The sequence below is a fragment of the Mesorhizobium sp. LSJC285A00 genome (assembly GCF_000503155.1).
Lineage (GTDB): Bacteria > Pseudomonadota > Alphaproteobacteria > Rhizobiales > Rhizobiaceae > Mesorhizobium.
This window is the reverse complement of the sequence record NZ_AYVK01000005.1, coordinates 1-54,587: the sequence shown is the minus strand read 5'-3', so window position 1 is coordinate 54,587 and position 54,587 is coordinate 1. Positions and strand designations below refer to the sequence as shown.

General features: G+C 63.4%; 61 protein-coding genes and 4 pseudogenes (1 of these 65 running past the window's edge). 44 read left to right on the top strand and 21 right to left on the bottom strand.

Going from position 1 to position 54,587, the window contains the following annotated elements; translation table 11 throughout:
* Positions 1-872: pseudogene (locus tag X726_RS01000000166690) on the top strand (acyl-CoA dehydrogenase family protein); it begins 971 nt to the left of the window's first position.
* 31 nt (positions 873-903) lie between these two features.
* Positions 904-1,656 carry a crotonase/enoyl-CoA hydratase family protein gene (locus tag X726_RS161790; RefSeq protein ID WP_023709883.1) on the top strand — a complete coding sequence of 251 codons (753 nt, stop codon included), beginning with the start codon at positions 904-906 and terminating at the stop codon, positions 1,654-1,656.
* Positions 1,657-1,664: 8 nt separating this feature from the next.
* Here X726_RS161790 and pdxH read toward each other — a convergent pair whose 3' ends face one another.
* Positions 1,665-2,294, bottom strand: a complete 630-nt coding sequence (gene pdxH / locus X726_RS161795; RefSeq protein WP_081725434.1) for a pyridoxamine 5'-phosphate oxidase — start codon at positions 2,292-2,294, stop codon at positions 1,665-1,667.
* Between the two features lie 28 nt (positions 2,295-2,322).
* On the opposite strand from pdxH, the gene X726_RS161800 reads away from it, so the two are divergent.
* On the top strand, positions 2,323-2,784 hold the full coding sequence (locus X726_RS161800) for an RT0821/Lpp0805 family surface protein (RefSeq protein ID WP_023668447.1): 462 nt from the start codon (positions 2,323-2,325) through the stop codon (positions 2,782-2,784).
* Positions 2,785-2,908: 124 nt separating this feature from the next.
* Entirely contained in the window at positions 2,909-3,838 is a 930-nt protein-coding gene (locus tag X726_RS161805; protein WP_023668446.1) for a J domain-containing protein, read from the top strand.
* Positions 3,839-3,857: 19 nt separating this feature from the next.
* Here X726_RS161805 and X726_RS161810 read toward each other — a convergent pair whose 3' ends face one another.
* Positions 3,858-4,493 (bottom strand): TetR/AcrR family transcriptional regulator, encoded by a 636-nt coding sequence (locus X726_RS161810; protein ID WP_023668445.1) that lies wholly within the window; start codon positions 4,491-4,493, stop codon positions 3,858-3,860.
* 187 nt (positions 4,494-4,680) lie between these two features.
* Between X726_RS161810 and mddA the strand changes: the two genes are divergently transcribed.
* The 3 genes from mddA (at position 4,681) to X726_RS161825 (ending at position 7,095) form a co-directional block, all read left to right on the top strand.
* Complete coding sequence (mddA, locus tag X726_RS161815; RefSeq protein WP_023668444.1) at positions 4,681-5,415, top strand: methanethiol S-methyltransferase; 735 nt, start codon at positions 4,681-4,683, stop codon at positions 5,413-5,415.
* Positions 5,416-5,639: 224 nt separating this feature from the next.
* Positions 5,640-6,461 carry an enoyl-ACP reductase FabI gene (gene fabI, locus X726_RS161820; protein ID WP_023727494.1) on the top strand — a complete coding sequence of 274 codons (822 nt, stop codon included), beginning with the start codon at positions 5,640-5,642 and terminating at the stop codon, positions 6,459-6,461.
* A 46-nt stretch (positions 6,462-6,507) separates the two neighbouring features.
* The gene (locus X726_RS161825; protein WP_023668442.1) at positions 6,508-7,095 is read left to right on the top strand and encodes a histidine phosphatase family protein; all 588 of its coding nucleotides are present in this window, start codon (positions 6,508-6,510) and stop codon (positions 7,093-7,095) included.
* Positions 7,096-7,179: 84 nt separating this feature from the next.
* Here the strand turns inward: X726_RS161825 and X726_RS161830 are convergent, their stop codons facing one another.
* On the bottom strand, positions 7,180-7,434 hold the full coding sequence (locus tag X726_RS161830; protein WP_023685405.1) for a DUF1344 domain-containing protein: 255 nt from the start codon (positions 7,432-7,434) through the stop codon (positions 7,180-7,182).
* 183 nt (positions 7,435-7,617) lie between these two features.
* Between X726_RS161830 and aroC the strand changes: the two are divergent.
* Positions 7,618-8,737, top strand: a pseudogene (gene aroC / locus X726_RS01000000166685) (chorismate synthase).
* A 74-nt stretch (positions 8,738-8,811) separates the two neighbouring features.
* On the top strand, positions 8,812-9,912 hold the full coding sequence (ribB, locus tag X726_RS161835; protein WP_023668438.1) for a 3,4-dihydroxy-2-butanone-4-phosphate synthase: 1,101 nt from the start codon (positions 8,812-8,814) through the stop codon (positions 9,910-9,912).
* A gap of 324 nt (positions 9,913-10,236) precedes the next feature.
* On the opposite strand, the gene X726_RS161840 is transcribed toward ribB, so the two are convergent.
* On the bottom strand, positions 10,237-11,460 hold the full coding sequence (locus tag X726_RS161840) for an MFS transporter (protein ID WP_031214674.1): 1,224 nt from the start codon (positions 11,458-11,460) through the stop codon (positions 10,237-10,239).
* A 118-nt stretch (positions 11,461-11,578) separates the two neighbouring features.
* Here X726_RS161840 and X726_RS161845 point away from each other — a divergent pair, with 118 nt between their 5' ends.
* From X726_RS161845 to X726_RS161880, 8 genes are all read left to right on the top strand, one after another.
* Positions 11,579-12,187: a TetR/AcrR family transcriptional regulator gene (locus X726_RS161845; protein ID WP_023668436.1), complete on the top strand. Its 609-nt coding sequence runs from the start codon at positions 11,579-11,581 to the stop codon at positions 12,185-12,187.
* A gap of 94 nt (positions 12,188-12,281) precedes the next feature.
* On the top strand, positions 12,282-13,265 hold the full coding sequence (locus tag X726_RS161850) for a hypothetical protein (protein ID WP_023668435.1): 984 nt from the start codon (positions 12,282-12,284) through the stop codon (positions 13,263-13,265).
* A gap of 71 nt (positions 13,266-13,336) precedes the next feature.
* Positions 13,337-14,263 carry a histone deacetylase family protein gene (locus X726_RS161855; RefSeq protein WP_023668434.1) on the top strand — a complete coding sequence of 309 codons (927 nt, stop codon included), beginning with the start codon at positions 13,337-13,339 and terminating at the stop codon, positions 14,261-14,263.
* A gap of 3 nt (positions 14,264-14,266) precedes the next feature.
* Positions 14,267-14,518, top strand: a complete 252-nt coding sequence (locus X726_RS161860; protein ID WP_023668433.1) for an exodeoxyribonuclease VII small subunit — start codon at positions 14,267-14,269, stop codon at positions 14,516-14,518.
* Between the two features lie 38 nt (positions 14,519-14,556).
* Entirely contained in the window at positions 14,557-14,823 is a 267-nt protein-coding gene (locus X726_RS161865; RefSeq protein WP_023668432.1) for a DUF2277 domain-containing protein, read from the top strand.
* 10 nt (positions 14,824-14,833) lie between these two features.
* Positions 14,834-15,754 carry a pirin family protein gene (locus X726_RS161870; RefSeq protein WP_023668431.1) on the top strand — a complete coding sequence of 307 codons (921 nt, stop codon included), beginning with the start codon at positions 14,834-14,836 and terminating at the stop codon, positions 15,752-15,754.
* 101 nt (positions 15,755-15,855) lie between these two features.
* Positions 15,856-17,769: a 1-deoxy-D-xylulose-5-phosphate synthase gene (gene dxs / locus X726_RS161875; protein ID WP_023668430.1), complete on the top strand. Its 1,914-nt coding sequence runs from the start codon at positions 15,856-15,858 to the stop codon at positions 17,767-17,769.
* Between the two features lie 145 nt (positions 17,770-17,914).
* Positions 17,915-18,199, top strand: coding sequence for a hypothetical protein (locus tag X726_RS161880; RefSeq protein ID WP_023668429.1), 285 nt, complete (start codon positions 17,915-17,917; stop codon positions 18,197-18,199).
* Here X726_RS161880 and X726_RS161885 read toward each other — a convergent pair.
* Complete coding sequence (locus X726_RS161885; RefSeq protein ID WP_023668428.1) at positions 18,196-18,597, bottom strand: GFA family protein; 402 nt, start codon at positions 18,595-18,597, stop codon at positions 18,196-18,198. The genes X726_RS161880 and X726_RS161885 overlap by 4 nt on opposite strands.
* A 146-nt stretch (positions 18,598-18,743) precedes the next feature.
* Here X726_RS161885 and X726_RS161890 point away from each other — a divergent pair, with 146 nt between their 5' ends.
* Entirely contained in the window at positions 18,744-19,538 is a 795-nt protein-coding gene (locus X726_RS161890; RefSeq protein WP_023668427.1) for a TlyA family RNA methyltransferase, read from the top strand.
* Positions 19,535-20,770 carry a class I SAM-dependent RNA methyltransferase gene (locus tag X726_RS161895; protein ID WP_023668426.1) on the top strand — a complete coding sequence of 412 codons (1,236 nt, stop codon included), beginning with the start codon at positions 19,535-19,537 and terminating at the stop codon, positions 20,768-20,770. Before X726_RS161890 ends, X726_RS161895 begins: the two co-directional genes overlap by 4 nt.
* A 66-nt stretch (positions 20,771-20,836) precedes the next feature.
* On the opposite strand, the gene X726_RS161900 is transcribed toward X726_RS161895, so the two are convergent.
* The 6 genes from X726_RS161900 to X726_RS161910 form a co-directional block, all read right to left on the bottom strand.
* Complete coding sequence (locus tag X726_RS161900) at positions 20,837-21,226, bottom strand: type II toxin-antitoxin system VapC family toxin (RefSeq protein WP_023692077.1); 390 nt, start codon at positions 21,224-21,226, stop codon at positions 20,837-20,839.
* Complete coding sequence (locus X726_RS1000000168540; RefSeq protein WP_081725433.1) at positions 21,213-21,488, bottom strand: AbrB/MazE/SpoVT family DNA-binding domain-containing protein; 276 nt, start codon at positions 21,486-21,488, stop codon at positions 21,213-21,215. The genes X726_RS161900 and X726_RS1000000168540 overlap by 14 nt, the downstream gene beginning before the upstream one ends.
* A gap of 79 nt (positions 21,489-21,567) precedes the next feature.
* Positions 21,568-22,980: a metalloprotease TldD gene (gene tldD, locus X726_RS161905; protein ID WP_023668424.1), complete on the bottom strand. Its 1,413-nt coding sequence runs from the start codon at positions 22,978-22,980 to the stop codon at positions 21,568-21,570.
* 11 nt (positions 22,981-22,991) lie between these two features.
* Positions 22,992-23,270: a YbjN domain-containing protein gene (locus X726_RS1000000167940; protein WP_198037284.1), complete on the bottom strand. Its 279-nt coding sequence runs from the start codon at positions 23,268-23,270 to the stop codon at positions 22,992-22,994.
* Positions 23,230-23,463, bottom strand: a complete 234-nt coding sequence (locus X726_RS1000000171030) for a hypothetical protein (RefSeq protein ID WP_198037283.1) — start codon at positions 23,461-23,463, stop codon at positions 23,230-23,232. Before X726_RS1000000171030 ends, X726_RS1000000167940 begins: the two co-directional genes overlap by 41 nt.
* 69 nt (positions 23,464-23,532) lie before the next feature.
* Positions 23,533-24,117 carry an invasion associated locus B family protein gene (locus X726_RS161910; protein WP_023668422.1) on the bottom strand — a complete coding sequence of 195 codons (585 nt, stop codon included), beginning with the start codon at positions 24,115-24,117 and terminating at the stop codon, positions 23,533-23,535.
* Positions 24,118-24,492: 375 nt separating this feature from the next.
* On the opposite strand from X726_RS161910, the gene coxB reads away from it, so the two are divergent.
* The 13 genes and pseudogenes from coxB (at position 24,493) to X726_RS161970 (ending at position 34,412) form a co-directional block, all read left to right on the top strand.
* Positions 24,493-25,377: a cytochrome c oxidase subunit II gene (gene coxB / locus X726_RS161915; protein WP_031214672.1), complete on the top strand. Its 885-nt coding sequence runs from the start codon at positions 24,493-24,495 to the stop codon at positions 25,375-25,377.
* A gap of 38 nt (positions 25,378-25,415) precedes the next feature.
* The gene (gene ctaD, locus X726_RS161920; protein WP_023668420.1) at positions 25,416-27,068 is read left to right on the top strand and encodes a cytochrome c oxidase subunit I; all 1,653 of its coding nucleotides are present in this window, start codon (positions 25,416-25,418) and stop codon (positions 27,066-27,068) included.
* A gap of 70 nt (positions 27,069-27,138) precedes the next feature.
* The gene (locus X726_RS161925) at positions 27,139-28,083 is read left to right on the top strand and encodes a heme o synthase (protein ID WP_023668419.1); all 945 of its coding nucleotides are present in this window, start codon (positions 27,139-27,141) and stop codon (positions 28,081-28,083) included.
* A 2-nt stretch (positions 28,084-28,085) separates the two neighbouring features.
* On the top strand, positions 28,086-28,235 hold the full coding sequence (locus tag X726_RS161930) for a hypothetical protein (protein WP_023698516.1): 150 nt from the start codon (positions 28,086-28,088) through the stop codon (positions 28,233-28,235).
* Between the two features lie 8 nt (positions 28,236-28,243).
* Entirely contained in the window at positions 28,244-28,870 is a 627-nt protein-coding gene (locus X726_RS161935) for a cytochrome c oxidase assembly protein (RefSeq protein WP_023692073.1), read from the top strand.
* 1 nt (position 28,871) lies between these two features.
* Positions 28,872-29,753 (top strand): cytochrome c oxidase subunit 3, encoded by an 882-nt coding sequence (locus X726_RS161940; RefSeq protein WP_023668416.1) that lies wholly within the window; start codon positions 28,872-28,874, stop codon positions 29,751-29,753.
* A gap of 82 nt (positions 29,754-29,835) precedes the next feature.
* Positions 29,836-29,970, top strand: a pseudogene (locus X726_RS1000000168535) (L,D-transpeptidase family protein); the annotation flags it as partial.
* Between the two features lie 13 nt (positions 29,971-29,983).
* The gene (locus tag X726_RS161945; RefSeq protein ID WP_023668414.1) at positions 29,984-30,370 is read left to right on the top strand and encodes a DUF983 domain-containing protein; all 387 of its coding nucleotides are present in this window, start codon (positions 29,984-29,986) and stop codon (positions 30,368-30,370) included.
* Entirely contained in the window at positions 30,367-31,122 is a 756-nt protein-coding gene (locus X726_RS161950) for an SURF1 family protein (protein ID WP_023668413.1), read from the top strand. Before X726_RS161945 ends, X726_RS161950 begins: the two co-directional genes overlap by 4 nt.
* A 162-nt stretch (positions 31,123-31,284) precedes the next feature.
* Entirely contained in the window at positions 31,285-32,295 is a 1,011-nt protein-coding gene (ispH, locus tag X726_RS161955; RefSeq protein ID WP_023668412.1) for a 4-hydroxy-3-methylbut-2-enyl diphosphate reductase, read from the top strand.
* A gap of 7 nt (positions 32,296-32,302) precedes the next feature.
* Entirely contained in the window at positions 32,303-33,265 is a 963-nt protein-coding gene (locus tag X726_RS161960) for a homoserine kinase (RefSeq protein ID WP_023668411.1), read from the top strand.
* A complete protein-coding gene (gene rnhA, locus X726_RS161965) occupies positions 33,262-33,798 on the top strand; it encodes a ribonuclease HI (protein ID WP_023668410.1) in 537 nt (178 codons plus the stop codon). Before X726_RS161960 ends, rnhA begins: the two co-directional genes overlap by 4 nt.
* Before the next feature lie 29 nt (positions 33,799-33,827).
* Entirely contained in the window at positions 33,828-34,412 is a 585-nt protein-coding gene (locus X726_RS161970) for a histidine phosphatase family protein (RefSeq protein ID WP_023668409.1), read from the top strand.
* A 72-nt stretch (positions 34,413-34,484) separates the two neighbouring features.
* Here the strand turns inward: X726_RS161970 and X726_RS161975 are convergent, their stop codons facing one another.
* From X726_RS161975 to X726_RS161985, 3 genes are all read right to left on the bottom strand, one after another.
* Positions 34,485-34,964 carry a DUF2938 domain-containing protein gene (locus X726_RS161975; protein WP_023668408.1) on the bottom strand — a complete coding sequence of 160 codons (480 nt, stop codon included), beginning with the start codon at positions 34,962-34,964 and terminating at the stop codon, positions 34,485-34,487.
* Positions 34,965-35,051: 87 nt separating this feature from the next.
* Complete coding sequence (locus X726_RS161980) at positions 35,052-35,534, bottom strand: peroxiredoxin (RefSeq protein WP_023668407.1); 483 nt, start codon at positions 35,532-35,534, stop codon at positions 35,052-35,054.
* A gap of 111 nt (positions 35,535-35,645) precedes the next feature.
* The gene (locus X726_RS161985) at positions 35,646-36,452 is read right to left on the bottom strand and encodes a protein-disulfide reductase DsbD domain-containing protein (RefSeq protein ID WP_023668406.1); all 807 of its coding nucleotides are present in this window, start codon (positions 36,450-36,452) and stop codon (positions 35,646-35,648) included.
* 215 nt (positions 36,453-36,667) lie between these two features.
* On the opposite strand from X726_RS161985, the gene X726_RS161990 reads away from it, so the two are divergent.
* Positions 36,668-37,276: a YqgE/AlgH family protein gene (locus tag X726_RS161990; protein ID WP_023668405.1), complete on the top strand. Its 609-nt coding sequence runs from the start codon at positions 36,668-36,670 to the stop codon at positions 37,274-37,276.
* Positions 37,277-37,472: 196 nt separating this feature from the next.
* On the opposite strand, the gene X726_RS161995 is transcribed toward X726_RS161990, so the two are convergent.
* From X726_RS161995 to thrC, 4 genes are read right to left on the bottom strand one after another with little or no spacing between them, the layout of a single operon-like run.
* Positions 37,473-40,361, bottom strand: coding sequence for an EAL domain-containing protein (locus X726_RS161995; RefSeq protein ID WP_023706671.1), 2,889 nt, complete (start codon positions 40,359-40,361; stop codon positions 37,473-37,475).
* A gap of 3 nt (positions 40,362-40,364) precedes the next feature.
* Positions 40,365-40,961: a GNAT family protein gene (locus X726_RS162000; protein WP_023668403.1), complete on the bottom strand. Its 597-nt coding sequence runs from the start codon at positions 40,959-40,961 to the stop codon at positions 40,365-40,367.
* Positions 40,962-40,975: 14 nt separating this feature from the next.
* Positions 40,976-42,268: a pitrilysin family protein gene (locus X726_RS162005; protein WP_023668402.1), complete on the bottom strand. Its 1,293-nt coding sequence runs from the start codon at positions 42,266-42,268 to the stop codon at positions 40,976-40,978.
* A 14-nt stretch (positions 42,269-42,282) separates the two neighbouring features.
* The gene (gene thrC / locus X726_RS162010; protein WP_031214670.1) at positions 42,283-43,680 is read right to left on the bottom strand and encodes a threonine synthase; all 1,398 of its coding nucleotides are present in this window, start codon (positions 43,678-43,680) and stop codon (positions 42,283-42,285) included.
* 126 nt (positions 43,681-43,806) lie between these two features.
* On the opposite strand from thrC, the gene X726_RS162015 reads away from it, so the two are divergent.
* The 7 genes from X726_RS162015 to X726_RS162045 all read left to right on the top strand — a co-directional run bounded on the left by X726_RS162015 (position 43,807) and on the right by X726_RS162045 (position 47,087).
* The gene (locus tag X726_RS162015; protein ID WP_023668400.1) at positions 43,807-44,538 is read left to right on the top strand and encodes a hypothetical protein; all 732 of its coding nucleotides are present in this window, start codon (positions 43,807-43,809) and stop codon (positions 44,536-44,538) included.
* Between the two features lie 199 nt (positions 44,539-44,737).
* Positions 44,738-45,061 (top strand): metalloregulator ArsR/SmtB family transcription factor, encoded by a 324-nt coding sequence (locus tag X726_RS162020; RefSeq protein ID WP_023668399.1) that lies wholly within the window; start codon positions 44,738-44,740, stop codon positions 45,059-45,061.
* A complete protein-coding gene (locus tag X726_RS162025; RefSeq protein ID WP_023668398.1) occupies positions 45,058-45,483 on the top strand; it encodes an SRPBCC domain-containing protein in 426 nt (141 codons plus the stop codon). The genes X726_RS162020 and X726_RS162025 overlap by 4 nt, the downstream gene beginning before the upstream one ends.
* Positions 45,484-45,540: 57 nt before the next feature.
* On the top strand, positions 45,541-45,933 hold the full coding sequence (locus X726_RS162030; RefSeq protein ID WP_023668397.1) for a VOC family protein: 393 nt from the start codon (positions 45,541-45,543) through the stop codon (positions 45,931-45,933).
* Between the two features lie 25 nt (positions 45,934-45,958).
* Positions 45,959-46,180, top strand: coding sequence for a hypothetical protein (locus tag X726_RS162035; RefSeq protein WP_023668396.1), 222 nt, complete (start codon positions 45,959-45,961; stop codon positions 46,178-46,180).
* A 3-nt stretch (positions 46,181-46,183) separates the two neighbouring features.
* Entirely contained in the window at positions 46,184-46,642 is a 459-nt protein-coding gene (locus X726_RS162040; RefSeq protein ID WP_023668395.1) for a DUF1801 domain-containing protein, read from the top strand.
* 13 nt (positions 46,643-46,655) lie between these two features.
* Positions 46,656-47,087: a DUF1801 domain-containing protein gene (locus X726_RS162045; protein WP_023668394.1), complete on the top strand. Its 432-nt coding sequence runs from the start codon at positions 46,656-46,658 to the stop codon at positions 47,085-47,087.
* 5 nt (positions 47,088-47,092) lie between these two features.
* Here the strand turns inward: X726_RS162045 and X726_RS162050 are convergent, their stop codons facing one another.
* Complete coding sequence (locus X726_RS162050; RefSeq protein ID WP_023668393.1) at positions 47,093-47,779, bottom strand: HAD family hydrolase; 687 nt, start codon at positions 47,777-47,779, stop codon at positions 47,093-47,095.
* A gap of 261 nt (positions 47,780-48,040) precedes the next feature.
* On the opposite strand from X726_RS162050, the gene X726_RS162055 reads away from it, so the two are divergent.
* Positions 48,041-49,174, top strand: a complete 1,134-nt coding sequence (locus X726_RS162055) for a site-specific DNA-methyltransferase (RefSeq protein ID WP_023668392.1) — start codon at positions 48,041-48,043, stop codon at positions 49,172-49,174.
* Positions 49,175-49,393: 219 nt separating this feature from the next.
* Here X726_RS162055 and X726_RS162060 read toward each other — a convergent pair whose 3' ends face one another.
* Both X726_RS162060 and mutY read right to left on the bottom strand, forming a co-directional pair.
* Positions 49,394-50,005 (bottom strand): HAD family phosphatase, encoded by a 612-nt coding sequence (locus X726_RS162060; RefSeq protein ID WP_023668391.1) that lies wholly within the window; start codon positions 50,003-50,005, stop codon positions 49,394-49,396.
* 22 nt (positions 50,006-50,027) lie between these two features.
* Positions 50,028-51,149: an A/G-specific adenine glycosylase gene (gene mutY, locus X726_RS162065; RefSeq protein WP_023668390.1), complete on the bottom strand. Its 1,122-nt coding sequence runs from the start codon at positions 51,147-51,149 to the stop codon at positions 50,028-50,030.
* Positions 51,150-51,199: 50 nt separating this feature from the next.
* On the opposite strand from mutY, the gene X726_RS162070 reads away from it, so the two are divergent.
* The 3 genes and pseudogenes from X726_RS162070 to X726_RS01000000166675 all read left to right on the top strand — a co-directional run.
* Positions 51,200-51,706 (top strand): DUF721 domain-containing protein, encoded by a 507-nt coding sequence (locus X726_RS162070; protein ID WP_023687168.1) that lies wholly within the window; start codon positions 51,200-51,202, stop codon positions 51,704-51,706.
* A gap of 167 nt (positions 51,707-51,873) precedes the next feature.
* Entirely contained in the window at positions 51,874-52,605 is a 732-nt protein-coding gene (locus X726_RS162075; protein WP_023687169.1) for a DsbA family protein, read from the top strand.
* Positions 52,606-52,674: 69 nt separating this feature from the next.
* Positions 52,675-54,587, top strand: a pseudogene (locus X726_RS01000000166675) (chromosome segregation SMC family protein); the annotation flags it as partial.

Below are 54,587 nucleotides of genomic sequence, written 5' to 3'. Positions count from 1 at the left end.
CGAGGCTTTGCGTCGGCATGCAGGGCGTGGCAGTGGCCGAAGCCGCGACGCAGAAGGCGATCGCCTATGCCAATGAGCGCCGCCAGGGCAAGGCATCGGACTTTTCAGGCGCCGGGATGGCGCCGATCGTCCATCACCCCGACGTGCAGCGCAATCTCTTGACCATGAAGGCTTTGACCCAGATCGCCCGCGCCATCTCGTATTCCTGCGCCTATGCCATCGACTTCGCGCGTGTGTCGACAGGCGAGGAGGCCGCGCATTGGCGCGATCGCGCCAATCTGCTGACGCCGCTGGCCAAGGCCTTTTCCACCGATATCGGCGTCGATGTCGCATCGCTCGGCGTCCAGGTCCACGGCGGCATGGGCTTCATCGAGGAGACGGGCGCGGCCGCGCTCTATCGCGACGCCCGCATTGCGCCGATCTATGAAGGCACCAACGGCATCCAGGCGATCGACCTTGTAGCCCGCAAATTGCCGCTTGGCGGCGGCGAGCATGTGCATGGCTATATCGCCGAACTGAAGGCCATCGCCGACGAGGTGCGGACCTCGAACCTGCAGGGCTTCGGCCGCACCGCCGAAGCGCTTGACCAGGCGTTCGACGATCTCACCGAGGCGACGCGCTTCCTGCAGAAGCTGCTGGCCGACGGCCGTCTGGACGAAGCGCAAGCCGGTGCAACCCCCTATCTCAGGCTGATCTCGCTTGCTGCCGGCGGCGCTTATCTGGCGCGTGGCGGACTTGCCCAGCAGAGCCGCATCGCCCTTTGCCGCTTTTTCGCCGAAAACCTGCTCGGCGAAGTCAGCGCCTTGAAGGAACGCGTCATCGATGGCGCCGAGAGCCTCGCTACCGCCGGCAAGGCGCTGATAACGGCCTGAATACCAGAGCGCTCACCAGGGAAGAATGACCGTGACAGACCATATTCTCGTCGAGCGCCAGGGCGCCATCCAGATCATCCGCATGAACCGTCCCGACAAGAAGAACGCACTGACGCGCGCCATGTACGCGACAATGTCCAAGGCGCTGGCCGATGGCGATGCCGATCCGGCGGTCCGCGTCCATGTCTTCCTCGGTGTTTCAGGCGCCTTCTCTTCCGGCAACGATCTCGCCGATTTCCTGGTCATCGCCACCGGCGGTGAAGGCGGCAACGAGGTCTGGGACTTCCTGATGGCGCTGGCCAAAACGGAGAAGCCGATGGTCTCCGGCGTCGACGGCATTGCCGTCGGCATCGGCACCACGCTCAATTTGCATTGCGACCTGACTTTCGCCACGCCGCGCACGGTGTTCCGCACACCATTCGTCGACCTCGGCCTGGTGCCGGAGGCGGGCTCCAGCCTGCTGGCGCCGCTCATCCTCGGCAGGCAGGGCGCCTTCGCGCTGCTTGGGCTCGGCGAAGGTTTTTCCGCCGAACGCGCCAAGGCCGCCGGCCTGATCTATGAGGTGGTCGAGGAGGGCGGGCTAGAAGCCGCGGTACTCGCCGCGGCCGGCGCGATCGCCGCCAAGCCGCCGCAGGCGCTGAAGATTGCGCGTGACCTGATGCGCGCCCCGCGCGACGAGCTTGTCGCCCGCATCAAGGTGGAGAGCGAGCATTTCTCCGAGCGGCTGAAGTCCGACGAAGCGCGCGCCGCGTTGACGGCCTTCATGACGCGCAAGAAGGCCTGAACCTCTCCTCAGGGATAAAGCCGTGTCTTGTCCCAGCCGCCTTCGGCGTTGCGCGAAAAGACCAGCCGATCGTGCAGCCGGAACGGCCGGTCGTGCCAGAACTCGATCGCCTGCGGCACGATGCGGAAGCCCGACCAGTGCTTTGGCCGCGGGATTTCGCCGATAGGGTAGCGCGCCGTGTATTCGGCCACCGCCTTCTCCAGTGCAAAGCGGCTTTCCAGCGGCCGCGACTGTTTCGAAGCCCATGCGCCGATCCGGCTGCCGCGCGGCCGCGTCGCGTAATAGGCGTCGGCTTCAGCGTCGCTGACGATCTCCACCGGACCGCGTATGCGCACCTGGCGGCGCAGCGATTTCCAGTGGAAGCACATCGCCGCCTTCATGCTGCCAAGAATCTCGCGGCCCTTAGCGCTCTCGAAATTCGTGTAGAAGACAAAGCCGCTTTCATCGAAGCCCTTGAGCAGCACCATCCGCACATCCGGCATGCCGTCGGCATCGACGGTTGCAAGTGCTACGCCGTTGGCGTCGTTGATTTCGCTTTTCTTGGCGTCCTCCAGCCACTCAGCAAAGAGCCGGAACGGCTCGGCGGCTTCGGTAAAGTCACTACTTGTTAACTCAGTGTCACTCATAGTTTTTCTCAAATTGTCTCGAGCTTCAGGAGGTTGCCGATTGTCGCGTATCGCGCAAGCTTTTGACAGCGGGCAATGGAGCGTTATCGCTTCGGCCAGTTCGAAAGCCGTGATCGTGATTATCGCACTGCCGCTTGCCGCCTGCGGCGCCGGCGGCTTCAGCCTGGAAAAGGCCGAGGTCGATCGTTCCATCGTCACCTCAAGCGCGCCGGCCAGGGTGACATCGGCGGACGCCGACAGCGCTTCCGACCAGACCACGATCGGCAATGCGGTGTCTTCGGCCGACATCGAGGAGCTTCGCGGCCAGGCCGTGCCGTGGGCGAATGCCGACACCGGCTCGCGCGGCTCCATCACCGAACTCGCCGAAGTGCAGGACAACGGCCAAGACTGCCGCAGCTTTACCGCCTCGCGCGAAAGCTTCGACGGCGTCGCTTTGTTCAAGGGCCAATTGTGCATCGCCGCGGCCGGCGGCTGGCACATGCAGGACTTCAAGCCGCTCTGATTTTCGAGGGTTTGCGGGCGCCGCAATTTCAGCCTCGATAAGCCTGCGCGCCACTGGAATTTCTTCCTATGGGAGCGCATATAAGGGCCAACGTGGATTTAACTCATTTTCCAGGGCAGGACGCATGCGCGACCCCTATGAGGTGCTGGGCGTTGCCAAGAACGCATCGGCCAAGGACATAAAATCGGCCTACCGCAAGCTCGCCAAGAAGTATCATCCGGACCAGAATCCGAATGATCCCAAGGCCAAGGACCGGTTTGCCGCCGCCAACCAGGCCTATGAGGTCGTCGGCGACGAGAAGAACCGTGCGGCCTTCGACCGCGGCGAGATCGACGCCGATGGCAAGCCGAAATTCCAGGGCTTTGAGGGCGCAGCCGGCGGCGGCGATCCGTTCGGTGGCTTCCGCCGCCAGCAGGGCGCCGGCGGCTCGCGCTTCGAATTCCGATCGGGGCGTCCGGGCGGCGATCCGTTCGACGGCAACAGCGACATTTTCAGCCAGATCTTCGGCGACGCCTTTTCCGGCGCGCGCGGCGCCGGAACAGGCGACCGCCGCCAGCAGGCGACCGCCGCCGATCTGAACGTCACGCTCGACGTCACCATCGAGGAGATAGCGACCGCCGAAAAGGTGACGGCGATGTTTCCCGACGGCCGCAAGATTGCGGTCAAGCTGCCGGTCTATGTCGAGGACGGACAGACCATCCGGCTGAAGGGCCAGGGCGAGCAGGGGCCGGGACAGCCGGGCGATGCGCTGGTCAAGATCCGTATCCGCAGGCACCCGCGCTACCGCATCGAGGGCCGTGACCTGCATGCCGATCTGGAGGTAGCGTTGGCCGACGCGGTGCTGGGCGCCAAGGTGCCGGTCGACACGCCGACCGGCAGGCTGGCGGTCAACATTCCGGCCTGGTCGAACTCCGATAAGGTGCTGCGCCTGAAGGGCAGGGGCTTGCCGGAAAAGGCCGGCGGCCATGGCGATCTCTACGCCCATGTCCGCATCATGCTGCCGGAAGGCGGCGACAGCGAACTCGAAGCGCTGATGCGCAGCCGCAAAGGCTGACGCGGCTCGACTTCGCTGGCTAACTGCCGGGCGCTGCTTCCTCCATCCGCCGGATGGTTTCGCCGAAGCGGCGCAACGCCTGCCGCACCGGGACATGCGGGCTCTCGATCTCAAGCAGGATCATCGTCTCGCTGCCGAGGAATGCGGCGCTGACCAGGCTGGTTACTTCGGCGGCGGAGAATGGCCCGAGGCCGCCGAACCGACGCTCCGCCTCTTGCGCCAGTCCGTCCAGCAGTTCGAACCAGCCGCGCAGGTCGCGGCGCACCGCCTTGGCGATCTCGGGGCTCGACAGGCTTGCCGCGATCATCTCGTGCAGGATCCGGACATAGCCGGACGCCAGATCATCGTCGAGGAAATCGCAAGCGCGCTCCCAGCGCTGCCACAGCGGCATAGGTGCCGCAAAGGTTTTCGCCTGGCGCTTCAGCAGCCCCTCGTTCAGATGGTCGAGCAGGGCCAGGAACAGCCGTTCCTTGGAGCCGAAATGGTAATGGATCTGGCTGAGCGGAACGCCGGCGATCTCGGCAACGCGGCGCGTCGACAGATCGGCATAACCGCCTCGATGGAGGCATAACTCGGCAGCCGAAATCAGTTCGGCGCGCGTGTCGCGCTTTTGCTTGTTCTGCGGCGGGGTAACGGCTTCGGCAGCGTCCGTCATGCGGCGTGGCTGCCGCTGTTAGCGGTGCAATCTGGGCGGATCATAGCTTCTCCTGTCCGGGGCTGGACGTCCCTCCACTCTATCTCGGTCGAGCGACCGATCAAGTTGACTCGTCAGAAAATTTATGGTTTTTGACGCTGAATTCGGTCGACCGACCGAATCCTGATGCTTGCATGGAGGGGCAGTCATGGCGGGCGTAATCACCCTTATCTACGGCGTTGCCGCATACCTGATTTTTCTCGGTTCGTTTCTCTATGCGGTCGGTTTCGTCGGCAACATGGTCGTGCCGAAATCGATCGATTCCGGAGTCGCTGGAAGTCCGGTCGAAGCCGTCATCGTCAATGCACTGCTGCTCGGCCTTTTCGCCGCCCAGCACAGCATCATGGCGCGGCCGGTTTTCAAGCGCTGGTGGACACGGATTGTCCCGCACGCGGCCGAACGCAGCACCTATGTGCTTTTGGCCAGCCTCATCCTGCTGCTGCTCTACTGGCAATGGCGGCCGATCCCCGGTCTCGTCTGGACGGGCGAGAACCCGGTCTGGGTCGCCGTCATGCATGGCGTGTTCTGGCTCGGCTGGGCGGTATTGTTGACCAGCACCTTTCTGATCAACCATTTCGAACTGTTCGGCCTGCGCCAGGTTCTCGCCGCTTTGCGCAAGAGCGAACCGGCGCCGCCCGTGTTCAGGACGCCACTGTTCTACAAATGGGTCCGGCACCCGCTCTATGTCGGCTTCCTCCTGGCCTTCTGGGCGACGCCGTCCATGACATGGGGCCATCTCCTGTTCGCGGTGGGCAGCACCGGCTACATCCTGCTCGGCATCTTCCTCGAGGAACGCGATCTCGTCGCGATGTTCGGCGATCAGTACCGAAGCTACCGCAAGCAGGTGGGAATGCTCATTCCCTGGCGCAAAATGGCTGGATAGAGCCGATGCGTTGCCGGCCAGCCGATTCGGCTGGTCGGCCGGGCCTGGGCCATCAAGGCGCGCTGGCCGCAGTGAGGCGTTCAAATCTCACAACAACGTTATTATCCCCCATTCGTTGTCACGCCGAGTGTCTGAATTGAACGCGCGCCCCGTCTGCGCTTGATGCGCCTTTCTGCCTGTGCGATAGGCACTCCAAAGCAGAAAATCTTTCGGAGAGCGCTGACATGGCGGGTGGACAGGGCCTTATGGCCGGCAAGCGCGGCCTTATACTGGGCGTCGCCAACAACAGATCGATTGCCTACGGCATCGCCAAGGCCTGCGTCGACCATGGCGCCGAGATCGCGCTGACCTATCAGGGCGAGGCGTTCAAGAAGCGCGTCGAGCCCCTGGCTGCGGAATTGGGCGCCTTTGTCGCCGGTCATTGCGATGTCACTGATCCGGCGAGCCTCGACGAGGTGTTTGCCAATGTCGCCAAGCATTGGGGCGGCAAGCTCGACTTCCTCGTCCATGCCATCGCCTTTTCTGACAAGGACGAGCTGACCGGACGCTATGTCGAGACGACGCGCGACAATTTCCTGCGCACCATGGACATTTCGGTCTATTCCTTCACCACCATTGCCAAGCGCGCCGAAGCGCTGATGACCGACGGCGGCTCGCTGCTGACGCTGACATATTACGGCGCCGAAAAGGTCATGCCGCATTACAACGTCATGGGTGTCGCCAAGGCCGCGCTCGAAGCCAGCGTGCGCTATCTCGCCGTCGACCTCGGCGGCAAGAAGATCCGCGTCAACGCCATCTCGGCCGGGCCGATCAAGACCTTGGCTGCTTCGGGCATCGGCGACTTCCGCTACATCCTCAAGTGGAACGAATACAATTCGCCGCTGAAGCAGACCGTCACCCAGGAAGAAGTCGGCGATTCCGCCGTCTATTTCCTGTCGGACCTGTCGCGTGGCGTCACCGGCGAGGTGCACCATGTCGATTCCGGCTATCACGTCGTCGGCATGAAGGCGGTCGACGCGCCGGATATTTCGACCGTCAAGGAATAGTTCTGCCGCGGTTTCCGCCCGCCTGTCCTGATTTCCGGAAGACCTGATGGTTCCGCTCGTCTACATCGTGCGCCATGGCCAGACGCAGTGGAATGCCGAGTCGCGGCTGCAGGGCCAGGCCGACACCGATCTCAACGCGCTCGGCCGCGAGCAGGCGACCCGCAATGGACGGCGGCTGGCCGAACTGATCCAGAATCCTGAGGATTTCGACTTTGTCGCCAGCCCGATGAAGCGGACGCGCGAGACGATGCAGCGGCTGCGCTTGGCGATGCAGCTCGATCCCGATGCCTACCGCATCGACCCGCGTCTGGTCGAGGTGCACTTTGGCGACTGGCAGGGCTTTACCTATGCCGAACTCGATGCGCGAATGCCGGGCTCGGCGAAGGCGCGACGGCGCAACAAATGGAATTTCCAGCCGCCGGGTGAGGGCGCCGAAAGCTACCAGATGCTGCTCGAACGGGTGAAGCCGTGGTTCGACGCGCTCGACCGCCAGACGGTCTGCGTCACGCATGGTGGCGTCGTGCGGACCCTGTTTCGGATGGTCAAGGGTGTTTCCGAACACGAAGCGGCAAACCTGGAAGTGCGGCAGGACCGGGTGCTCAGGCTGCAGGACGGGCGTCTGGATTGGCTTTAGGTTCGAGCAGATAAAAACAGGACGACCGTCCTGTTTATCCGGGCAGGGCTCCGCCGAGCGGCAAGGGCCTGTGCGATGTCGGTGTTACTCGGTGTCGGGCAGTTCCATGTCGGTGACGACGTTCTCGCCATTCGTCACGTCATAGGCAATGACGATATCCATGCCCGGTTTCAGCGAATCGAGATCGGTCTCGGCGTTGAGCTTGAAGGACTTACCGTCCTCCAGCGTCAGCGTCAGCGCGTCCTTGTCGACCTTCTTGATCAGGCCTTCGGTCTGGCCGGCATAGGCGGCGGTGGAAATCAGCAACATGGCGGCAGCAGCGCCAATCAGGGTACGCATCGTCGTCCTCTTTGTCATTGCGCCTGCACGGATGGCGGCGAGCTTTCAACGGGCGGATGGAAGAGAGCAGAAACCAACCGAATGTGTCAAAACTAAAACCGCCGGATCACAGTTTGACCGCTGTGGAAAACGCCAATAGAACGCACCTTTGATCCGGTCCGCTGCCGGGCAGGGCTAAAATTCATGTCTCACAACACGTTCGGCCATCTCTTCCGCGTCACCACCTGGGGCGAAAGCCATGGCCCGTCGCTCGGCTGCGTGGTCGATGGCTGCCCGCCCGGCATCCGCTTCACGCGGCAAGAGATACAGGCCGAACTCGACAAGCGCCGTCCCGGCCAGTCGCGTTTTGTGACCCAGCGCCGCGAACCGGACGAGGTGAACGTGCTATCCGGCTTCATCCTCGACGAGGACGGCGAGACGATGATCACCACCGGCACGCCCGTCTCGATGCTGATCGAGAATGTTGACCAGCGCTCCAAGGACTATGGCGAGATTGCCCGCCAGTACCGTCCCGGCCACGCCGACTACACCTATGAAGTCAAATACGGCGTGCGCGACCATCGCGGCGGCGGTCGTTCCTCGGCGCGCGAGACGGCCGCGCGCGTGGCCGCCGGCGCGCTCGCCCGTAAGGTGGTGCCCGGAATGGTGGTGCGCGGCGCGCTGGTCTCGATGGGCGAAAAATCGATCGACCGCGCCAACTGGAACTGGAATTTCATCGGTGACGCCGAAAACCCGTTCTTCACCCCCGATCCGGCCTCGGTTCCGGTCTTCACCAGCTATCTCGACGGCATCCGCAAATCCGGCTCCTCGGTGGGCGCGGTTATTGAAATCATCGCCGACGGCGTGCCCGCCGGACTTGGCGCGCCGATCTACGCCAAGCTCGACCAGGACATCGCGTCCGGCCTGATGTCGATCAACGCCGTCAAGGGCGTCGAGATCGGCAACNAACGGTTTCGAAGCCGCCCGCATCACCGGCGAACAGAATGCCGACGAGATGCGCATCGGCAATGACGGCAAGCCGGTCTTCCTGTCCAACAATGCCGGCGGCATTCTGGGCGGCATCTCGACCGGCCAGGCGATCGTCGCCCGCTTCGCCGTCAAGCCGACCTCGTCGATCCTGACGCCGCGAAAATCCATCGGCAAGGACGGCAACGACGTCGACGTCATGACCAAGGGCCGCCACGACCCCTGCGTCGGCATCCGCGCCGTGCCGATCGGCGAAGCCATGGTTGCCTGCGCAATCGCCGACCATTATCTGCGGCACCGGGGACAGACAGGCCGGGGATTAGGCAGTAGGGATTAGGTAATAGGCCAGCCCATCCTTCCTTCCCTAACTCCTACTGCCCAACCCCTATTCCCTGCGAGCGAAGCGAGCCAATGCCATACGATCAGAAGAAAATCGTCGAAGCCATCCGCGCCTTCGAGCGCGGCGAGATCGTCGTCGTCATGGACGATGACGGGCGTGAGAACGAGGGCGACCTGATCGTTGCCGCCGTGCATTGCAGCCCGGAGAAAATGGCCTTCATCATCCGTCACACCTCCGGCATCGTCTGCACGCCGATGCCGCGCGAGGAGGCCAAGCGGCTCAATCTGCAGCCGATGGTCGCCGACAATGATTCCGCCCACACCACGGCCTTTACCGTCAGCGTCGATTTCAAGCATGGCACCACCACCGGCATTTCGGCCGAGGACCGCACGCTGACCGTGCGCAACCTGGCCAACGGCAATGTCGGCGGTTCGGATTTCGTCCGGCCCGGCCACATCTTCCCGCTGATCGCTAGGGAAGGCGGCGTGCTGATGCGCTCGGGCCATACCGAAGCCGCGGTTGACTTGTGCAAACTTGCCGGCCTGCCGCCGGTTGGCGTGATCTCGGAGTTGGTCAATGACGACGGCACCGTCAAGCGCGGCCCGCAGGTGGCGAGCTTTGCCGAGGAACACGGCCTCAAGCAGGTCTCGGTCGCCGACCTCATCGCCTACCGGCAGCGCAAGGAAACGCTGGTCGAACGCGTCGCCTGCTCCGAAATCGACACACTCGGCGGCAAGGCGCAGGTCTTCACCTACACGCTGCCTTGGGATTCCATGCACCATGTCGCGGTCGTTTTCGGCGACATCCGTGACGGCGAGGACGTCCCGGTGCGGCTGCATTCCGAGGATGTGGTGACCGACGTGTTCGGCACCAGCCACCGGCTCGACGCCATTATGAAGGCGATGGGCGAACGCAAGCGCGGCGTCATCGTTTACCTCCGAGAGGGTTCGGTCGGCGTCGCCCATCAGGAGCGCAACCGGCCGATGAGTGCCGACCGTGAGGACCACGAAGAGGCGCGCCGCCGCGAGAACGAATGGCGCGAAATCGGCCTCGGCGCGCAGATCCTGAAGGACCTCGGCATTTCCTCGATCAACCTGATCGCCTCGCGCGAGCGCCACTATGTCGGGCTTGAAGGCTTTGGCATACATATCGCCAAGACCGAGATTATCTAGTTCGTCGCGCAAGAGCGACGCTGCCGAAAAAATTGCGCGGGCAGGTCGCCTGCTTCTGCGATTTGCTGAAGGATCCACGCGTTCGTCATCCTATGGCGAAGCAAGGAGCGAAGCGACGCGGCGCAGACCATAGGATCCATGCCGCGACTTCGACGCGTTGCAACGGTGCAGGATTCTGCTCCGCTGCACCCTACGGTAACGGAATGGCTCCTCGGGTCTGCGCGTCCGCTTCGCTCCCGCTTCGCCCGTGGATGACGACGCCAGAGGCCTCACCTAAGTCCGAACGTTTGCGGTGGTCTCCAAAGCGAACGTCAGGCCGCGTCCTTATTCCGCGGGAACGGCGGCCGCGTCGCATCCGTCCAGCTCGCATGTGTGGGTGGCCAGGCTGCGCTGGCCCAGCAACACCGTGACCAATGCGATGACGCCGGCCGCCACCGAGACCCAGAACCCGTTGCGGGCGCCGAATTCATCCACCACCGCACCGGCGGCAAACGAACCGAGCGCCATGCCGATGCCGATGCCTGTCATCACCCAGGTGATGCCTTCGGTCAGCATCGCTTCCGGCACGTGGCGTTCGATCAGGCCGAAGGCGGTGATGAAGGTTGGCGAGATCGCCACGCCGCTGATGAAAACGGTCAGCGCCAGCAGCGGCACCGTGTCGGCGGTGAGCGGCAGCAATGTGCCGAGCGCAACGAGGGCGACCGCGAGGGCCAACTGGCGCTGCAGCGGCGCTTTCAGGTTGAGCGCACCGACGATGAGGCCGAGCACGAACGATCCCAGCGCATAGACGCCGATGACGAGGCTGGCGGCGCCCGGCTGGCCGAGTTCCTTGGTGATCGCCACCGTGCTCACTTCCGTCGACGCGAAGGTGGCGCCGACGAAGATCAGGGCGAAGGTGATGATCTGCACCGGCCTGAGCCGGATTGCCGAGCCGCTCGAGACATGATTCACCGGCCGCACTTGTGGTTCGGTCGAACGCTGCAGGATGAAGGCTGCCGAGCCAAGGGCGAGGAATAGCGTGCTGACCAGGACACCGGCTTCCGGGAACAGAGCGGCACTCAAGCCCACCGACAGCGATGCGCCTGCAATGTAGACGAGTTCGTCCGCCGCCGATTCGAAGGCGAATGCGGTGTTCATCTGCGGCCGGCCGCGAAAAATCTCGGTCCAGCGCGCGCGCACCATCGCCGGCATGCTGGGCATGGCGGCGGCCGCCAGTGCCGACACAAACAGCGTCCACACCGGCCAGTCCTGATTGGCTGCGGCAATCAGCACCGCGAAGGCGAGCACGGTGAGGATGGTGGTCGGAATCACGATCCGCGTCTGGCCGAGGCGATCGACCAGCCGTGATATCTGCGGCGCCACGAAAGCGTTGCTCAGCGCGAACGTCGCCGAGACAGCTCCCGCCAGCCAGTATTCGCCACGCGCCTGCGAGAGCATGGCCACGATGCCGATCGGCGCCATGGCGATCGGCAGCCGCGCGAGGAAGCCCGCGGCGGCAAACCCCTTGGCTCCAGGGGCACGAAAGATTTCCGAGTATGGGTTTTGCATGGCTGGTTCCTCGACAAAGGCCAATTCGACAATTACATACGATGCGTATGAATATAGGTAGTCCATACGCCGCGTATGTCAATTGGCATACGAAGCGTATGTGAATAAGGCCAGAACCATGCACAGACCCCGCAAGGAGATGATTGCCGAAACGCGCGCCAAGCTGATCACTGCGGCCCGCAGTGCCTTCGGGACGATCGGCTATGCCGAGGCGTCCATGGATGATTTCACCGCATCAGCCGGGCTGACGCGCGGAGCGCTTTACCATCATTTCGGTGACAAGAAGGGCCTGCTGCAGGCCGTCATCGCCGAAATCGACGGCGAGATGGCGGTTCGCATCAATGAGATCGCGTCGAAAGCGCCGAACCGTTGGCAGCGTTTCGTCGACGAATGCACGGCCTATATCAAGATGGCGCTCGAGCCGGAAATCCAGCGCATCATGTTTCGCGACGGTCCGGCTGTGCTCGGCGATCCGGCGCAATGGCCAAACGCCAATGCCTGCGTCGGCTCGATGACCGATCATCTGACCGCTTTGCAACAGGAGGGGGTGGTCGTCCCCGGCGTCGACCCCGAAACCGCCGCACGGCTGATCAACGGCGCCAGCAGCCAGGCGGCGCAGCGCATCGCCAATTCGAACGATCCCGAAGCCACGTCGAAGACCGTGGTGGCGGCCTTCCAGCAACTGCTCGAAGGCTTGCTCAAAAAGCAGGGTTCGCATCCGGCCTGAAATCTCACGAGCCGATCCCCGGCGTTTGCCGAGATTGACAATTTTCGGCCCAGGTTCATCCTCGCCGTCCATCTCTGAGGGGAGATTCGGGCGCATGTGGGATTTCGAAATCGGCAGGTCGGTGTCCATCATGATCAGGACATGGCCATTCATCGTCTTTCGCATGATCGTCTATTTCGGCATCACGCTCGCCTATATCGTGGCGACCGGCAGCGGCGCCTCCGTCGGCTATGGCGTCGGCCACATCTCCACCGATCCCGACGGGCCGCTGTCCTTTGCGCTCTGGGGCGGCATCGTCGGCATCGGCGTCGTTTCGATCGCGCTGTACTGGATCCGCGAATACATCCTCTATGTCGTCAAGGCCGGCCATATCGCCGTCATGGTCCATCTGATCGATGGCCGCGAGATTCCCAATGGCCAGGACCAGATCGCCTACGCCAAGGGTGTGGTGAAGGAACGTTTCGCCGAGGCCAACATCCTTTTCGTGGTCGACCAGCTGGTCAAGGGCGCCATCCGCGCCATCACCGGCCTGATCGGCGGCATCGCCGCCTTCCTGCCCATTCCGGGCCTCGGCGGCCTGGTCGCTTTCATCAATACGGTCATCCGCCTGTCGCTGACCTATGTTGACGAGATCATCCTCGGCTACAACATCCGTATCAACTCGTCGTCGCCCTTCGAAACCGCCCGGCAAGGCGTCGTGCTCTATGCCCAGAACGGCAAGACCATGGTCAAGAACGCCGTCTGGCTGGCGGTCATCATGTGGGGTGTGTCCTTCGTCATCTTCCTTTTGATGCTGGCGCCGGCCGCCGCCATCATGTGGTTCATTCCGGGGCAGCTCGGCGGCTGGGCCTTCGTGCTCGCCATCCTCCTTGCCTGGGCCTTCAAGGCGGCCTTCATCGAACCCTTCGCCATAGCCTGCCTGATGCAGGTCTATTTCAAGACCATCGAAGGCCAGGTGCCGAACGCCGAATGGGACCAGCGGCTGGCCGAGGGGTCGTCCAAGTTCAGGGAACTCAGGGATAAGGCGCTGGCCTCCTTCGGCGGCTCGCGCTGGACGCAGCCGGCGCCCGGGGTGTAATCCCTGTTGAACGTCGGGGCGGTGCGGCGTCAAACCATGGTCAAAGCGGCCGGGCGCGCCTATATCGGGTCATGGTCACCAGGCTCTACACCCATCCGATCTTCCTCGAACATCTGACGCCCCCCGGTCATCCGGAGCGGCCGGACCGCTTGCGCGCTATCGAGCGCGTGCTCGACGACGAGGCCTTCACCGCACTCGATCGGGTAACGGCGCCGCAAGGCGACGAGGCCACAATCCTCTACGCCCACCCCGAGGATTTCGTCGCCCGCGTCCGCGCCGCGATCCCTGAAAGCGGCATTGCCTCGATCGACGCCGACACGAGCGCCAGCCCGAAAAGCTGGCAGGCGGTGGTCACTGCCATCGGTGCGGCCAACGCTGCCGTCGACGATGTTTTCGAGGGCAGCGTTGCCAATGGCTTCGTCGCCGCGCGTCCGCCCGGCCATCATGCCGAAAAGACCACGGCCATGGGCTTTTGCCTGTTCAACACCGCGGCGATCGCGGCCCGCTACGCGCAGAAGAAACACGGCGCCGAGCGTGTCGCCATCGTCGACTGGGACGTGCATCACGGCAATGGCACGCAGGACATTTTCTGGGACGATCCCTCGGTGCTCTATTGTTCGACGCACCAGATGCCGCTCTATCCCGGCACCGGGGCTAAAAACGAAACCGGCGCCGGCAACATCGTCAACGCGCCGCTGGCGCCGCAGACCGGCTCGGACATGTTTCGCGATGCCTTGCTGTCGCGCGTCCTTCCGGCACTCGACAATTTCGCGCCCGATCTGATCATCATTTCCGCAGGCTTCGACGCTCACCATCGCGACCCGCTGGCCGAGATCAACCTCAGCGAGGACGATTTCGACTGGGCGACAGGCCAGTTGCTGGAACGCGCCGGGCGCCACAGCGGCAACCGGCTCGTCAGCCTGCTTGAGGGCGGCTACGATCTGCAGGGACTGGCATTTTCGGTCGCCGCCCATGTCGGGCGGCTGATGAAGGGGTAAAGTATGGCTGGCGAAGCAAATGAAGACGTGAAGGCGATGAGCTTCGAGCAGGCACTCGACGCGCTGGAAAAGATCGTCGATGATCTGGAACGCGGCGACGTGCCGCTCGACCAATCGATCAAGATCTATGAGCGCGGCGAGGCGCTGAAGGCCCATTGCGACCGGCTGCTGAAGGCGGCCGAAGACAAGGTCGAGAAGATCAGGCTGTCGCGTGATGGCAAACCGGTGGGAACGGAGCCGCTCGACGCGGAGTAGTGGAATGGGGCGGGCATAAAGCAGATAGGAGTTCAAGCATGTGCAGAAACATCAAGACCCTGTTCAATTTCGAGCCGCCGGCGACCCATGACGAGATCCGCGACGCCGCCCTTCAATTCGTGCGCAAACTGAGCGGAACGACGCGCCCCTCGCAGCGCAACCAGGCAGCCTTCGACCGTGCCGTCGAGGCGATCGCCGAATCGGCGCATGAATTGCTGCATTCGCTGGAAACCACGCATCATCCGCGCAATCGTGAAGAGGTGGCGGCCAAGGCAAAAGCCAAATCGGCGCTCCGCTTCGCCTGAGGACATCCAGATGAGTTTCTTCCCCGGCAAGGACCCTGAGCCTGGCGATGCCTTCGCCAGCGACCAGATCGAGCTCATGGTCATTCCAAACGCCAAGGACATTGGCGGCTTCCAGGTTCGTCGCGCTCTGCCGACGGCAAAGCGGCGGCTGGTCGGTCCCTTCATCTTCTTCGACCGCATGGGGCCGGCGATCTTGCGCGCCGGCCAGGCGATGGATGTGCGCCCGCACCCGCATATCGGGCTTTCCACCGTCACCTATCTGTTCGACGGCAATATCAGGCACCGCGATTCGCTCGGCACCGAGATGGTCATCCAGCCCGGCGACGTGAATTTGATGACCGCCGGCCGCGGCATTGTCCATTCCGAGCGCACGCCCGAAGAACTGCGCGGCGCGCCGATGTCGGTCTCCGGCCTGCAGACATGGCTGGCTTTGCCCGACGGCAAGGAGGAAGTGGCGCCGGTGTTCGAGAACACGGCCGCGCTCCTTCTGCCCGAGATCGACGCCGAAGGTGTTTCCGGCCGCGTGGTGATCGGCGATTTCCAGGGACTGCGCTCGCCGGTAAGAGCCGACACCGAGACGCTCTACGCCGATCTGAGGCTGGCGCCCGGCGCCAGCGTCAAAATTCCCGCCGACGCCGAGGAACGCGCCATCTACACGCTGCACGGCGATGTCTCGGTTTCGGGCGACCGTTTTCCGGCCGAACGGCTGCTGGTGTTCCGGCCTGGTGACGAGATCGTCGTGTCGTCCGAGCGCGGCGCCCATTTCATGCTCTTCGGGGGCGCTTCGCTCGGCTCTCCGCGCCACATCTGGTGGAACTTCGTCTCGTCGTCGAAGGAACGCATCGAACAGGCCAAGCAGGAATGGAAGACGGGCCGCTTCGATATCGTTCCTGGAGATGAGGAAGAGTTCATTCCGTTACCGGACAATTAACGTCAGCATCACCCGCGTCACTGACACGCATTTACATTCCGGCGACGCAGGCATATTTCGCCATGATCGACGCGCATTATAGCTGAGCAGGCCCTTTAACAGTGAACGCAACGCTGCATACGCCGCTTCTCGACAAGGTCCGCATTCCAGCCGACCTGAAGAAGCTTGACGAAAGCGAGCTGCCGCAGCTGGCCTCGGAGCTGCGCGCCGAGCTGATCGATGCCGTCTCGCATACGGGCGGGCATCTCGGCGCCGGCCTCGGTGTCGTCGAACTGACGGTGGCGCTGCACTATGTCTTCAACACGCCGGAAGACCGCGTGATCTGGGATGTCGGCCACCAGGCCTATCCACACAAGATCCTGACCGGCCGCCGCGACCGCATCCGAACGCTCAGGCAAGAAGGCGGCCTGTCCGGCTTCACCCGTCGCGCCGAGAGCGAATACGACCCGTTCGGCGCCGCGCACTCTTCGACCTCCATTTCCGCCGGCCTCGGCATGGCCATGGCGCGCGACCTCTCGGGCGGCCACAACAATGTCATTGCCGTCATCGGCGACGGCGCCATGTCCGCCGGCATGGCCTATGAAGCCATGAACAATGCCGGCGCGCTTGATGCCCGGCTGATCGTCATCCTCAACGACAACGACATGTCTATCGCGCCGCCGACCGGCGCCATGAGCGCCTATCTGGCGCGGCTCGCGTCGGGCAAGACCTATCTTGGCCTGCGCGATTTCGGCAAGAAGCTGACCTCCTATCTCGGCAAGCGCGCCGACCGCGCCATCAAGCGGGCGGTCGAGCATGCGCGCGGCTACGTCACCGGCGGCACGCTGTTCGAGGAGCTTGGCTTCTACCATATCGGCCCGATCGACGGCCACAATCTCGAGCATCTGATCCCGGTGCTGAAGAACGTCCGCGACCATGCCGACGGCCCGGTGCTGATCCATGTCGTGACCCAGAAGGGCAAGGGCTACGCGCCGGCCGAGGCCGCGGCCGACAAATATCACGGCGTCAACAAGTTCGACGTCATCACCGGCGCGCAGACCAAGGCCCCGGCCAATGCGCCGGCCTACACCAAGGTGTTCGCCGAGAGCCTGGTCCAGGAGGCCCGCCTGGACGACCGCATCGTCGCCGTCACCGCCGCCATGCCGAACGGCACCGGCCTCGATTTGTTCGGCGAAGCGTTTCCGACCCGGACCTTCGATGTCGGCATTGCCGAGCAACATGCCGTGACCTTCGCCGCCGGCCTCGCCAGCGAGGGCTACAAGCCCTTCGCCGCCATCTATTCGACCTTCCTGCAGCGCGCCTACGATCAGGTCGTCCATGATGTGGCGATCCAGAAACTGCCGGTGCGTTTCCCGATCGACCGCGCCGGTTTCGTCGGCGCCGACGGCGCCACTCATTGCGGCGCCTTCGACACCACCTTCCTGGCGACGCTGCCGGGCTTCGTGGTGATGGCGGCCGCCGACGAGGCGGAGCTTCGCCACATGGTGCGCACCGCCGCCTATTATGACGAAGGCCCGATCGCCTTCCGCTATCCGCGCGGCAATGGCGTCGGCGTCGACATGCCGGAGCGCGGCTCGGTGCTCGAAATCGGCAAGGGCCGCATCGTCAGGGAAGGCACCAAGGTGGCGCTTCTGTCCTTTGGCACAAGACTGCAGGACTGCCTGCTGGCGGCCGAGGAACTCGGCGCGGCAGGGCTTTCGACGACGGTTGCGGACGCCCGTTTCGCCAAGCCGCTGGACGAGGATTTGATCCGCCGTCTCGCCCGCTCGCACGAAGTGCTGGTGACGGTGGAAGAGGGCGCTGTCGGCGGTTTCGCCAGCCACGTGCTGCAGTTCCTCGCCCATGAAGGCTTGCTGGAAAGCGGTCTGAAAGTTCGGCCGCTGGTGCTGCCGGACGAGTTCGCCGACCACGCCAAGCCGGAAAAAATGTATGCCGATGCCGGGCTCGACGCGGCCGGCATCGTGCGCACCGTGTTCGTCGCGCTCGGCCATTCCGCGCGCGCGCAGCGCGCCTGAATCAAACCTCACGCAGCTGAAGCAGTTGCCTGTGCAAGCTTAACACTTTGTTAACGCTTCTCTTTGGCGTTTCGCTTACCGTCTCTTTTGGCCGTTTTTCAACGCCGCCCTGCTAGAACTGCCTCCAGGCAGGGAGTTAAAAACAATGCGAACGCTTCTGTGCGGCGCGGCCCTTTTGGCCGTCATCGCCGCGCCGGCCATGGCCGAGACGCGCTATGACCGCAAGCTCGAACAGGCGGTGGCAGGCATCGTCGCCCGCAAGATGGGCGATATCAGGGGCGCTTTTTCCTACAAGCAGGTGCCGCAGCTTGTCGTCGTGCCGGACGCACCAGTCGTTGCTGTCGAGCGCCCGCGCAAGCAGGCTTCAGATGACGGAAGCGACGGCCTGATGCCGGCCGTTGAACGGCAGGTCTCACGGACGATCTTCTAAAACCACATATCGCGCACGCAGCGCCCATCGCGCGGCAGGTCGTCATAAGTGTCCAGCCCGTCGAAATGGTCGATCGGCAGGTCGGCGACCGCCTCAGGCGGTGCCAGCCTGACATTGACGGCGATACGCGTGCGGCTGCTGTCGCTGCGGCGCAAACCGCGCCAGGCAAGCACACAGGCACATGTCGGGCAAAACAGGATTTCCAGCGACGGCGTCTCCTTGCCGGCGCGGGTGTAGGACTGCACAGGCCCCGCAAGCCGGATACGCTCGTCGACAAAGTCATAGGCCCAGAGTGTGCCATAGCGGCGGCAAAGCGTGCAATTGCAGGCCGTGATCGGGCCGGGATCGCCTTCCAGGGTCCAGTGGGCGGCGCCGCAATGGCAGGTTCCCGTCAGCATTCGTCTTCCTCCGCATTGCCTGAGCCTCTACATCTTGCCGGACTGGCTGCGCTATTTAACCGGGCGGACTGGCTTGCGGCCCGGGTCTCGACGTCCTCCTATGCCAATGTCCTTGCCTTCGCGGCCGGCTTTCGCCATGAAGGCCGATGAACTCCCCTCTGCCAGCCAGCACACGCCAGCGGCTCGACGAATTGCTCGTCCAGCGCGGCCTGTTTGCGAGCCGCTCGCGCGCCCGCGACGCGGTCGAGCGCGGCACCGTGACGGTCGACGGCGTGGTCGCCCGCAAGCCCGGCCGGACGGTTCTGCCGCACTGTCTCATCGTCATCGACGACCCGGCGCAGGGTTATGTCTCACGCGCGGCGCTGAAGCTGATCGCCGGGCTCGACCATTTCAGTCTCGATCCCGCGGGCAGTGAAGCCCTCGATATCGGCGCCTCGACAGGCGGCTTCACGCAGGTGCTGCTCGAACGCGGCGCGGCCCATGTCACTGCCATCGATGTCGGCCACGGCCAGATGCATCCCGGTGTCTCGTCCGACCCGCGCGTCACCGTGATCGAGGGCCTCAACGCTCGCGAGCTCGCGGCTGCCGATCTCGGCGGCCGTATCCCCGATTTCATCGTCTCCGACGTCAGCTTCATCTCGTTGAAACTGGCGATGCCACCGGCGTTGGCATTGGCACGGGACGGCGCTCGTGCGGTGTTTCTGGTCAAGCCGCAATTCGAGGCCGGCCGCGAGGCGATCGGCAAGGGCGGTCTTTTGAAAGACCCTTATGACGCCGCCCGTGTGGCCGGCTTGCTGCAGGAATGGCTCGAAGGCGTCCCTGGCTGGCGTACATTGGGCTTGCACATGTCGCCGATCGAAGGCGGGGACGGCAACCGCGAATTCCTGCTTGCCGGGATCAAGGATGCCGGGACCAAGGATGCCGGGACCAAGGACCGATGAGCACGGGCTTCACCATCAAGAGACTGGGTTCGCAGGGCGACGGCGTCGCCGAGACGGAAACCGGCGAGCTGTTCATTCCCTTCACCCTGCCCGGCGAGACCGTCACCGCCGCGCGCGAGAGGGATCGCGCCATGCTGATGGCGGTATTGGAGACGTCGCCGCTGCGTATCGATCCGGCCTGCCGGCATTTCACCGAATGTGGCGGCTGCGCCGTCCAGCATCTGCAAGCCGACGCTTACCAGCAATGGAAACGCGACAAGGTCGTGCATGCCTTGAAAGGCATTGCCGGCGACATCGGCGCCCTGGTGCCGTGTGCGCCACACACACGCCGCCGCGTCGTGCTTGCCGCCAGGCGCGCCGACACAGGCATGCTGCTTGGCTTCCATCGCCATCTGTCGCCGGAAATCATCCCCATCGAGGAATGTCCGATCTCGCTGCCGGAGATCGTTGCCGCGCTCGATCGCTTGAGGTCGGTCGCCGACCTGGTTTGCGCCACCACCAAATCGTTCCGGATGGCGGTCACTGTGACGGGCTCGGGGCTTGACGTCGCTGTCTATGAGTCGGGCAAGCTGGGCGAGAACCAGCGCCGGGTCGCCTCCAACTTCATCATGGCCAATGGCTTTGCCCGGCTTTCGATCGACGACGAGATTGTCATCGAGCCGAAAAAGCCGGTGGTCATGTTCGGCACCGTCGCTGTCGCCATACCGCCTGGCGCCTTCCTGCAGGCAACGCAAGCCGCCGAACAGACGATGGCCGATCTCGTTGGCGGACATCTGAAGCGTGCCAGGAAAGTCGCGGATCTTTTCGCCGGCTGCGGCAGCTTTGCGCTTCGGCTGGCGGCCAAATCCGAAGTCCACGCGGTCGAAGGCGACGCGGCAGCCCTTTCGGCGCTCGACCGCGGATCGCGCTTCGCCACCGGCCTGAAGCGGGTAACCGGCGAACGCCGCGACCTGTTCCGGCGGCCGCTGACGTTCAAGGAGCTGAATGCTTTCGATGGCGTCGTCTTCGACCCGCCGCGCGCCGGCGCCGAGGACCAGTCGAAGCAGATCGCCCGCTCGGATGTGCCGTTCGTCGCCGCCGTCTCCTGCAATCCGGTGACGCTGGCACGAGACCTGCGCATCCTGATTGACGGCGGCTACATCTTGAAGAGCGTCACGCCCATCGACCAGTTCCTGTGGTCGCCGCATGTCGAGGCCGTGGCGCTGCTGGAGAAGCCGAAACGGCGACGTTAATCCGCTGATTTTCACAAGGCCGTGCTTGAGTTTGCCGCCCCCCGCAAGACGTAGCCGGCTGGCAAACTAGCCTTCGCGAACGCTTTCGTACCCGGCCGCTTGTGCGGCCTTGATGAACTTACGGTCGAAGGACACAAATGCTGAGCAGTGCGAGGACTTGCCCAGATGGAGCGCATCGGCGAAATCCATTCCCGTCTCGGCTAGATCGACCGCGGAAGAGACGATCGCAGCATCCTCTATCTCGACAGTGGGAAGCCCGCCGAACACCCGCAGTGCATTGACGATCGAGGCCTGATCATAACCATAGCCGCTGCGCAGCACCCACTCAGCCTCCAGGATCACCGTGACGGCGACGAAAACGGGCTGACCGTCGATCAGCCGCCGGGCTCGCGGGGACTGCTCGGGATCGTCGTTCGTCAGATACCTGACGACAACGTTGGTATCAATCGCGAGCATGGCGCCGCCGTGCTTCAGCAAGGACGGCCGCGTCCATCTCCTCCAAGGTCTTCGGTCTGCCACTGTGCGGCAGGACACCAAAGACATCTTCTGGTCGTGTCGGGGCAAAGGCAGGCGCCGGTCTCAAAAGTACACCGTCCGGTGTGTCTTCGACCTGCAGGCGCGTGCCCGCGCCCCAGTCCCTCCGTTTGCGGATAGCGCTGGGCAGGATTACCTGTCCCTTGGTCGAGACGGTCGTTATAAGCTTTTCTATTGCACCCATTGCGGTATTACCCTTGTGTAAGACAAAGGTAAGATATCCCTGTGAGGGGAACTATTCAAGCCCGCCGACGTCTCCTCGCTCAAACCCTGGTGCCGCCGACCGTCATCTGGTTCATCCTGAGATGCGGCTGGCCGACGCCGACCGGCACGCCTTGTCCGGCCTTGCCGCACATGCCGATGCCGGTGTCGAGTTTCATGTCGTTGCCGATCATCGACACACGGTGCATGGCGTCCGGTCCGTTGCCGATCAGCATGGCGCCCTTGATCGGCTGCGTCACCTTGCCGTTTTCGATCATGTAGGCCTCGGTGCAGCCGAACACGAACTTGCCTGAGGTGATGTCGACCTGGCCGCCGCCGAAGGATACGGCATAGATGCCGTTCTTGACCGAGGCGATGATCTCATCCGGCTCCATGTCGCCCGCCGTCATATAGGTGTTGGTCATGCGCGGCATCGGCTGGTGCGCATAGCCTTCGCGCCGGCCGTTTCCCGTGGCTTTCATGCCCATCAGCCGGGCGTTCTGGCGGTCCTGCATGTAGCCGACAAGCTTGCCGTCCTCGATCAGCACATTGCGGGCCGAAGGCGTGCCTTCATCGTCGACGGTCAGCGAACCCCGCCGCTCCGGCATGGTGCCGTCATCGACCACGGTAACGCCCTTGGCGGCGACCTGCTGGCCGAGCAGGCCGGCAAAGGCGGAGGTCTTCTTGCGGTTGAAGTCGCCCTCCAGCCCATGGCCGACGGCTTCGTGCAGCATCACGCCCGGCCAGCCGCTGGACAAAACGATGTCGAACGTTCCGGCCGGCGCGGGAATGGCTTCGAGATTGACCAGCGCCTGCCTGAGCGCCTCCCTGGCAGCATGCTTCCAGGCGTCCTCGACCAGGAACTCGCCGAACGCCTTGCGCCCGCCCATGCCATAGGAGCCGCTTTCCTGGCGGTCGCCGTCGCCGACGACGACGGAAACGTTGATGCGGACCAGCGGGCGGATGTCGCGCACGATCTGGCCGTCGGCGCGCACGATCTCGACATGCTGCCAGGACGCCGCGAGCGAGGCCGTCACCTGGCGCACGCGCGGGTCCTCGGCACGCAGCCATGCGTCGATCTCCTGCAACAGCTTGGCCTTGACCTCGAAGGAAGGCGAGGGGATCGGGTTCTCCTCGCCATAGAGATGGCGGTTGGTGCGCGCGGGCGCCCCGGCAAGCGTGCCGGAATAGCCGCCCTTGACGGTCGAGACGACGTCGGCGGCGCGCAGCAGCGACGCCTCGGAAAGATCGCTGGAATGGGCGTAGCCGCTGGCCTCGCCGGCCACGGCGCGCAGGCCAAAACCCTGGTCGGTGTTGAAATTGGCGGTCTTCAGCCTGCCATTGTCGAACATCAGCGCTTCGCTCTCGCTGTATTCGAGGAACAGTTCGCCGTCGTCGGCGCCGTTCAGTGTGTCGGCGACGATCCGCTTGATGCGATCATCTGAAATGTCGAATTGGCCGGTCAGGCTGTTCATGGCAGGTCCGCTCACAGGAGGAATGGTGTTGCCACGATGTAGGCGCGAAGACGCGCCTGCACAATCCGCAATGACGATCCGCAGCAGGTGGAGCGGGTAACCCCGCCCCTGAACATGACATCCATCTTGAAGTTCGACCCGTCACCCGAAAAGGCCTTCACCCAGCGATATTTCTTGTTCCATTCATTGGCCTGGTCGGCCGTGAAGGGGTTGGTATAGCCCGAGGAGAACTGGATCGACTTGCACTTCTCATGGTTTTCGCAGCCATAGAAGTAGATGACATATTTCATGCCCTGAAGCCGGCCCGAGATCATCGGATCGCCCCGTGTCCTTGTCCATCTTGGCCGAGCCATAGCCTTTCGCAAGCTCGAAAATGACGGCCGGATCGGGCGCCGTGATGATTTCGGAATCCTCGGCAAAGGCGACGGAAACGGCGCCGGTCAGGATTAGACCGGTCGACAAAAGCAAAGAACAAGCACGCATGATGACCCCCACAGCCAAAGATCAAACCCGTGGGAATTGTGAGGAAAGACGGTTTCGCAAGCATCAAGCTCAGGGCAGGGCGGCAAAACCGTCGGCGAAGCCCTTGAGGTCGACGGGGATGCCGATGCCTTCTTCCGGCGTCTGGAAGACGATGAAGGTGGCCGACGTCCCGGTCTTCAGCGTATCGAGCAGCGGCTTTTCGAGAATGACCTCGGCATAGCAGCCGTCCTGGAAGCAGCGCACGAAATAGGCGCGGCCAATATCCTTGCCGTCGACATTGAGGCCCAGGCCATTGGGCAGCAGAACGCCGAGCGGGGCCAGCACGCGCAGGATCTCGGCCTTGTTGTCGGCGGTGCGCAACACGACGACGGACAGTCCCATTTCCGGGCGATCCTCGGCAACGACGTTCTGCATCATCACGCATTGTTCCGAGGTGGCGCCGGCCGGCGTGTCGCAGATGATCGACCATGCGCCATGCGTCGACTTGACCGTGCCGCTCGGCTGCGCTGCATTGGCGACGCCGGTTGCGGACGAGCCGATACCGATCAGGGCGGCGAGAAAAACGACCTTCGCCCCGCTTCTCGAAAGCCAAGCGCTTTTCGAATGCCAGGCGCTCTTCGAATGCCAGGCGTTTCTCGAAAGCCAAGAGGTCATGACGGCTCCATTGCGAATCACGGCACTTTAAGCCGCGCCAAGGCCAAGTAAAGGATAGGGCGACCGCCGGTCAGCCCCGGCAGGCGCAATAATGCGCTTTTTCCTAGCAAATTCGCCCGAATTGCGACCGTCGGGCGCATTCCGGACACAAGCCCGCATTGTCTGTCTGTCGACGACCCGCGCGGGCCACGAGGCCGTCGAAACAGCGCGGCAGCACTTGCGCGCAAAAATGCCGCACGGTTTCGCCCGCTCCTTTCTTGCGGAGGGAAATAGAGTATGGTTTGAACCACCCTTGGGACTGTCCGGGATTCCCATCCCGGCATTGTTCGATATTCTTGCGTCGCGATCGCGAGGAACCGGGAGATGAAGAGGGCGATGAGAAAATTCCCAGCAAGCGCCAAATTGATGGCAACGGCAGGCGCCGCCGCCGCATTTTTCGCCGGTGCCTCCGCCCATGCGGCCCAGCCGCAGCCGTGGGAGATGACTTTTCAGCCGCCGGCGACAGACATGATGCGGCAGATCGAGTGGTTCGGGAATTACACGATGTGGTTCGTCGTCCCGATCACTGCTTTGGTTCTGGCGCTTCTCGCCTGGTGCATCTTCAGGTTCCGCGCCAGCAAAAACCCGGTTCCGTCCAAGACCAGCCACAACACGCTGATCGAGATCGTCTGGACAGTCGGGCCGGTCGTCGTCCTGCTGTTCATCGCCATTCCCTCGTTCCAGTTGCTGACGGCGCAGTACACGCCGCCGGAAGAGGCCAAGCTGACCGTCAAGGTAACGGGCAATCAGTGGAACTGGGACTATGAGTACCAGACCGAGAACACGCTCTCCTTCAACTCGGCCATCCTGCAGGACGCCGACCGCGCCGCGATCGGCAAGGAAGACCGCAAGGTCTATCCGCGCCTGCTGGCTGTCGACAACGAGCTGGTCGTGCCGGTCAACACCATGACGCGCGTCCTGGTTACCGCAGCCGACGTGATCCATTCCTTTGCCGTTCCGGCCTTCGGCATCAAGATGGACGCGGTTCCCGGCCGCACCAACGAGACGTGGTTCAAGGCGGAAAAGGAAGGCATCTATTACGGCCAGTGCTCGCAGCTCTGCGGCAAGGACCATGCCTTCATGCCGATCGCCGTCCGCGTCGTATCCGATGCGCAGTACAAGACCTGGCTGGCAGCAGCCAAGACCGACCTCCCCGGCGCCAACAAGGCGCTGATGGCCGAGGTCGACGGTACCAACAAGGTAGCGGCCGCCGGCAATTGATGCCGCGGGTTAGCAAGAATTAGGGAACGGAGCCGACCATGGCAGAAGCTGCAGCTCACGACGACCACGACCACAAGCCCTATCATGGCTGGGTCCGGTGGGTGTACTCCACCAACCACAAGGACATCGGCACGCTCTACCTGATCTTCGCGATCTTCGCGGGCATCGTCGGCGGCGCGCTTTCGGTCGTCATCCGCATGGAGCTGCAGGAGCCGGGCATCCAGATCTTCACCGGTCTGGCGCAGATGGTCTATGGCATGAACGGCGATGCCGCCATCGACGGCGGCAAGAGCATGTACAACGCCTTCGGCACCGCGCACGCGCTGATCATGATCTTCTTCATGGTCATGCCGGCGCTGATCGGCGGCTTCGCCAACTGGATGGTGCCGATCATGATCGGCGCGCCTGACATGGCCTTCCCGCGCATGAACAACATCTCGTTCTGGCTGCTGCCGCCGGCCTTCCTGCTGCTCATCGCTTCGGCTTTCATGCCGAGCGCGCCCGGCGCCTATGGTGTTGGCGGCGGCTGGACGCTCTATCCGCCGCTGTCGACCTCCGGCCAGCCCGGGCCGGCCATGGATCTGGCGATCCTGTCGATCCACATTGCCGGCGCGTCCTCGATCCTCGGCGCCATCAACTTCATCACCACCATTTTCAACATGCGCGCGCCGGGCATGACGCTGCACAAAATGCCGCTATTTGCCTGGTCGGTTCTGATCACCGCCTTCCTGCTGCTCTTGTCGCTTCCGGTTCTGGCCGGTGGCATCACCATGCTGCTTACCGACCGCAATTTCGGCACCACCTTCTTCGCCCCGGATGGCGGCGGCGATCCGATCCTGTTCCAGCATCTGTTCTGGTTCTTTGGTCACCCCGAAGTGTACATCCTGATCCTGCCGGGCTTCGGCATCATCAGCCACATCGTCTCGACCTTCTCGAAGAAGCCGGTGTTCGGCTATCTCGGCATGGCCTACGCCATGGTCGCGATCGGCGCCGTCGGCTTCATCGTCTGGGCGCACCACATGTACACGACCGGCCTGTCGCTCGACACGCAGCGCTACTTCGTCTTCGCCACCATGGTCATCGCCGTACCGACAGGCGTGAAGATCTTCTCTTGGATCGCGACGATGTGGGGCGGCTCGATCTCGTTCAAGACGCCGATGCTGTGGGCGCTGGGCTTCATCTTCCTGTTCACGGTCGGCGGCGTCACCGGCGTCCAGCTCGCCAACGCCGGCCTCGACCGCTCGCTGCATGACACCTATTTCGTCATTGCCCACTTCCACTATGTGCTGTCGCTGGGTGCGGTCTTCGCCATCTTCGCCGGCTGGTACTACTGGTTCCCCAAGATGACCGGCTACATGTACTCGCCGGTGATCGCCAACACCCACTTCTGGGTCACCTTCGTCGGCGTCAATTTGATCTTCTTCCCGCAGCATTTCCTCGGCCTGGCCGGCATGCCGCGCCGCACCATCGACTATCCCGACGCGTTCGCCGGCTGGAACATGGTGTCGTCCTACGGCTCCTATATATCGGCCGTCGGCGTGGTGATCTTCCTCTATGGCGTGTTCGAGGCCTTCCAGAAGAAGCGCGTCGCCGGCGCCAATCCGTGGGGCGAGGGTGCAACGACGCTCGAATGGCAGCTGCCTTCGCCGCCGCCCTTCCACCAGTGGGAACAGCTGCCGAAGATCAAGTAAGGCAGCCCGAATACGAAACCGCCGGCCCGCCGGCGGTTTCGGCCAACGGAATGATTGGACTTATGTACGCATGGCCCTTGTCGACGACCCAATGATTGACGAAGCGGGCTTTCGCATGTCGGAAGCCACGTCGGGCGATTTCTTCGCCCTGCTGAAGCCGCGCGTCATGTCGCTGGTGGTGTTCACGGCCTTTGTCGGCATGGTCGCTGCGCCCGTGACCATCAACCCGCTGCTGGCGGTGATCGCCATCCTGGCCATTGCCATCGGCGCCGGCGCCTCGGGTGCGCTCAACATGTGGTACGACGCCGACATCGATGCGGTGATGAGCCGGACCGCCGGCCGCCCGGTACCGTCCGGCCGCATCCTGCCCGGCGAAGCCCTGAGCTTCGGCCTTGTGCTTTCGGTGCTGTCGGTGATGACGCTGGGCGTGCTGGTCAACTGGCTGTCGGCGGCGCTGCTTGCCTTCACCATCTTCTTCTACGCCGTCGTCTACACGATGTGGCTGAAGCGCTCGACGCCGCAGAACATCGTCATCGGCGGCGCCGCCGGCGCCATCCCGCCGGTCATCGGCTGGGCCGCGGTGACCGGAACGGTGAGCCTGGAAAGCCTCGTCCTGTTCCTGATCATCTTCCTGTGGACGCCGCCGCACTTCTGGGCGCTGGCGCTGTTCAAGTCCGACGACTACGCCAAGGCCGGCATCCCGATGATGCCGAACGTTGCCGGCCAGGCCTCGACCCGCCGCCAGATCTTTGCCTACGCCCTGATCCTGGCGCCGATCGGCGTGCTGCCCTGGGTGCTCGGTTTCACTACCGCCTTCTATGGCGTCGCATCAGTGGCTCTCGGCGCCGGCTTCGTCTGGTATGCCTGGAAAGTGCTGTGCATGACCGATAGCGACCGCGTCATGAAGCCGGCCAAGGCTCTGTTCGCCTATTCGCTGCTCTACCTCTTCGCCATCTTCGCCATCTATCTTGCCGACTGTGTCGTCGGTCGCGCTTTGGCCATCGGTGGAGCATGACCATGATCGACAAGAAGCTTGAACTGGTCACGCTGACCGAAAGCCAGAAGAAGGCGCGGCGCAACCGTTCGGCGGCGATCGGCGTCGCGCTGGCGATTCTGGTCGTCATCTTCTACGTCGCGACCATCGTGAAATTCGGCCATACCGGATGAGGCCGATGATGACCCGCCAGACCGTGACCGATCCCAGGAAGAAGAACACCAACCGCGTCGTCGCCGCCGTCTGCGTCGCCTTTTTCGGCGGCATGATCGGGATGGCCTACGCCGCGGTGCCGCTCTACAAGATGTTCTGCCAGGCCACCGGCTATGGCGGCACGACGCAGCGCGCCGAAAAGCAATATGCCGGCCGCATCCTCGACCGCGACATCACCGTGCGCTTCGACGCCAACACCAACGGCATTCCCTGGCAGTTCCAGCCGGTCGCCCGCTCGGTCACCATCAAGATCGGCGAGACCACGCAGGCGCATTACAGCGCCACCAACAAGTTCGACCGCGCCGTTACCGGCCGCGCCACCTTCAACGTGCAGCCGGAACTGGCAGGCCCCTACTTCAACAAGGTCGAGTGTTTCTGCTTCACCGACACGACGCTGAAGCCCGGCGAGACGCTGGACATGCCGGTCGTGTTCTATGTGGATCCCGATATCGTCAACGTGCCGGAACTGAAGGACTTGAAGACGATCACCCTGTCCTACACCATGTTCCCGGTCCAAAAGAACAAGCCGGTGGCGTCATCGACGCCGGACAGCAGCAGCAAAGTTTCAGATACCGAAGCAAATCTCGGGGGTTGATATGGCAGACGCGCACGCAAAACCACAACACGACTACCATCTCGTCAACCCGAGCCCGTGGCCCTTCCTGGGGTCGATCGGCGCGCTGGTGACTGCAGTCGGCGGCGTCGCCCTGATGCAGTATCTCAAGAACGGCGATTTTCCGATTTTCGGCCACAACATCGCCAATCCATGGCTGTTCTTCATCGGCCTCGTCATCGTCCTCTACACGATGTTTGCCTGGTGGTCGGACACCATCAAGGAAGCGCATGAGGGCCACCACACGCGCGTCGTGTCGCTGCATCTGCGCTACGGCATGATCATGTTCATCGCTTCGGAAGTGATGTTCTTCGTTGCCTGGTTCTGGGCCTATTTCGATGCCAGCCTGTTTCCGAGCGAAGTGCAGAATTACGCCCGCACCGCTTTCACTGGCGGCGTCTGGCCGCCGAAGGGTCTCGAAGTCCTCGATCCGTTCCATCTGCCGCTCTACAACACCATCATCCTGCTTCTGTCGGGCACCACGGTGACATGGGCGCACCATTCGCTCATCCATGGCGACCGCAAGGGCCTGATCAACGGCCTGGTGCTGACCGTCGGCCTCGGCATGCTGTTCACCATGGTGCAGGCCTACGAGTACATGCACGCTCCGTTCGGCTTCAAGGATTCCATCTACGGCGCCACCTTCTTCATGGCGACCGGCTTCCATGGCTTCCACGTCATCATCGGCACCATCTTCCTGCTGGTCTGCCTGATCCGCGCCTGGAAAGGCGACTTCACGCCCAAGCAGCATTTCGGCTTCGAGGCGGCTGCCTGGTACTGGCACTTCGTCGACGTGGTCTGGCTGTTCCTGTTCGCATCGATCTACGTCTGGGGATCGGTCGGCGCGGTGATCGAAGGCCACTGACGGCTTTCACCGAACCGACAAATCAGCAGGGCGGTCGCGGCAACGCGGTCGCCTTTCTTCTTTTCGGCGCCCATCAATGGCCAACGGATTCGGCTGGTCGGGCTGGCTGCTTCAATTGGTCGACTGGACCGATGGCTGCATTGGGGTTACCGACTGCGACATGGACGAAATCTGGACTATGGTGCCGGATGGAACGCTGATCGAAATCGAGCCGTAAAGCATGACTATCCATGAGTGAAGACAGGGCGATCTGGCCACCCATCGAGCCGATCTCGGCCGGCCTGCACGGACGCTGCCCGCGCTGCGGCGAAGGACGGCTGTTTTCCGGCTTCCTCACCGTCGGAAAGCGCTGCAACAATTGCGGCCTCGACTATTCCTACGCCGATGCCGGCGACGGCCCGGCGGTGTTCGTCATCCTGATCATCGGCTTCATCGTCGTCGGGCTGGCGCTGTGGGTGGAGGTGACGCTGAGCCCGCCGCTGTGGCTGCATTTCATCATCTGGATACCGCTGGCCGTGGCGCTGTGCCTGACGGCGCTGAGGCTGATCAAGGGGGTGCTGCTGACGCTTCAATACGCCAACAAGGCGGCCGAAGGCCGCCTGGACCAGGGGCAATGAACGAGGCGCTGACCAAGCCCGCCGGCCGCACGCGGCCGAAGACGGCATTTCTGCTCGGCCTCGGCCTGGTGGTGTTCGTCATCCTGCTCGGGCTTGGCACATGGCAGGTGCAGCGCCTGTACTGGAAGGAAGCCCTTCTGCACACCATCGACCAGCGCACCCATTCAGCGCCGCAGCCGCTGGCGGACGTCGAGAAGGAATTCGCCGCAACCGGTGATGTCGACTACACGCCGGTCACCGTCAGCGGGACGTTCCTGCACTCCGGCGAGCGGCATTTCTACGCCACCTGGGACGGCGACGCCGGCTTCAACGTCTACACCCCGCTGGCCCTCGACGATGGCCGCTATATCCTGATCAACCGCGGCTTCGTTCCCTATGATCTCAAGGATGCCGCCAAGCGGCCGCAAGGGCAGGTGACCGGCAAGGTCACGGTCACCGGCCTGGCGCGCAACCCGCTGCCGGGCAAGCCGTCGATGATGCTGCCCGACAATGACGTGGCCAAGAACATCTTCTACTGGAAGGATCGTGATGTCATGGCGGCGAGTGCCGGCCTGCCGGCCGGCGCCGTGCTGGTGCCGATCTTCATCGACGCCGACAAGACGCCGAACCCGGGCGGGCTGCCGGTCGGCGGCGTCACCATCATCGACCTGCCGAACTCTCATCTGCAATATGCCTTCACCTGGTATGGCCTGGCGGCGGCTCTTGCCGCGGTTCTGATCATCAGGCTGCGCCGCCCGGCAAAGACTGAATGATCCAGAGCATCATCCCGAAAAGTGGGAACCGGTTTCGGACAAGATCATGATCCAACAAAGAGTTAGATCAGGTTGACCATTCAACCTGATCTCAACTGCCCTTGACAGGGCAGGGGTGCACACCTCATTTCGCCAAACGATACGATCAACCGATCTGGAATCATGCTGCAGACCGCCACAAAACCACCGCTGACGATCCGGCTCTGCCAGCCGCGCGGCTTTTGCGCCGGTGTCGACCGCGCGATCCAGATCGTCGTGCTGGCGTTGAAGAAATACGGCGCGCCGGTCTATGTCCGCCACGAGATCGTGCACAACCGCTATGTCGTCGAGGGCCTGCAAAGCCTTGGCGCGGTTTTCATCGAGGAACTCTCGGAAATCCCGGCCGAGCACCGCAAGTCGCCGGTTGTCTTCTCAGCCCACGGCGTGCCGAAATCGGTGCCGGCCGACGCCAAGGCACGCGAGCTCTTCTATCTCGACGCCACCTGCCCGCTGGTGTCCAAGGTGCACAAGCAGGCGATGCGCCATCAGCGGCTCGGCCGCCATGTGCTTCTGATCGGCCATGCCGGCCATCCCGAAGTGATCGGCACCATGGGCCAACTGGCTGAAGGCGCCGTCACGCTGATCGAGACCGAAGCCGACGCTGGGACCTTTGCCCCCGCCGACCCGGAAGCGCTCGGCTTCGTAAGCCAGACAACGTTGTCGGTCGAAGACACTGCCGGCATATTGCGGGTGCTGCAGGAGCGCTTCCCGCAACTGCATGCACCGGCCGCCGAATCGATCTGCTACGCCACCACCAACCGCCAGGAAGCGGTCAAGGAAACCGCCGCCGGCGCCGATCTCTATCTGATCGTCGGTGCGCCCAATTCCTCCAATTCGCGCCGTCTTGTCGAAGTGGCGGAGCGCGCCGGCGCCACCATGTCGCTTCTCGTACAGCGCGCCGCCGAAATTCCGTGGAAAGACATCACAAATATATCGACGCTCGGCCTGTCTGCCGGCGCGTCGGCGCCGGAGATCATCGTCGACGAGATCATCGATGCCTTCCGCCAGCGCTTCGAGGTGACCATCGACCTGGCGATCACCGCCACCGAAACGGAGGATTTTCCAGTCATGCGGGTTCTGCGCGATGTCGAACTGACGCGGGCCGACATGGCCTTCGTCAACGGAGCCGCGTGAACAGCCCATGGCGGTCTACACCGACGTCAATGAGGGCGAACTCGGCGCGTTCCTGAGGGCATATCCGGTCGGCGAACTCTTGTCCTACAAGGGGATCGCCGAAGGCACCGAGAATTCGAACTTTTTGCTGCACACCTCAAGCGGCTCTTACATACTGACGCTTTACGAGAAGCGCGTCGACAAGGCCGACCTGCCGTTCTTCCTCGGCCTGATGGGCCATCTCGCCCGCAAAGGCATTTCCTGCCCGTTGCCGGTGACCGCGCATGACGGCACCGTCATCGGCACGCTGGCCGGCCGCCCCGCGGTCATCATCACCTTCCTCGAAGGCCTGTCGCTGCGGCGGCCGACAGCGGCGCATTGCGCGGAGGTCGGCAAGGCGCTCGCCGCCCTGCATCTCGCCGGCCAGGATTTTGCGATGACGCGTGACAACGCGCTCGCCATCGAGGGCTGGCGCAAACTCTGGAATGCCTCGCGCGACCGAGCCGACGAGGTCGAGCCGGGACTGGCGGCCGAGGTCGACGCGGATTTCGCGGATTTCGAACGCCATTGGCCGCAGGGCCTGCCGGCAGGCATCATCCATGCCGATCTGTTTCCCGACAATGTCTTCTTCCTCGGCGAGAAACTGTCCGGCCTCATCGACTTCTATTTCGCCTGCCACGACCTCTACGCCTATGACGTCGCCACCTGTCTCAACGCCTGGTGTTTCGAGAAGGATTTCTCCTTCAACCTGACCAAAGGCACGGCGCTGCTGGCCGGCTATCAGAGCGTGCGGCCTTTGAGCGATGGCGAGAAAGCAGCGCTGCCGATGCTTTCGCGCGGTTCGGCGCTGCGCTTCATGCTGACCCGGCTCTATGACTGGCTGACGGTTCCAGAGGGCGGGCTGGTCATGAAGCGCGATCCGACCGAATATATCCGCCGCATGCGCTTCCACCGCGCGATCAGGTCGCCTTCGGAATACGGACTGACATGACCAAGCAGGTTGAAATCTTCACCGACGGCGCCTGCTCGGGCAATCCCGGTCCCGGCGGCTGGGGCGCCATCCTGCGCTTCAACGGCAAGACCAGGGAATTGTCGGGCGGCGAGGCCGAGACGACCAATAACCGCATGGAGCTGCTGGCCGCCATCTCGGCGCTGAATGCGCTGAAGGAGCCGTGCGCCGTCGAGCTTCACACCGACAGCAAATATGTCATGGACGGTATCTCCAAATGGATCCACGGCTGGAAGAAAAACGGCTGGAAGACCGCTGACAAGAAGCCGGTCAAGAACGGTGAACTGTGGCAGGCGCTGGATGAGGCCAATCGGCGCCACAAGGTGACCTGGAACTGGGTCAAGGGCCATGCCGGCCACACCGAGAACGAACGCGCCGACGAACTCGCAAGGGAAGGCATGGCGCCGTTCAAGAGGGGCTCAGCCAAACCTGCGGCGCCGAAAGTGGCGCTGAAGCCGGGGGCATCCGAGAAGCAGCCGGCGCCACGGGCACGGCGCTCGACCCAAAGCTATTGAGCTCAAGCTATCGGCAGGGGATCTCACTCATGCCGATCGTATACTACATCACCCATCCCCAGGTTCAGATCGATGCCAACGTTCCCGTGCCGCACTGGGGGCTGTCCGAGATCGGACGAGCGCGAGCATCAGCTATGCTCGATCAGCCATGGGTCGGATCGATCCGCCGTGTCGTCTCGTCGGCCGAGCGCAAGGCGATCGAAACCGCCGAGATCCTTGGCAAACACCTCGGCCTCGCGGTCGAGGTGAAGGAGCGCATGCATGAGAACGATCGGTCGGCAACCGGCTTCCTGCCGCCGCCGGAGTTCGAGGCGGTCGCCGACCAGTTCTTCGCCAATCCGCACAAAAGCATTCGCGGCTGGGAACGGGCCATCGACGCCCAGCAACGCATTGTCAGCGAGGTCGAAACGGTGCTGGGTGCTGCCGACGGCGGCGACATTGCCTTCGTCGGCCATGGCGGCGTCGGAACGCTCTTGCTGCTCTCGCTCAGCGGCCGCGCAATCAGCCGCGCGGCGGATCAGCCGGCCGGCGGCGGCAATTACTTCGCCTATGATGTCGGCACGCGCCGCGTCGTCCACGGATGGCGGCCGATCGACAGTCTGGCGCCGCGCTAAAGCGGATGTCAGGAGATCATCGATACCGTAGCCGCGATGAAGCCGCTGGCGACCAGCGGATAGAACCTGTCCTCAGCGGATCAGCAGGGCCGTGCCGTAGAGGCCGAGCGCGAACACCGTGTGCGAGATCACGTTGAAGGCGCGGATCTGTATCGCGTTGGGGCGCTTTGAGGCAGCCCAGCCGGCGCCCATGCCGGGCGCCAGCAGGAACCAGCCGGCGCCGATGGTGACCATGCCGAGGATGAAGGCCGGCAGGAAGGTCGGCGCGTCCAGCCATGCCGTGCCCGCCAGCGCCGCCAGGATGAAGCCGTAGACGATGCCGGTGACATAGTGGAAAGCCCAGCCCAGCGCCTGCTCATGCGCATAGGGCGCGGCTTGTGCGATGTCGTCGTGGAAAACCTTGCCTTCCCTGAGGTGCCAGACCCAGCGGCCGGGCGGCCCCCAGTTCGGCCGCGGCTGACTGAGCGCCAGATGCAGGAACATCGCCCAGAGATCCATCAGCACCGTGGCGCCGATGCCAATCGCAATGCTGCGCCAGATGATGTCAAACATCGTCGATGTCCCCCAAAGCAGGCAATCCGGCTGGAAGCGCGTGGTCGTCAGGCCATCGCGTTCATGAGCCGAGGCGGCCGCCGCGGTTTAGAGCTGGCTCAGAATGTGAGCGGCACCCGACGTGTCGACTCCTGGCTTGGTCTCGACGTTGAGCGCGGTGACCTTGCCATTGTCGACGATCATCGAGAAGCGCTTCGAGCGCAATCCCATGCCGCCGCTGGAATAGTCGGAGTCGAGGCCGATCGACTTGGCGAAGTCGCCATTGCCGTCGGCGAGATAGAGGATCTTGCCTTGACCGCCGGTGAAATTGGCCCAGGCACCCATGACATGGACGTCGTTGACCGACACGACGGCGATGGTGTCGACGCCGCGGGCCAGGATGGCATCGTGGTTCTCAAGATAGCCCGGCAGGTGGTTGTTGCTGCAGGTCGGCGTGAACGCCCCGGGAACACCGAACAGCACCACTTTCTTGCCCGCAAAAATCTCGGCCGAGGTGATCACCTTGGCGCCGTCGGCGGTCATTTCCTTGAAGGTCGCGTCGGGCAGTTTGTCGCCAACGGCAATCGTCATGATGGTCCTCGTGTGAAAAGCAGGGAAGGTTTCTTGCGATAGCGAAATCGGGCATCTCCCGCAACCGCCGACAAGGCCTGGATCAAGGGAAAGCCTGGATCGGGTTCCGTTTCAGGGGAACGGCAGAACGCCCTCGACCGCGCCTTCGGCACTTGTCAGGGTGTAATACAACCCGCCATCGGTCGGTGTCGTCGACGGCCGGTCGAGGATCGGAATGGTAAATACCAGCCGGCCGTCCTTTTCGTTGCGTGCAGGCGCCCCGAACATATAGTCGCGTCCCCCGGCGACGAATAAATCCGCCGCCTCCGGATCTCCGGGAAAAGTCGCCTCGACGATCAGCGTCTCATGGTCTCCCGGCAGCACCTTGATCCCGAAATCGGGCTTGGCAGGCGCGGGCAAGGTGGCGAGTGCAGCCTTCACCAGCGCCGCATCCTCGGCATTGTCGGGATCGGCGCCGGGATCGACGCTCAGCCGCGTCTGCACCGGAATACAGATCGTCTCGCAGATGCCAAGAAAGATGTCGGCATCGATGACGGCCGCATCCCCAGGCGACGACAAAGTGAATGTCACCGGCAGCGAGACCGGATGGTTGTAGCCGGCCCATTTGCCGTAGCCGTCGTCATGGCGCTGCGGCGGCGGGAAGGAAAACGCCGCATCGGTGATGTTGGTGCTGGCCGAAACGTCGATCTGCGGCGGCACGCCGGCGTCGCCCGGATCGCGCCAATAGGTTTTCCAGCCGGGCTTGAGCGCGATGTCGAGCACGCCCTGTATGCGGCCGGCCTCGTCGGCCTTGCCTGTTGTCACCAGCCGCACCCTGCCGCCTTCGCTGTTGTACCAGTCGGAAGACGAGGCGGCGGCGGGAAGGGCTACTCCGCATCCGATGGCGGCGCCGAGCAGCAGGACTTTCAAGCTTTGCATGGCGTTGATTTGATCGTCAGTTCATGGCCGCGCAATGTTTTCATGGCGCTCTGCGTATCATATTTGCGTGACCTTCGGGCAAGGAACAGTTGGCTTCAAGCAATCGGCCGAGTGAAGTTCGCAGTCAAGATTCCGTTGTTCCAACCGTTGGGCTTTGGCCGAATCGCACGCGGCGCATCTTTTCGGCGTCCCGGAAACGCGTTACGCTCCAGTCCATGGACTTGTTGCGCCACAAAAAGACAGCCGGTGGACGCGGCTTTCTTGACGACCAGTTTCTGATTGCCATGCCCGGCATGAAGGACGATCGCTTCACGCGCTCGGTCATCTACATCTGTGCGCACAGCGATGAAGGCGCCATGGGCCTGATCATCAACCAGACGCAACAGATGCTGTTTCCCGATCTTCTGGTGCAGCTCGGCATCATGAACGAACAGGAGGCGATCAGGCTGCCTGCGCAGGCCCGCGACTTCGTGGTGCGCAATGGCGGCCCGGTGGACCGCAGCCGCGGCTTCGTCCTTCACTCGGGCGACTACCGGGTGGAATCCTCGCTCACCGTCTCCGACGATATCTGCCTGACCGCGACGGTCGACATATTGCGCGCCATCTCGTCCGGCCGCGGCCCGCGGCGCGCTTTGATGGCGCTCGGCTATTCCGGCTGGGGCGCCGGCCAGCTGGAAACCGAGATCGCCGAGAATGGCTGGCTGACCTGTCCGGCCACGCCGGAGCTGCTGTTCGACGCCGACATCGAGCGGAAGTACGACCGCATCCTGGCATCGATCGGGATTGATCTGGCGCATTTGAGCCTGGCCGCGGGGCACGCCTGAAGCCTCGCCTTCGCCGACGTTCCGCCGAACCTTCGCGACTAGCCGAAGCCGCCCGCCACTTTCGTCATCCTAGGGTCTGCGCCGCGTCGCTGCGCTCCTTGCTTCGCCCTAGGATGACGAAGGCGCGGTCGCTTCAGCTAATTTTCGGGGTTCATTCCAATGTAACCACGCGCCTGCACGACGCATGCCTCACCCATCACGCCTGCGTCATCGGGTACTGCTCTTTCAACGCCTTCAGCACCTGGTCGCCTGGCATCGGCGCGCCGAACATGAAGCTTTGCACATATTCGCAGCCCATCTGGCGCAATTCCAGCGCATCGCTTTCGTCGGAAATGCCCTCGGCCACCACCGACAGGCCGAGTTCATGCGCCATGTTGACCATGGATTTGAGCAGCACCGCCCGCTTCGGCGTCGCGTCGTCGACGAAGCTCTTGTCGATCTTGATGGTGTCGAAGGGGAAGCGGGTCAGATAGGCGAGCGAGGAATAGCCGGTGCCGAAATCGTCCAGCGACAGGCCGATGCCGAGCTGCTTGAGTTTGGTCAGCACATGCGAGGTCTGCTCTGGATTGTCCATGACCAGCGATTCGGTAAGTTCGAGCCGGAAGCAGCGCGGCTTCAGATTGGCGCGGGCGATGACCGAGCGGACATCGCTGACCAGGTCGCGGCGGATCAGCTGGCGGCTGGACAGATTGACCGACACCGACAGCGGGGTGTCGCCGATCTGCTTTTGCCAGCCGGCGAGGTCTTCGGCCGCCTGCTGCATGGCAAACAGCCCAAGCTGCACGATCAGGCCACAGCTTTCGGCGACCGGAATGAAATCGCCGGGCGGGATCATGCCGCGGCGCGGATGGTCCCAACGCAGCAGCGCTTCGAAGCCGGCAATGCTGCCGTCCTCCAGCCGCACGATCGGCTGGTAGGCAAGGGTGAATTCGCGCCGCTCGATGGCGCGGCGCAGATCGGATTCGAATTGCAGCCGGTCGGTGCCGACGGTGCGGAAGGCCGGCCGGAACGGCTCGATCCTGTCGCCGCCGAAGCGCTTGGCCTGGTGCATGGCAAGCTCGGCGTCCTTGACCATGTCTTCTGCCGAAGTCTGCGCCGAGGTCCAGGTGATCAGGCCAATCGAGGCAGTCAGCACGATCTCGCGCTTGGCGAAGGTGATCGGGTTGTTGATCGCGTGCTTGATGGCGTCTGCCACCGCCGCGATGCGGGAGGGTTCCTGTTCGGAGAGCAGCATCAGGGCGAACTGGTCACCGGCAAAGCGCGACAGCGAATCCTTCGGTTTCAACAGCCGGTGCAAGCGGCGCGCAATGGTGAGCAGGATGGTGTCGCCGGCCGAGATGCCAAGCCCGTCATTGACCTGCTTGAAACGGTCGATGTCGATGACGAAGACGGTGGGGCGCACCTTCTCTTCGGTGCGCGCGATCGAGATGATGGCTTCCAGCCGGTTCATCAGAAGTTCGCGGTTGGGCAGGCCGGTCAGATTGTCGTGAACGGCATCGTGCAGCAGCCTTTCCTCGGACTTTTTCTGCTCGGTAACGTCGACCATGGTGCCGACGCAGCGAATCACTTCGCCATCCGAGCCGATCACCGGCCGCGCCCGAAGCAAGAACCAGTGGTAGTGCCCGTCGGCGCCGCGCAGGCGGAAATTCTGCGAGACCCGGCCGCGCCGATGTTCGAGCACCACGTCGAGCGTGGTGCGGAACGTGTCGCGGTCGTCGGCATGCAGCACCGGCAGCCAGTTGCGGGCCGCACCCCCCAGGCTGTTGGGAGCGAGGCCAAGCTGGATGCTGACGTCGGGCTTGGTGACGACGCGGTCGCGCAGCACGTCCCAGTCCCACACCGTGTCGCCGGAGCCGGCGACGGCCAGCGCCTGGCGCTCGAGATCGGAGAACAGGCCCTGATGCAGCGCGCCGCCGGCAAAGGCATGCTGCATGACGGTGAAGCCGATCAAAAGGATGATCAGGATCAGCCCGCCGCCCAATGCCGGCTGGGCGATGTCGTTGTCGAGCATGCCGGTGATCGCCATCCACGACCCGCACAGCCATAGCAGCACCATCACCCAACTGGGCACCAGCATGATCGCACGGTCGTAACCACGAAGACCCAGCAGGATGATGAGGCCGAGCCCGGTCAGCGCGGTGGCGGCGAAGGACAGCCGGGCAATACCGGCGGCGACGGCCGGATCGATGATGGCCACACCCGCGATCAGCACCAGGCCGAGAATCCAGACCAGCGCGCCATAGCTGAAATGGCCGTGCCACCGGTTGAGGTTGAGATAGGCGAACAGGAACACCACGAAGGTCGCCGCAAGCGCCACCTCCGTTCCCGCCCGCCACATCTGCTCGTTGCCGGGCGATATCTCTATGATCTTGTTTAGAAAGCCGAAATCGACGCAGATATAGGCAAGTACCGCCCACGCAAGTGCGGCTGTCGCCGGAAACATCGAGGTTCCCTTGACGACGAAAAGGATGGTCAGGAAGAGCGCCAGCAATCCGGCGATGCCGATGACGATGCCACGGAACAGCGTATAGGAATTGACCGAGTCCTTGTAGGCTTCCGGCTCCCATAGATAGACCTGCGGCAGCTTCGGCGAGGCGAGTTCGGCGATGAAGGTGATCACCGTTCCCGGGTTCAGCGTCACCCGGAACACGTCGGCGTCGGAGCTTGACTGGCGGTCGAGCGCGAAGCCCTCGCTGGGGGTGATCGCGGCGATGCGGGTGGCGCCGAGATCGGGCCAGAAGATGCCGGAATTCACCAGCCGGAAATGCGGCGCCACGATCAGCCGGTCGAGCTGCTGGTCGGTGGTGTTGGCGAGCGCGAACACCGCCCAGTCGCCGCTCGAGCGCGCGTCATTGGCCTCGACCTCGATGCGCCGCACGATGCCGTCGGGACCGGGCGCGGTCGATACCTGGAAGTTTTCGCCCTGATTGACGTAGATCTGGACGGCGCGCGACAGGTCGAGCGCGACATCGTCGCGGGCAATCTTGATCGGTTCGACGGCGAAGGCCGGGAGCGCCGCGCAAAGCGTGACGACAACCGCCAGAACAAAGGCCAACAGCGACCCGTTTCGCAGGAAATTCGTCAAAAATCAGTCCTTCGTTCCAGCGCCCGGCGGATCGTCCGCGATCCGGGCGTAGAGGTAGTGGTCCTGCCAGATGCCGTTGATCCTGAGGTAGGATCGCAGAAGTCCTTCGCGCCGGAATCCGGCTTTTTCAAGCACGCGGATCGACCGGACATTGTCGGGAATACAGGCAGCTTCGATCCGGTGCAACCTCAGCGTATCGAAGGCGAAGCGGCAGACCACCTTGACCGCGTCGGTCATCAGGCCGCGGCCGCCAAACCGCTCCCCGATCCAGTACCCGACATGGCCGCTTTGCGAGACGCCGTGGCGGATATTGCCGAGCGTAATGCCGCCGGCAAGCTTGCCGCTCGCCTTCTCGAAGATGAAGAAGGCGATGGCTGTCCCCTGCGCATAGTCTTCGCGGTAGCGGCCGATGCGCAGCCGCCAGGCGGTGCGGTCGAGTTCATCGGGCGTCCAGCGCGGCTCCCACGGTTCGAGGAAGGCACGGCTTTCGCCGCGCACCGCCGACCATTCGCGATAGTCGTTGGTGTAGGGCACGCGCAGCATGACCCGGTCGCCTTTCAGTGCCGGCAGGTCACGGCGAAAGAAAGGGAGCGCGAACACCGGCGCTTGAAGGCTTAGACGGCGAGCTTGCGGGCCGTGGTGTGCGTGCCCGCAAGCGAATCGAGAATCGCCTCATAGGGCGCGAGCGTACCCACCGGTCCAACCGCAGTCAGCGTCGGCTTGGTCGAAAACAGCCGGGACGAAAGGTCGGTCAGCCGCTCGACGGTCAGCGCCGACAGCCGTTCCATCAACTCCTCCTTGGCGATCGGCCGGCCGAACAGAAGCAGCTGCCTGGCGATCTGCGAGGCGCGGCTGGCCGGGCTTTCAGCCGACATGATCAGGCCGGCGCGGTATTGCGCGCGGGCGCGGTCGAGCTCTTCCTGAAGGATATTCTCGCCGGCCTTCTGCAGCTCGTCGATAATGACCGGAACCAGTTCGGCAATGTCGCTCTGCCCGGTCGCGGCATGAACGCCGAAGATGCCGGTATCGGAAAAACCCCAGTGGAAGGCATAGACCGAATAGCACAGGCCACGCTTTTCGCGGACCTCCTGGAACAGCCGGGACGACATGCCGCCGCCGAGGATCATCGACAGCACCTGCGAAGCGTAGAAATCGCGCACATGATAGGCTCGGCCTTCGAAGCCGAGCACGATCTGCGCGTCCATCAGGTCGCGATCCTCGCGGAAATCGCCGCCGACATACTGCGCATATTGGGGCATCGTGCTGTCGGACTTGCTGCGGAAACCGCCGAGCTGTTTTTCGACCTCGCGCACGAAATTGTCATGCTTGATGTCGCCGGCCGCGACGATCACCATCTTCTCGGCGCCATATTGGCGCTCGATGAAATCATGCAGCTGTTTGGAGGTGAAGGATTTGACGGTTTCCGGCGTGCCGAGGATCGAGCGGCCGATCGTCTGGTGGCGGAAGGCGGTCTCGGTGAAACGGTCGAAGACGATGTCGTCGGGCGTGTCGTGCGCGGCGCCGATCTCCTGCAGGATCACATGCTGCTCGCGCTCCAGTTCCTCTGGGTCGAATTCGGACTCCTGCAGGATATCGGCAAGGATATCCACCGCCAGCGGCACATCGTCGGACAGCACCCTGGCGTAATAGGACGTCGTCTCGACTGATGTGGCGGCATTGATCTCGCCGCCGACATCCTCGATTTCCGAGGCGATCTCGAAGGCCGTCCGCCTTTTCGTACCCTTGAAGGCCATATGCTCGAGCAGATGGGCCATTCCGTGCTCGTCGTCACGCTCATTGCGGGCGCCGGACTTGACCCAGGCGCCAAGGGCAACGGATTCGAGGCTTGGAAGGGTTTCGGTGGCGACTGTCAGGCCGTTCGACAGACGGCTTACCTCAACACCCATATGGCAAGTACTCCCTAACGCGCTGCCCTTGAGTGGCGGCTCACGTAATCTTCCACCATTTTCAGGTCGGATGGAAGTACCGTGTACTTTTCGTCGGCTGACATCAAGGACCCCAGGCATGCGGGCAGGGCCGGCGACACGCCGCAGGCGGCTTCGACCGCGGCCGGGAACTTGGCCGGGTGCGCCGTGCCCAGCACCACCATCGGCACTGCACCGTCAGCCTTGCCGGCGGCGACATGCACGGCCGCGGCCGTGTGCGGATCGAGCAGATAATTGCTGGATTCGAGCGTTGAACGGATGGTGGCGGCAACCTCGTCCATATCAGCGCGTCCGGCGTCGAATTCGGACCGCACCCGGTCGATTTCTGGGGTTTCGATGGTGAAGGCGCCGGATTGCTTGAGGCCGGCCATGTAACGCCGCACCGTCTCTGCGTTACGGTCGCAGGCCTCGAACAGCAGTCGCTCGAAGTTCGACGATACCTGGATGTCCATCGATGGCGAAGTCGTCGCAAACACACCCTTGGTGCGGTATTCACCGGTCGCGAAAGTGCGCGCCAATATGTCGTTGTCGTTGGTGGCGACGATCAGCCGCTCGATCGGCAGGCCCATCTTCTTGGCGGCGTAACCGGCGAAAATATCGCCGAAATTGCCGGTCGGCACGGTAAAGGAGACCGGCCTGTCCGGCGCGCCGAGCGAAAGCGCCGAGGAAAAATAATAGACGATCTGGGCCATGATGCGGGCCCAGTTGATCGAATTGACGCCCGATAGCGACACGCGATCACGAAAACGATGATCGTTGAACATATCCTTCAGCAGGCCCTGGCAATCGTCGAAATTGCCTTCGATGGCCAGCGCCTGGACGTTGGTGGCCGTCGATGTCGTCATCTGCCGCTGCTGCACCGGCGAGACGCGGCCATGCGGAAACATCACGAAAATGTCAGTTCGGTCGCGGCCGGCGAAGGCATCGATGGCGGCGCCGCCGGTGTCACCCGAGGTCGCGCCGACGATGGTTGCGCGCTGGCCGCGCTCAGTCAGTACATGGTCCATCAGCCGGGCAAGCAGCTGCATGGCAACGTCTTTGAAGGCCAGCGTCGGACCGTGGAAGAGTTCAAGGATGAACGTGTTGGCGCCGGTCTGCACCAGCGGGCAGACGGCCTGGTGGCGGAAGGTGGCATAGGCTTCTCGCACCAGGCGCTCGAAGACGGGTGCGGCGATCTCGCCGCCGAGGAACGGCGTCAGCACGCGGATGGCGAGGTCCGCATAGGGCAGGCCGCGCATGGCGCGGATCTCGGCTGCCGAAAACTGCGGCCATGTCTGCGGCACATAAAGCCCGCCGTCGCGGGCCAGCCCCGCCAGCACCGCGTCGGCAAATCCAAGCACGGGTGCATCCCCGCGGGTACTCACATAGCGCATCGTCAAGGTCCATTGCTGCCGCCGGTTCATCCACGGCAATTGGTTAATTTTCCGAGCCGGCTCAGTCGCATTTTTGCCGTGGCGTTGCTATACGTCACCAACTTTGCGAGAGGGAAGTGCAGTTTCATGGCGTTTCACAAGTTCAACCGTCGCTTTGTCGCGGGTCTGGCGCTCACCGGCTTTATGCTTGCCGCCGCCGGTTGCCAATCGAGCGACAATGGCATCCTCAATCTCGGTTTCGGCAAGAAGACCGACCCGAATGCGCCAATACCGCCGCAGGATCCCAAGGTTCTCGCCAGCCAGTTGCAGGCCTACTGCCCGAAAGTGACGGTGCGCGATGGCACCGCCTACTTCAATACCTACGCCAAGGGCGCGCCGCAGCCGAGAAAGAAAAAGGCTGATGCGGCACAGGATGCCGAGGCCGCTGCCGCCGCGCAGACGGCGCCTGACGGCTCCATCGTCGATCCGAACAAGGATCCGGCCAAGATCATCTACCAGGCCTCGATCAGCGATGTGAGCCGCGATTGCAGCCGTGCCAACGGCCAGTTGACGATGAAGGTTGGGGTTGCCGGCAAGATCGTGCCGGGACCGCTGTTCGCCCCCGGCACCATCACCATGCCGATCCGCATTGCCGTCATGCACGGCCCCGACGTACTTTATTCGCAGATCCACCCCTATCAGATCCAGGTCAGCGATCCCTCGACCGCCACCCAGTTCGTGTTCACCGATCCCAACGTCGTCGTGCCCGAACCCTCCGCCCGGGATTACACTGTCTATGCCGGCTATGACGACACCGCGCCGGCGGCGGCGGACAAGAAGTCCGGCAAGAAAAAGAAGCGCGCTCCGGCGACGAACTAAGCGCCTGGGCGCCGTCGCTGCTGCGACGGTGCCGGTCAACTCTTTGAAAGATCCAAACGATCCGATCGTAATCCTGCAGGCGTGCGCCTGCGGCAGGTCGCGTCTGCGCTTTAATCTCGATCCATTCCGCCAGCGCACTTGACTCATCCATATCCCGGCGGTTATACGTCAATCAATAGCTCGCAGGTTATTGATCCCGATGCCGGACGCCCACGATACTTTGTTCAGAACGCTTGCCGACCCGACTCGGCGGGCCATCTTCGAGCGCTTGTGCCGCCAAGGTGAGCAGACCGTGGGGGCGCTGACGGCGCAGTCCGGGGTCTCGCAACCAGCGGTGTCGAAGCATCTCGGCGTCCTGAAGCTGGCCGGCCTGGTGCGTGACCGCCACGCCGGACGCCAGACCCACTACAGCGCCCAGCCCGCGGCACTTGGCCCGCTGACCGACTGGACAGTTCAAATGACTGGATTCTGGGAGAGCCGCTTCGATGATCTCGAGAGCCTGCTGAAAAGGATGGACCAGTGAGCAATCCCGAGCTGCGCACCGTCGTCGTCGAACGTGAAATATCCTGGCCGGCGGAGAAGATCTGGCGCGCGTTGACGCAGCCGCATCTGATTGAGGAATGGCTCATGAAGAACGATTTCAAGCCTGTCGTCGGCCACAGCTTCAATCTTCGCGGCGACTGGGGCGGCGTGCTCGACTGCGAGGTGCTGGCCATCGAGCAAAACAGGACGCTGTCCTACAGCTGGGATTTTGCGCATGAGGATGCCGCCTACAATCTGACGAGCGTGGTGACGTTCACGCTCACACCCACGAGCTCGGGAACCCATCTGCGCGTCGAGCAGTCGGGCTTCCATCCGAGCCAGAAGCAGGCCTATGGCGGCGCCAGGGCCGGGTGGCAGCAATTCCTCACCAAGCTGGAGCAGGTCCTGGCGAAGCCGGATTGAAGCCTGCCGGTACCATGCCCTGATCGCGGGGCACCGAATGCAAAAAGGAGTAAATCGATGAAGATCAAGCTGACCAGCGTCTATGTGGACAACCAGGACAACGCACTGCGCTTCTACACCGACGTGCTGGGCTTTGCCGTGAAGGCCGACTTCAGCAATGGGCCTTTTCGTTGGCTGACCGTCATCTCACCCGATGAGCCCGAGGGAGCCGAGCTACAGCTGGCGCTCAACGACAACCCGGCCGCCAAGGCCTACCAGCAGGCCATCTTCAAGCAGGGGCAGCCCGCGCTCATGCTGTTCACCGACGACGTCAAGGGTGATTACGAGCGCATCAAGGGACGCGGCGGTGCGTTCGCCATGGCGCCGACAGAAGTGACCGGCTCGACTATCGCCCAGCTCAACGACAGCTGCGGCAATCTCATCCAGATCACCCAACTGGCGCGTTGGTAGGCGCTGGTTTCAAGAGGAAGTTGCAATGAACTTGAGCAAATGGATACGTCAAACCCATCGTTGGCTGTCGATCATCTTCACGCTGACCGTGGCAGCCAATTTCATCACCATGGCGTTCGGGCAACCTCCGGCCTGGGTGGTCTATTCGCCGCTGCTGCCGCTATTCCTGCTGCTGTTCAGCGGCCTCTACATGTTCGTGCTGCCTTACGTCGCGAGATCGCGTGGCGAGCAGGGCGCGCAAGGGTAGGACATGGCCAAGGCGCCGGGAAAATCGAAGGTCGCAAAACCGGCCCCAGACAAGCCGGAAAAGCCGGTCCTGCTTTCGGGCGGCAACCCGCAGATCCCGAAGGCCTATGGGGACGCTCCGGTGCAGGCCTATATTGCTGCCATGCCGGGCTGGAAAAGCGATGTCGGGCGCTGGATCGACGCACTTATCGTCAGCGCCGTCCCCAGCGTCTGCAAGGCGGTGAAGTGGAACTCACCGTTCTATGGCATCGAGGGCGAGGGTTGGTTCCTCAGCCTGCATTGCTTCACCAGATACGTCAAAGTCGCCTTCTTTCGCGGCACGTCGCTCGATCCTGTGCCTCCCGGCGGTTCCAGGCAAAAGGAAGTGCGCTATCTCGACATCCATGAAGGCGAAGAGATCGACGAAGCCCGCTTCGCCTCCTGGGTGAGCCAGGCCAGCCGATTGCCCGGCGAGAAGATGTGAACGGAGGCAGACCATGAAGGTCAGCATGTCGAGCAAGGACGAGGGAGGCGCCTCTGCCTCCGAGCGGATAGATGCCCGAATCCGGGAGCTGGACGATTGGCGGGGCAAGACGTTGGCCAGCCTGCGCAAGACCATCCTCGACGCCGACCCGGAAATCATCGAGGAGTGGAAGTGGATGGGCAGCCCGGTATGGTCACGCGACGGCATGATCGCCGTCGGCAACGCTCACAAGGACAAGGTGAAGCTGACCTTTTCTCACGGCGCCAGCCTGCCGGATCCCGACAGGCTGTTCAACAACGGGCTCAACGGCAAGGTGTGGCGCGCCATCGATGTGGCGGAGGGCGACGAGATCGATGCGGATGCGCTGAAAGCGCTCGTCCGTGCCGCGATTGCCTACAACAGGGCAAAGAAGAAACCGGCCAAGTCGGCCAAAGCCAAGGACTGATCGGTTCAGGCGTCCGACCATTCCGACAGAGCGGCAACCACACTTTTCAGTTCGGCCCAGCGGCGGATGACGGTTTCGGCGCCGGCTTCGGTCAGCACATCGGCATGGCCGGGATAGCTGTGCGCGGCGCCGGTGAAGCCGATCACGCGCATGCCAGCGGCCCTGGCGCCGGTGACGCCGTGCACCGAATCCTCGATGACGAAGGTGTTTGCCGGATCGGCGTTGAGTTGCTGCGCCGCGATCAGGAACACATCCGGCGCGGGCTTGGTTTTCTTGCTTGGTATTTCCAGCGCTGAAAAAATCCGGCCGGCGAAGAACGGCAGCAGGCCCACTTTCTCGAGCATGAACTCGATCCGCTCCAAGCGTGAGTTCGAGCAGACGCAGCGCGGCGCGGTGACCGCGGCGACCGCCTCGCGCACGCCGTCGATGGCGCGCACGTCGCTGCGCAGTTTGCGGTCGACCAGCTCTTCGGCCCGGTCGATCATCGAGGCCTGGAACGGGATGGCGGATTTTTGCTCGACCCGCATCATTATGTCCTTGAAGGTCAGTCCGGCATAGGTTTCGGCGTATTCCTCGGCCGAGATTTCATATCCGGCCAAGGTCAGCAATTCGGCCTCGACGCGGGCTGCGATGATTTCGGAATCGACGAGCACGCCGTCGCAATCGAAGATGACAAGGTCTGGCTGGGGCATGGCAATCCGAACGAGGGAGGGTGATGGAGGCCCGGCAAGGCTCAAGCGGCGCGACATACACCAACGGGCCGNTGGCAATCCGAACGAGGGAGGGTGATGGAGGCCCGGCAAGGCTCAAGCGGCGCGACATACACCAACGGGCCGGGCTGCGCAAATTGACGACGTCAGGGCTGCCTGGACCGTTGCGTCCTTCACCGAATATTTACGCTGATCGGTAACCATAACGGGGAGTAAACAGTAACGCGTGCCTTGGGTGTAAAAATGTCTGCCGTGCGTCTTCTCGCCGACCTCTCCCACGCCCCCCAGCAATCCGAGTGGCTGGACACGATCCTCAAGGGCGATTGTGTCGCCGCGCTCGACCGGCTGCCGGAAAAATCCATCGACGTCATCTTCGCCGATCCGCCTTACAATCTGCAACTCGACGGCGATTTGCACCGGCCCGACCAGTCCAAGGTCGACGCCGTCGACGACGACTGGGACCAGTTCGAGAGCTTCGAGGCCTATGACGCCTTCACCCGCGCCTGGCTCCTGGCGGCGCGCCGCGTGCTGAAGCCCAATGGCACCATCTGGGTCATCGGCTCCTATCACAACATCTTCCGCGTCGGCGCCAAGATGCAGGATCTCGGCTTCTGGATTCTCAACGATGTCGTCTGGCGCAAGACCAACCCAATGCCGAATTTCCGCGGTCGCCGCTTCCAGAACGCGCATGAGACCATGATCTGGGCCTCGCGCGACCAGAAGGGCAAGGGCTATACCTTCAATTACGAAGCCATGAAGGCATCGAACGACGACATCCAGATGCGCTCCGACTGGCTGTTCCCGATCTGCACTGGCGGCGAGCGGCTGAAGAACGACAATGGCGACAAGCTGCATCCGACGCAAAAGCCGGAAGCGCTGCTCGCCCGCATCATGATGGCCTCGACCAAGCCGGGCGACATCGTGCTCGACCCGTTTTTCGGCTCCGGCACCACCGGCGCCGTGGCCAAGCGGCTTGGCCGTCACTTCGTCGGCATCGAGCGCGAGCAGGCCTATATCGACGCCGCCAATGAGCGCATCGATGCCGTGCGGCCGCTGGAAACCGCCGATCTCACCGTGCTCACCGGCAAGCGCGCCGAGCCGCGCGTCGCCTTTGTCAGCCTCATCGATACCGGGCTTATGCAGCCCGGCGCCACGCTTTACGATGCCAAGAAGCGCTGGTCGGCCAAGGTACGCGCCGACGGCACGGTGGCGATCGGCGACAGCGCCGGCTCGATCCACAAGATCGGCGCCGAAGTGCAGGGCCTGGACGCCTGCAACGGCTGGACCTTCTGGCACTATGAGCGCTCGGGCGGCCTGACCCCGATCGACGAACTGCGCCGCATCGCCAGGCTCGGCATGGAACGGGCAGGGGCCTGACGCTACCACATAAAGGTCGGCGCCCTACGGCGCCCCCCTCTGGCCTGCCGGCCATCTCCCCCACGAGGGGGGAGATCGCGCGCTTCATTGTTTTCGCCAACCTTCAACGTTGTAAGAAAGAGCCGTCGGCGAGGCTGCCAATCTCCCCCCTCGTGGGGGAGATGCCCGGCAGGGCAGAGGGGGGCGCCATAAAGCGCTACCTCGACCCCTCTGCGTAGCTCAGGTCGCGATGCCATACCGCTCAAGGTCCGCCTTGAGCGTTTTTGCATCTGTGAACAGCACAGCATTCCAGCCAGCCGCCCTGGCTCCGTCGACATTCCTGGGGCTGTCGTCGATGAACAGCGTGGCGGAGGGCTCCAGGCCGAACGCGACCACGTGATGGTCGTAGATGGCGCGGTCGGGCTTGATCTCACGGATATCGGCCGACACGGTCACGCCGCGCGGGCGGCTAAGGAAATCGAAGCGCAGTCTTGCCTCGGCAAGCGTGTCGGCGGCGAAGTTCGTCAGCATGGTCACGTCGCGGCCGCTCTCGATCAGGCCGAGCATGATGGCGACGCTGTCCTCATAGGCATGCGGCACCATGTCGTTCCAATAGCGCCGGAAATTGCGAATGTTTTCAGCATGATCCGGGTAATCCGCGATCAGCAGCGCTTCCGCCTCTTCCCACGTCCGGCCACGATCCTGCTCGATGTTCCAGTCATGCGTGCAGACATTGTCGAAGAACCACTTGCGCTCTTCGGCATCGGGAATGAGGCGGCTGAACGGAATGTTCGGATCGTAGTGGAGCAAGACGCGGCCGATGTCGAACACGATATGGCGGATTTCAGTCATTTCTGGCCTTTCAAAGCGAATGCTAGTCAATTGGGCGGTGTTTTTTGGTTGCGCCCGGTATCGCTGCTTCGATGACCTTTTTCATGACGGTCGGCAGCGCTTCTCCGGAAATGTCATGGGCCAGCGACCAGAAATGCCCTTCCGGCGCATCACTTTTCACTTGAGCGTGAAAAACTTCGAGCTCGAGCGCGAAATGGGTGAAGACATGCGCGATCTCTCCAGCGCGCCGCCAGTCGGCAGGGAAGGGCGCTGCCTCCGAAGTGGTTGCACCGTCGATCCGCGCTGTCCAACCTGTGGTCGGCACCTCGGTCATGCCGCCGAGCAGGCCCTTGTCAGGCCGCTTGCGCAACAGGATGGCGCCGTCGCCGCGCTCGGCGACGAAGGCGGCACCCCGCCTGAGTGGTTTGTCGACCTTGGGCAGGCGGACCGGAAAGCGCTCGGGGTCGCCGGACAGGATGGCGCTGCAATCCTCGCGCACCGGGCACAGCATGCAGCGCGGCCGTCTTGGCGTGCAGATCGTGGCGCCAAGGTCCATCATTGCCTGGGCGAAGTCGCCCGGCCTTGTCTGCGGAACCAGTCTTGCGACGAGCGCGCGGATTTCAGGCTTTGCCTCGCTGAGCCGCGTTGCGATCGAATAGAGCCGCGAGATGACACGTTCGACATTGCCGTCGACGACCGCCGCCGGACGGTCGAAGGCGATCGCCGCGATCGCCGCCGCCGTATAGGCGCCGATCCCCGGCAATTCCCTCAATCCCGTTTCGTTGTCGGGAAAACGGCCGCCCTGGCTCGCAACCAGATCGGCGCAGGCCTTGAGGTTGCGCGCCCGTGAATAATAGCCGAGCCCGGCCCAGGCCTTCATCACATCCTCGGCCGGCGCAGCCGCCAGCGCCTTCACATCAGGCCATTTCTCGACAAAGGCGCGAAAATAGGATTTTACCGCTTCGACCGTGGTCTGCTGCAGCATCACTTCCGAAAGCCAGATGCGATAGGGGTCCGGCCGTGCACCGCCGGCCGCGGCGTGCGGCGTGATCCGCCACGGCAGTTCGCGATGGTGCGCGTCGTACCAGGCAAGCAGACGCGCGGCGATCTCTCCCGATAGAGTTGGTCCGGATGCGGCCTTGCGGGTCTGTTCGTGCAGTGCCATTGATCGCGGGCTGGCTCTAGGCTGGTGAGGAGCGTGGCTGGAGAACGTACATGGCAGGGAGAACGCCTTACGGCAATCCCGTTCCGGTGAGCGATCTCGCGACCGCGATCCTCGACCCCGTGCTGCGCAAGCGGGCCGGCATTTCGATCGGGCTGGTGCAGTCATGGGAAGAGATCGCCGGCCCCAGGCTCGCCGGCCATTCGCGCCCCGAAAAAATCCAGTGGCCGCGCCGCATGCATGAGGACGATCCGTTCGAGCCGGCGGTGCTGGTCATCGCCTGCGAGGGCATGGCCGCGCTGCACCTACAGCACGAGACCGGCGAGATCATCAACCGCGTCAATGCCTTTCTCGGCTTCAACGCGATCGGCAGGATCCGGATCGTGCAAAAGCCGGTGCTGAGGGACAAAGCCCGGCCGAAACCGACGCCGAGAGCACTGACTTCTGTCGAAAAGGCCAAATTGTCCGATACCGTCGGCAAGATCGAGGATGAAGGCTTGCGCGCCTCGCTGGAGCGTCTTGGCGCCACAATTCTTGGCCAAAGGAAGCGGCCAAGGTAATCAACCGGTAATCAGTCGGTCATGAACGCGTCATCTATCTCGCGCATTCGTGATCCTGCATGTAGAGTTTGGCGATTGGAATGGGGACGGCGATGCCTTAATTCCCGCCAACTCTCGCCTTTTCTAGCCTTTGCGTTGCAAAATCAAACCACAGTCAGGTGATTCGCATGAACCGTAGCTTGTCCCGCAGAAACCTCCTGTCTTCGCTGGCCGTCATTCCGGCAGTGGCTATGCTCGCCGCATGCAGCGATTCAGGCGAGGATGCCAAAGCAGCGGATGTGAAGCCTGCGGCTCCCGCGGTGCCTGCTTCGACGCCTGCCACTCCGGCCGCCGTCAAGGTCCCGGAGTCTTCCGGCAATGTCGACATGGCCGAACTGCTGAAGCCCGGCGCTTTGCCCGACAAGCAGCTCGGCAAGGATGACGCCAAGGTCACCATCGTCGAATATGCTTCGATGACCTGCCCGCATTGTGCGCATTTCGCGGCGACCACCTTCCCTGAGTTGAAGACCAAATACATCGACACCGGCAAGGCGCGTTACATCCTGCGCGAATTCCCGTTCGATCCGAGCGCCGAGGCCGGTTTCATGCTGGCGCGCTGTTCGAAGGACAATTATTTCCCGATGGTCGACGTGCTGTTCAAGCAGCAGGCCAACTGGGTCGGCGTCAACAATACCAAGGATGCGCTGCTGCAGATCTCCAAGCTCGCCGGTTTTACACAGGAGTCCTTCGAGGCCTGCTTGACGGACCAGAAACTTCTGGACGATGTGAGATCGGTCCAGAAGCGCGGCGCCGATGAATTCAAGGTCGACTCGACACCGACCTTCTTCATCAACGGGAAAACCTACAAAGGTGCGATGTCGATTGAGGAAATATCGGCCATCATCGACCCTCTGCTCTGACGTCCAGGCGGCGCCGGAGCGACTGCGCTTCGGCGTCAGCGCACCTTTGTGCCTTCCAGGCAGGCGCGAATGAAGTTTTCGCGCCTTCGCCTCCTCGGCTTCAAGTCCTTCGTCGAACCCGGCGAGTTCGTCATCGAACGCGGCCTGACCGGCATTGTCGGGCCGAATGGCTGCGGCAAGTCGAACCTTGTCGAGGCGATGCGCTGGGTGATGGGCGAAAGCTCATACAAGAACATGCGCGCGTCCGGCATGGACGACGTGATCTTTTCCGGCTCGGGAACGCGCCCGGCCCGCAACACCGCCGAAGTCACGCTGTTCCTCGACAATAGCGACCGGACCGCGCCCGCCGCCTTCAACGACGCCGATGAATTGCAAGTGTCGCGCCGCATCGAGCGCGAAGCCGGCTCGCTCTACCGCATCAACGGCAAGGAAGCCCGCGCCAAGGACGTGCAGCTTCTGTTCGCCGACCAGTCGACCGGCGCGCGCTCGCCATCCATGGTCGGACAGGGCCGCATCGGCGAACTGATCCAGGCCAAGCCGCAGGCGCGCCGCGCGCTGCTCGAAGAAGCCGCCGGCATTTCCGGCCTGCACACGCGCCGTCACGAGGCCGAGCTTCGGCTTAAGGCGGCCGAACAAAATCTGGAACGGCTGGACGATGTCGTCGGCGAACTGGAGAGCCAGATCGAAAGCCTTAAGCGCCAGGCGCGCCAGGCATCGCGCTTCAAGAACCTGTCGGCCGATATCCGCAAGGCGGAAGCCACGCTCTTGCATCTGCGCTGGACGCTGGCCAAGATCCAGGAGGGCGATGCGCGGTCGGCGCTGGCGGTTGCCACAGCTCTGGTCGGCGACCGCGCCGCCGCCCAGATGGCTGCCGCCCGGGAGCAAGGCATCGGCGCCCACCGGCTGCCGGATCTGCGTGACGCCGAGGCCGCGGCTGCCGCCGCCTNGACGCCGAGGCCGCGGCTGCCGCCGCCTTCCAGCGGCTGTCGATCGCCAAGGCGCAGATCGAGGAGGAGGCAGGCCGCATCCGCGCCCGCCAGGCCGAACTCGAGCGCCGGCTGCAGCAGCTCGACGGCGACATCGCCCGCGAAGAGCGCATGGTGCGCGACAATGCCGACATCCTCGAGCGCCTGCGCGAGGAAGAAGCGACACTCAACTCCGAAAATGCCGGTGCCGCCGAACGCGAAGCCACCACGCGCGCCGCTTTCGAGCAGGCCGGCGCAACGCTTGTCACAAGCGAAGCAAAGCTCGCCACGCTAACCGCCGAACGCGCAGAGGCCGCCGCCTCGCGCAACCAGATCGAGCGCACGCTGCGCGACACCGCCGAACGCCGCGATCGCTTTGCCCGCCAGCTGGCCGATGTCGACCGCGAGCTATCGGAGATCGTCTCGAAAGTCGCCGGCCTGCCCGATCCCGCCGAGAAGCGCGCTTTGGTCGAGGACGCGCTCGCCCGGTTGGAGGAAGCCGAGGCCGGCGCCATTGCTGCCGAACAGGCTGTCGCCGAGGCGCGCGCCACCGAGAGTGCCGCCCGTCCGCCGCTGCAGGACGCCAGGGCCGAACTCGCCGGCATCGAGACCGAAGCCCGCACGCTGGCCAAGATCCTCAATGCCGCCAGCGGCGATCTTTTCCCGTCGGTACTGGAGCAACTCAGCGTCGAACGCGGCTATGAGACGGCCCTCGGTGCTGCGCTTGGCGAGGATCTCGACGTGCCGCTCGACCGCAGCGCGCCGGTGCATTGGGGCGAAAGCCAGGTTCAACCAGGCGATGCGGCTTTGCCGGAAGGCCTCAAGAGCCTCGCCAGCGTGGTGCGCGCGCCTTCGCAGCTTGGCCGCCGGTTGGCGCAGATCGGCATCGTCGATGCGGCGGACGGCAAACGCCTGCAGACGCTGCTTGCCCCCGGCCAGCGGCTGGTCAGCCGTGACGGCGCGCTGTGGCGTTGGGATGGCTTGACCGCCAGCGCCGATGCACCGACCGCGGCGGCG

What these genes read in the sequence shown, in the direction of transcription:
- X726_RS161970 (WP_023668409.1), top strand. Translation starts at nt 33,828, where the DNA reads ATGCCGATCGTATACTACATCACCCATCCCCAGGTTCAGATCGATGCC.
- X726_RS161930 (WP_023698516.1), top strand. Translation starts at nt 28,086, where the DNA reads ATGATCGACAAGAAGCTTGAACTGGTCACGCTGACCGAAAGCCAGAAG.
- X726_RS161925 (WP_023668419.1), top strand. Translation starts at nt 27,139, where the DNA reads ATGGCCCTTGTCGACGACCCAATGATTGACGAAGCGGGCTTTCGCATG.
- ctaD (WP_023668420.1), top strand. Translation starts at nt 25,416, where the DNA reads ATGGCAGAAGCTGCAGCTCACGACGACCACGACCACAAGCCCTATCAT.
- X726_RS162055 (WP_023668392.1), top strand. Translation starts at nt 48,041, where the DNA reads ATGTCTGCCGTGCGTCTTCTCGCCGACCTCTCCCACGCCCCCCAGCAA.
- X726_RS161865 (WP_023668432.1), top strand. Translation starts at nt 14,557, where the DNA reads ATGTGCAGAAACATCAAGACCCTGTTCAATTTCGAGCCGCCGGCGACC.
- X726_RS1000000171030 (WP_198037283.1), bottom strand. Translation starts at nt 23,463, where the DNA reads ATGCGTGCTTGTTCTTTGCTTTTGTCGACCGGTCTAATCCTGACCGGC.
- X726_RS162050 (WP_023668393.1), bottom strand. Translation starts at nt 47,779, where the DNA reads ATGCCCCAGCCAGACCTTGTCATCTTCGATTGCGACGGCGTGCTCGTC.
- X726_RS161990 (WP_023668405.1), top strand. Translation starts at nt 36,668, where the DNA reads ATGGACTTGTTGCGCCACAAAAAGACAGCCGGTGGACGCGGCTTTCTT.
- mddA (WP_023668444.1), top strand. Translation starts at nt 4,681, where the DNA reads ATGGCGGGCGTAATCACCCTTATCTACGGCGTTGCCGCATACCTGATT.
- X726_RS161885 (WP_023668428.1), bottom strand. Translation starts at nt 18,597, where the DNA reads ATGCTGACGGGAACCTGCCATTGCGGCGCCGCCCACTGGACCCTGGAA.
- thrC (WP_031214670.1), bottom strand. Translation starts at nt 43,680, where the DNA reads ATGCGCTATGTGAGTACCCGCGGGGATGCACCCGTGCTTGGATTTGCC.
- X726_RS161985 (WP_023668406.1), bottom strand. Translation starts at nt 36,452, where the DNA reads ATGCAAAGCTTGAAAGTCCTGCTGCTCGGCGCCGCCATCGGATGCGGA.
- X726_RS161850 (WP_023668435.1), top strand. Translation starts at nt 12,282, where the DNA reads ATGTGGGATTTCGAAATCGGCAGGTCGGTGTCCATCATGATCAGGACA.
- X726_RS161895 (WP_023668426.1), top strand. Translation starts at nt 19,535, where the DNA reads ATGAGCACGGGCTTCACCATCAAGAGACTGGGTTCGCAGGGCGACGGC.
- X726_RS161825 (WP_023668442.1), top strand. Translation starts at nt 6,508, where the DNA reads ATGGTTCCGCTCGTCTACATCGTGCGCCATGGCCAGACGCAGTGGAAT.
- X726_RS161830 (WP_023685405.1), bottom strand. Translation starts at nt 7,434, where the DNA reads ATGCGTACCCTGATTGGCGCTGCTGCCGCCATGTTGCTGATTTCCACC.
- X726_RS161880 (WP_023668429.1), top strand. Translation starts at nt 17,915, where the DNA reads ATGCGAACGCTTCTGTGCGGCGCGGCCCTTTTGGCCGTCATCGCCGCG.
- tldD (WP_023668424.1), bottom strand. Translation starts at nt 22,980, where the DNA reads ATGAACAGCCTGACCGGCCAATTCGACATTTCAGATGATCGCATCAAG.
- X726_RS1000000167940 (WP_198037284.1), bottom strand. Translation starts at nt 23,270, where the DNA reads ATGAAATATGTCATCTACTTCTATGGCTGCGAAAACCATGAGAAGTGC.
- X726_RS161855 (WP_023668434.1), top strand. Translation starts at nt 13,337, where the DNA reads ATGGTCACCAGGCTCTACACCCATCCGATCTTCCTCGAACATCTGACG.
- X726_RS162060 (WP_023668391.1), bottom strand. Translation starts at nt 50,005, where the DNA reads ATGACTGAAATCCGCCATATCGTGTTCGACATCGGCCGCGTCTTGCTC.
- coxB (WP_031214672.1), top strand. Translation starts at nt 24,493, where the DNA reads ATGAGAAAATTCCCAGCAAGCGCCAAATTGATGGCAACGGCAGGCGCC.
- X726_RS161980 (WP_023668407.1), bottom strand. Translation starts at nt 35,534, where the DNA reads ATGACGATTGCCGTTGGCGACAAACTGCCCGACGCGACCTTCAAGGAA.
- X726_RS162015 (WP_023668400.1), top strand. Translation starts at nt 43,807, where the DNA reads ATGGCGTTTCACAAGTTCAACCGTCGCTTTGTCGCGGGTCTGGCGCTC.
- X726_RS162030 (WP_023668397.1), top strand. Translation starts at nt 45,541, where the DNA reads ATGAAGATCAAGCTGACCAGCGTCTATGTGGACAACCAGGACAACGCA.
- X726_RS161890 (WP_023668427.1), top strand. Translation starts at nt 18,744, where the DNA reads ATGAACTCCCCTCTGCCAGCCAGCACACGCCAGCGGCTCGACGAATTG.
- X726_RS162070 (WP_023687168.1), top strand. Translation starts at nt 51,200, where the DNA reads ATGGCAGGGAGAACGCCTTACGGCAATCCCGTTCCGGTGAGCGATCTC.
- X726_RS162040 (WP_023668395.1), top strand. Translation starts at nt 46,184, where the DNA reads ATGGCCAAGGCGCCGGGAAAATCGAAGGTCGCAAAACCGGCCCCAGAC.
- ispH (WP_023668412.1), top strand. Translation starts at nt 31,285, where the DNA reads ATGCTGCAGACCGCCACAAAACCACCGCTGACGATCCGGCTCTGCCAG.
- X726_RS1000000168540 (WP_081725433.1), bottom strand. Translation starts at nt 21,488, where the DNA reads ATGGGTGCAATAGAAAAGCTTATAACGACCGTCTCGACCAAGGGACAG.
- X726_RS162035 (WP_023668396.1), top strand. Translation starts at nt 45,959, where the DNA reads ATGAACTTGAGCAAATGGATACGTCAAACCCATCGTTGGCTGTCGATC.
- X726_RS161945 (WP_023668414.1), top strand. Translation starts at nt 29,984, where the DNA reads ATGAGTGAAGACAGGGCGATCTGGCCACCCATCGAGCCGATCTCGGCC.
- X726_RS161950 (WP_023668413.1), top strand. Translation starts at nt 30,367, where the DNA reads ATGAACGAGGCGCTGACCAAGCCCGCCGGCCGCACGCGGCCGAAGACG.
- X726_RS162020 (WP_023668399.1), top strand. Translation starts at nt 44,738, where the DNA reads ATGCCGGACGCCCACGATACTTTGTTCAGAACGCTTGCCGACCCGACT.
- X726_RS161810 (WP_023668445.1), bottom strand. Translation starts at nt 4,493, where the DNA reads ATGACGGACGCTGCCGAAGCCGTTACCCCGCCGCAGAACAAGCAAAAG.
- X726_RS161860 (WP_023668433.1), top strand. Translation starts at nt 14,267, where the DNA reads ATGGCTGGCGAAGCAAATGAAGACGTGAAGGCGATGAGCTTCGAGCAG.
- X726_RS161975 (WP_023668408.1), bottom strand. Translation starts at nt 34,964, where the DNA reads ATGTTTGACATCATCTGGCGCAGCATTGCGATTGGCATCGGCGCCACG.
- X726_RS162045 (WP_023668394.1), top strand. Translation starts at nt 46,656, where the DNA reads ATGAAGGTCAGCATGTCGAGCAAGGACGAGGGAGGCGCCTCTGCCTCC.
- X726_RS161805 (WP_023668446.1), top strand. Translation starts at nt 2,909, where the DNA reads ATGCGCGACCCCTATGAGGTGCTGGGCGTTGCCAAGAACGCATCGGCC.
- X726_RS161845 (WP_023668436.1), top strand. Translation starts at nt 11,579, where the DNA reads ATGCACAGACCCCGCAAGGAGATGATTGCCGAAACGCGCGCCAAGCTG.
- X726_RS161960 (WP_023668411.1), top strand. Translation starts at nt 32,303, where the DNA reads ATGGCGGTCTACACCGACGTCAATGAGGGCGAACTCGGCGCGTTCCTG.
- ribB (WP_023668438.1), top strand. Translation starts at nt 8,812, where the DNA reads ATGCCATACGATCAGAAGAAAATCGTCGAAGCCATCCGCGCCTTCGAG.
- X726_RS161935 (WP_023692073.1), top strand. Translation starts at nt 28,244, where the DNA reads ATGACCCGCCAGACCGTGACCGATCCCAGGAAGAAGAACACCAACCGC.
- rnhA (WP_023668410.1), top strand. Translation starts at nt 33,262, where the DNA reads ATGACCAAGCAGGTTGAAATCTTCACCGACGGCGCCTGCTCGGGCAAT.
- X726_RS161870 (WP_023668431.1), top strand. Translation starts at nt 14,834, where the DNA reads ATGAGTTTCTTCCCCGGCAAGGACCCTGAGCCTGGCGATGCCTTCGCC.
- X726_RS161900 (WP_023692077.1), bottom strand. Translation starts at nt 21,226, where the DNA reads ATGCTCGCGATTGATACCAACGTTGTCGTCAGGTATCTGACGAACGAC.
- fabI (WP_023727494.1), top strand. Translation starts at nt 5,640, where the DNA reads ATGGCGGGTGGACAGGGCCTTATGGCCGGCAAGCGCGGCCTTATACTG.
- X726_RS162075 (WP_023687169.1), top strand. Translation starts at nt 51,874, where the DNA reads ATGAACCGTAGCTTGTCCCGCAGAAACCTCCTGTCTTCGCTGGCCGTC.
- X726_RS162005 (WP_023668402.1), bottom strand. Translation starts at nt 42,268, where the DNA reads ATGGGTGTTGAGGTAAGCCGTCTGTCGAACGGCCTGACAGTCGCCACC.
- X726_RS161840 (WP_031214674.1), bottom strand. Translation starts at nt 11,460, where the DNA reads ATGCAAAACCCATACTCGGAAATCTTTCGTGCCCCTGGAGCCAAGGGG.
- X726_RS161910 (WP_023668422.1), bottom strand. Translation starts at nt 24,117, where the DNA reads ATGACCTCTTGGCTTTCGAGAAACGCCTGGCATTCGAAGAGCGCCTGG.
- X726_RS161940 (WP_023668416.1), top strand. Translation starts at nt 28,872, where the DNA reads ATGGCAGACGCGCACGCAAAACCACAACACGACTACCATCTCGTCAAC.
- mutY (WP_023668390.1), bottom strand. Translation starts at nt 51,149, where the DNA reads ATGGCACTGCACGAACAGACCCGCAAGGCCGCATCCGGACCAACTCTA.